The following is a 57,671-nucleotide window of genomic DNA, read 5'->3' as shown; positions in this document are numbered from 1 at the left end:
CCTCGGGCACCTTTTCAAGGGAGTCGATGAGACGCCCAAAGTCCTCCAGGGTCATTTTCCGGCCCCGGGTCAGCTCTTTGAGTTTTTCATAGGGATTTTCCTCCCCATACACCCGCATCACGGTCTGCACGGGCTCGGCGAGAAGCTCAGGATTGGCAGCCAGATCTTCTTCCAGGCGCAAAGGATCCAGAGCCACCTTACCCAGGCCTTTGAGGGTGTTGCGGCATCCGATGGTCATGTAGCCAAACAGGGCCCCCATGTTCCGCAGCACCGTGGAATCCGTGAGATCCCGCTGAAAACGGCTCTGAAGAAGCTTAAAAGCCATGTGCTCCATCAGGGCCACGGCCAGACCGAGATTGCCCTCGCCGTTTTCAAAATCAATGGGATTCACCTTGTGCGGCATGGTGGAGGAACCCACTTCTCCTTCCTTGAGACGCTGCCGGAAATACCCAAGACTGATATACCCCCACATGTCCCGATCCAGATCCATAAGCACCCCCGCCATCCGCACCATGGCATGAAGAACCTGGGCAATGCTGTGGTTCGGGTTGATCTGGGTGGAATAAAGCAGAGGACTCACCTTCAGGTACTCCGAAACAAAAACCTCGGAAGCGCCAATCCAGTCCACTTCCGGAAAGGCTGCGGCATGGGCGTTGAAATTGCCCGTCGCACCGTTCATCTTGGCCCCGATTTCCACAGCCCGAAGGCCTTTCATCTCTTCACGCAGGCGCCAGGCGAAATTGACCATTTCCTTGCCCATGGTGGTGGGCGTTGCAGGCTGACCATGGGTACGGCTCATCATGGCCGCACTCCGGGTTGTTCGGGCCAGACCTTCCAGGGCCTCCAGTACCTCCTGGCCGCGGGCAAGAATGAAATCCCGGCCTTCCCTGAGCATCAGGGCGTAGGCTGTGTTATTGATATCATCGGACGTACAGGCAAAATGCACCCATTCCCTGGCGTCTCCAAGGCCCAGGCCTTCAAGCCTTTCTTTGATATAATATTCCACAGCCTTGACATCGTGATTGGTCACCCGCTCAATGGCTTTGATCTTCAAGGCTTCTTCCGGTCCGAAATCCGCAAGCATGCCATCCATGCGATCCAGCTCTTCCGGAGAAAGACGCACAAGTTTCAGGCGCTCCACCAGAAAGCGCAGCCAGCGCAATTCCACCACAAGGCGGTGGCGGATGAGACCGTATTCGGAAAAAATATCCCTTAAATCCTCGGTCAGTCTCCGGTAACGACCATCCAGAACGCCCAGGGCGCAAATCTTTTCCATATTGGCTTCCTCACTAAAAAAAACGGTTTTTGTTGCAAAGACTCAAACCAGCTGAACCATCAGCCCTTTCAGATACTCGCCTTCGGGAAAATTCAGGGATACGGGATGATCCGGCGCCGCCGCCATCCGTCGCAGGATACGTCCCTCACGGCCCGCATCCAGGGCCGCATCCGCAACAATCTTCTGAAACAGATCCGTATGCATGGCGCCGGAACAGGAATAGGTGAACAGAAGTCCTCCGGGTGCAAGAAGCTGCATCCCCAGGATATTGATATCCTTGTATCCCCTGGCCGCCCGGTTCAGCTGGGCTCTGGACTCCGCAAACTTGGGAGGATCCAGCACCACCACATCAAAAAGACGCCCCTCATTCCGGAAAGCCCTTAACACCTGAAAGGCATTGCCTTCCACATTCTCCATGGCATCGGCGCAAGCGCCATTCAGCCTCAGGTTGTCTTCCGCCATATCCAGAACCGCACGGGAGGCATCCAGGTTCACCACCCTGGCCGCATCCCCCGCCAGGGCCGCAATCCCGAAACCACCTGTATAGGAAAAGGCATTGAGCACCCGCATGCCCGAGGCATGGGCCATCACCCGGCTGCGGTTTTCCCGCTGGTCCAGATAAAACCCCGTTTTATGACCTTCCCGTATGTCCACCCAGAAACGCAGACGGCCTTCGCGGATCTCCACCCGTTTTTCCGGTTCAGGTCCATGCAAAAGACCCCTTTCCAGGCAAAGCCCCTCCTTTTTCCTCACCTCCGCATCGGAACGCTCATACACACTTTCAATGCCCGGAAGAGTTGCCAGAACCGAAACAATCTCCGCCTTCCACCGATGGGCACCTGCGGAAAGAAACTGACAGACCGCCACCTTGTCATAGCGATCCACAATGAGTCCGGGCAGACCGTCCGATTCTCCGGATACAAGACGCAGGGCCGTCACCGAACCATTGGGATAAAACCCCGAACGCAGCGAAAGGGCAGCCTGAATCCGCTGCTCAAAAAACAGACCATCCACCCTTTCTTCAGGATCAAAGGTCCAGACCCGCACCCGGATCTGGGATGCGGGCGAGTATGCCCCCCAACCCAGCCAGCGGCCCTTTGCATCCAGCAGGGCCACGGTTTCTCCCATTCCGGGGTTTCCCCTCACCCCGCGCACAGCACCGGAAAACACCCAGGGATGCCGCCTTTCCAGGGCTTCGGCCCCCCTTTCACTGATCACCACTTCCTTACTCATGCAAACCTTTCCGTCAGCGGCCATGGCAGGAGCAGGGCTTCAGCCACACTCATTCTGGCCGCAAGCCTGCCTTCCATGCCGCTTTCCCTCAGAAACAACGCGTGGACAGCCACAAGGGTGCGATTCAAAGGCTCCAGGGCCAGGGCCATGGACACCGCAGCTGTCATATTATCCGAAAAATTCAGGGGGCAACAATCCACAAAAGCCCCCTCCTCATCCTCAATCACCAGAGGGTAACCATGGGTCCGGCAGATGATGGGCCGGGCCGCATAAAGCGCACAAGCCCCCTCCCACAAAAGGGGACATTCCCCATCCGCATCCGCCTGCCTGGCCCGACTCCGGATGACCCGCCTTCTGTCCTCGGACAATCCGGCCAGGGCCTCGGCCAGGATACAGGCTTCCACGCTGAAAACCGTGATATGTCTGCAACAGCCATGGCACCCCTTCCGGCAGACCATGAGGGGACCTGCCTGCCTGCGGATCTCCTCCAGGCGCTGTTCCACCCGGACCACAAGGGCGCGATAATTATCAAACAAAGGATTCTTCATACACGCTCCGCATCGCAGAGATACCCCAAAGCCCTGCGCCCTGCGCCGCGCAAAGACCCACAGAAACCCAAAAGCTATTGACAATAACACAGGGATGGGGCAGCGTGAACAGCATCCTTATCGTGTCTTTCATTTTATACTGAAAAATCCATTCCGCCAGAGACGGAGGGCTTTCCAGGAAGCCATGGCAAAAGGTTTATTGTATACGATCCTTTGTGTGCGTATCATAAATATAAGGAAGCCCGACCATGTTTGCCCCAGCACCTGTCTATAAAAGCGATGTCATTATTGTCGGCGGTGGCATTGCCGGCCTCGTAAGCGCTCTGGAGCTTCTGGACAGCGGCCTTTCCCTGCTCATCCTCGACCGGGACCGGGAAGAACGGCTGGGTGGCCTTGCCAGGGAATCCTTTGGGGGCATCTGCGCCGTAAACACCCCACTGCAGAAACGCATGGGGATTCCGGACACTCCGGAGGTGGCCTGGGAAGACTGGAAACGGGTGGCCCGGTTCCGCAAAGACGAAACCTGGTCCAGAGCCTGGGCCAAGGCCTATGTGGAAAACTCCAGAAAAGACATCTACGATTTTCTCACAGACCTTGGGATCCGTTTCCTGCCTGTGGTGAACTGGCCGGAAAGGGGCATGCTCCAGACGGCCAATTCCCTTCCCCGCTGGCACATTGCCTGGGGTACGGGGCACCGCATCATGGAATGCATCCTCAAACGCATGGAAGCCCATCCCAACCGCCAGCGCCTCACCCTCCGTTTTGGACACCGCGTGGAAAACCTCCGCATGGAAGGCGGCGTCATTACCGGATGCACAGGCACCATGCAGGGTACGGGCAGGCCCTTTGAAGCCCAGGGAAGCCGGGTTATCCTCGCTGCGGGGGGCATCTGCGGGGGCGATCTCTCCCAGGTCCGCAAGCACTGGCCTGCCCACCTCAGCACCATTCCCAAAAGGCTTTTAAACGGAAGCCACCGTTTTGCCGATGGTCGCCTCCATGAGGCCGCAGCCGCCATCGGCGCAAGGCTCGATCACCTGGATCGCCAGTGGCATTACGCCGCAGGCATCCCCTATCCCAGAAGCCTGCAGGAAGACCACGGCCTCAGCCTGGTGCCGCCGCGATCCGCCCTCTGGCTCAATGCCAGGGGAGAACGCATCGGCCCCCTGCCCCTCATGGGGTACACGGATACGGGCTACCTTGTGGAGCGTCTCTGCCGGGAAAAGGAATCCTTTTCCTGGCTCATTCTCAATCGCAGGATTGCCCTCAGGGAGCTGGCCGTATCCGGATGCGACTACATGACAGCCTTCCGCCACAGAAAATTTTTCCGCATGATCAAAGAGCTGCTCTTTGGCAACAAGGAGCTTACCGACCGCCTCATCCAGGAATCCGACGAGGTACTCACCGCCTCCACTCTGGGAGAACTTGCCCGCAAAATGCAGGCAAAGGCTCCGGAACCCCCCCTCAACCTCAAGGCCATGGAGCAGGGCATCCGGGAATATGACCGTCAGATTGACTGGGGTTCCGCCTTTTTCACCGACGACCAGCTCCGCCGCATCGCCATCAGTCGCAGATACAAGGGCGATCGCCTGCGCATCTGCAAGTTTCAGAAAATCCTCGATCCCGCAGCAGGCCCCCTCATGGCCATCCAAACCTTCATCCTCACCCGCAAATCCCTGGGCGGTATCCGTACGGATCTGCAAAGCCGGGTACTGGATCTCGGCAATCAACCCATCCCAGGCCTTTTTGCCGTTGGTGAAACCGCAGGATTCGGAGGCGGCAACATGCACGGCAGGGGAGCCCTGGAAGGCACCTTCCTCGGGGGAGCCATTCTCACGGCCCGGTATGCCGCCAAAACCATCCTTGGGGAAGGCTGACCAGCACCTCCTGAACCGCAATGGGCCTCAGCAGGTCTTTGCCCCTCCATGGTTTTCCATTGGAAATCCTTTGCTTTTTACGCTATGCTTCTTCCGTTTTTTAGATTTTATACCGTAAAATGTCCCCAACCTTTACACCGGAAAAAAGGATTTTCCTTTATGGATACGGAAAAAAAACTTTCCACCATAGATCAGATAGCCCTTATCCTCTGCAAGGCAACCCGTCATGTACTGGAGTCCAGCACCAAGCTCCCCATCAAATATTCCACCACATTCCAGGAAATTCCCAAAGTCACCATGAAACCTGAGATCGGCTGCTTTGTGCAGTTCACCGGGGACTACAACGGACTGGTGGTCATGAATTTTTCCGGGGCCGCCTCCATGGAGCTTTACACCCACTACATGACCAGCATGGGGATTCCCAAGGACGAGCTGGCCAAGGATTATACTTCCAACGAGGTGGCAGACAGCATCGGTGAAATGACCAACCAAATCATGGGTCTGCTCATGCGCACCGTGGAAGATAAATTCCAGCTTTCAAGCTTCTGCGGCCAACCCAAGGCCCTTGCCCTCAACTCCGCCATCACCCTGATTCTGGACTGCGATTACCGGGACAACCGCCGTATGGTCTTCCACGTGAACGGCAAGAAATTTCACATTGAGCTTGCACTGGAAAAAACCGAATTCATCCAGACCTGAGCACAGCCCCCCAACACCCTCACCGTCATGATTCTCCATGCATGGGCATCATGACGGTTTTTTGATGAATGCATCCCCACCCGGCACTTGCGCCTTCCCCCCGCTCCCTTCACCCTCCCCATGGGATAGGTATTTCCGTAAGGTCTTCTTCATTCTGCCTGAACCCGCCACAGGGTTTCACCCAGGCCCGAAGCCCGGCGTATGGTCCGACCCGCACCCAGGGCCAAGAGCTCCGCCCCGCCCGCCAGCACCACCTTCTGCCTTGCCCGTGTCACAGCCGTGTAGAGGATCTCACGGGTCAGAACCGGCGTATCCCGATCCGGAAGCACAAGGAGCACCCGGTCAAACTCCGAGCCCTGGCTCTTGTGTACGGTCATGGCAAAAACCGTTTCCACATCCGGAAGCCGCAGGGGATGAAAAGCCCGGAATCCCCCCCCCTCCCAGGGAAAATACACCCGAATCTCTCCGGTTTTTCCATCTTTCAGGGTTATGCCCACGTCTCCGTTGAAAAGACCCGTTGCAGGATCATTCCGGCCCACCATCACCGGACGTCCCGCGTACCAGGGAGCCGCCATCCGCAAGAAGCCTTCTTTTCTGAGAATCCCTTCTGCAAGGCTGTTCAGCCCTTCCACGCCAAAAGGGCCTTCCCGCAGAAGACAGAGAATCCGGAAACGCTCCAGGGCCGCAAAACCGGATTCCGGATCCTCGGCCTGCATCAGATCGCCAAACCCTTCCTTTACCCAAGGCCCAAGTATGGCTTCCAGGTCCCCAGGCCCCACCAAAGGACACCAGCAGACCCCCGCACTTTTTTCCTGGATGAGCATCCGCCTCACCCCTTCGCTGCAGCCCTCATTCAAGGCGCAGGCCAGCTGGCCAATACCTCCTGCGGCGTCAAAGCGCCAGCTCTGGGTCAGCTCCACCACGCAATCGGCCATAACCGGAACCCGTGGATGAACGGGCAGATCCCTGAGAGATTCGCCCATGGTGCTTTCAAAATCCCGTGCAAAGGCCACGGATTTCTGATTAACAGCGCCTTTGCAGATTTCCCCCAGCACCGCTCCCGGCGCCACGCTGGAAAGCTGAAAACGATCCCCCAGAAGAATGAGGCGGGCCTGGGGTTTCAGGGCTTCCACCAGACGGGCCATGAGAAAAAGATCCACCATGGAAACCTCATCCACCACCACCAGGTCTGCGGAAAGGGGATTGTCTCTGTGATAACGGAACCTGCCCCCCTGCCCTGCGCCAAGAAGCCGGTGCAGGGTAGAAGCCGATTCAGGGATGGCGGCAAGAAGACCTTCCCCAAGCCCGCCCAGACCCACCTTGCCCGCTGTTATGGAGGCGGCCAGGCGGCCTGCGGCTTTACCCGTGGGTGCGGCCAGCACCACCTCGGGCAGGGGATGAACAAGGCTGCACAGGGTCGCCAGCAGTCGGCACACGGTGGTGGTTTTTCCCGTTCCGGGTCCTCCCACCACCACGCAGAGCTTCTTTCTCGTCGCTGCAAAGGCCGCAATCACCTGCATGTTCACAGGCCCCTGAGGCTGGCCTGGAAAAAACCGATCCAGGGCTTCTTTCAGGGCAACGGCATCCGGTAAATGCACATCCTCCCTGGCCCGCTTCAGAAGCCCTTCGGCAAGCCCGGACTCCGCCCGGAAATACCGGCGCAGGTACAGACGATTCCCTGCGAGAATAAGGGGCCGGATCTCTTCCGCCCTCTCTCCCACAAGGGAGGAGGTCGCCATCTTCCTGCGGCAGGCATCCAGACTCGCTTCCATGCCCGCCATGCGCAGGGCCCTGGGCCAGATTCCATCCCGGCCCGCCAGATCCAGACACACATGCCCCTCCCGGGTGCGGGCGGAAAGAATTTTCACCGCAAGACCCAAAAGGGGATCCATGTCCGGATCCATGCGCTGAAAAAGGGCCGCAAGGTGCGTGTCCAGAGGCCGCATGCGGAAAAAAACGGCCAGATCCCCATCCTTTCCCGGATCAAAGACTTCAAGCTTTTCCAAAGGCTGGCTCCTGTCTTGCACTCTCCCCCTTCACGGGAAATACCCCGCGTATGCGCAGAACGCACCTTGCATGAGGATTTTTATCCGAACAAGAGCCGCTCAAGGGCCCCGATGGTCTCCACATAATAATCCGCGCCTGCGCCTTCCAGCTCTTCCTGGCTGCCATACCCGAAGCCAACCCCAAGGGAATCCATGCCGTTTTTCAAGGCACCCCGGATATCATGTTCCCTGTCGCCAATCATCAGGGTCTTTTCCTTACGGATGCCATGGTGATCCAGAATATGGCGGATCACATCCGCCTTCTCACAACGCCTCCCATCCAGCTCACTGCCCACGATTTCCGTGAAATAGGGAGAAAGTCCGAATCTGTCTGCAATTTTTCTCGCAAAGACCGTGGGCTTAGATGTGGCCACAAAAAGCCCTTTGCCCTTTTCCATCAGCCGGGCCAGAATCCTGTCCATACCCTCCAGGACAAAATTTTCAAAGATACCCCTGGCCTGAAAATATTCCCTGTAATACCCAATGGCCTGCACGGCCTCGGCCGCGCTGAACCCATAATACCTTTCAAAGGATTCCTTTAACGGCGGTCCAATGAACCGGACCAGTCCCTCAAGGTCCTCTTCCTGAACCGCCATTCTGTTCAGGGCGTACTGAACGGACCGGGTGATACCTTCTTTCGGATCTGTCAGCGTGCCATCCAGATCAAACAAAAACGTTTCATACCTTTCAACGATGGCCATCATCAACCTTTGATTTTTCTCTTTTTTTCATTGTTTTCCGGGCCTGGTTCCCCAAAACCCCCTTGCCTATTCCTCCGTCTTCATCAGACCTTCAGCCATCATCCAACGACCCATCTGCCGGATTCTTTCCGCGGGCGGTTTTTCAAAAAAAAGCCCGCATCCCGGAGCGGCATCCGGATCCACACCCCGGAGAAAGACATAGGCCACCCCGCCAAAATCCCTTTCATAATCATAGTCTTCAAGGCGCAGGGAAAGGTAGCGGTCCAGGGCCAGTACATACAGATGATACTGAAGGGTGTACAGGTGGGCGGCCATCTCCCTTTTCAGCATTTCCGGCCCGTAATCCCCTGGGCTTTCCCCCAGATAATTGGATTTCCAGTCTAAAAGGAAGTACTGGCCCCCATGGTAAACAACAAGGTCCATCACCCCCCGCAGATAGCCGCTGGTCCTTGAAAACTGAAGCCTTTCCAGTTGTTCCGGAATAAAATCGCAGGCCTCCTGCGTGATTTCCCGCACCCAGCGGGAAATATCCCTGGAATCCAGCATGTTCAGGGGAAAATAAAAATCCAACTCCCGGATCCGGGCCCCGGGCGCCACCTCCTTTAAAGAAAAACCGCCCTCCCCAAGGGATAGACGCATCACCTTGTCCACCATGTCGCAGATCACAGGTGTCCAGGTTCCGTCATAGCCGTAAATGCCAAGGCTTTTTTCCACCACAGCCTGCCAGTGCAGGGGACTGCCTGTGAAGTCCAGATTTTCAAACACATGATGCATGAAGGTGCCAGCCCGGGTTCCTGCAGGAAAGGCGGCGATGCCGCCTTCAGGACGCCCTGTTTCCCGCTGCGCCATGTAAGAGATCCCATCCCGGTCCGCTGCGGTATCCATATACCTTCCCGCCACAAGGGAAGAAAAACTGCTGATCCGGAAAGCATCCTGGGACAGCGATGGGGCCGCACAGGCCATAAGGGCCTGCAAATCTCCGGCCTGGGCCGTCCAGCGCATCCCCCTGTCTTCGGGCAGCGGCCTGCACCCCAGAACGCCGGGTTGGGCAAGGTCCATCATATCCTTTTCAAGCTCCAAAGCATCCGGAAGCGCCCCTTCCACCCCATGAAGCACCCAGGCCGCAGCCCGACCCCGGACCCGTCGGATCCGGCCCCAGACCGCATACACCCGATGACGGGCGCGGGTCAGGGCCACGTATAAAAGCCGGGTCTGCTCCGCCAGGGCTTCCTTCCGGGCCAGGGCCTCTTCCCGGCTTCTCTCCCCTGATCCGCCAAAATCCACACAAAGCCCCTGTCCCCTTTCCGGATCATGGAAAACCAGCACCTTTTCCGGGTTGACACCGGGATCGAGAATATCACTTCCCGTGTAAAGAAAGGGACAGAACACAATGGGAAATTCCAGCCCCTTGGATCGATGCACCGTGAGAATCCGCACCCGCTCCCCATCACTCTCCAGGCGCAAGGGCGCTTCCACGCGACGAGGCAGGGAAGAATCCCGCTGCCTCTCAAACCAGCGAAGCAGCACCTCTGGTCCCCGCTTTTCCTGATTTTCCGCAGTGTGAAGAAGCTCTGCAAGGTGCAAGAGGTTGGTCACCCGACGCTCGCCCTGAAAGAGACCCGCAACCCGGACCAGCACACCTCCCCTCTCATACAAGTCCGTCAGCATGCGCAAAACACCCCGCTCCCGCCAGAGACGCCGAGCCTCCAGAAAAAAACGGACCTGACCATGGAAGACAACCTCGTCTTTGTTCAGAAGGTCGATATCTTTCAGGGTAAAACCCAGCATCTCCGTTGCCAGCGCCCGCCGCAGCCTGGCGCCATCCCAGGGTTGAAGCATGGCGGACAGGAGCAGGAACAATTCTTCGGCTTCCGGGCTGTCAAAGACATTGCCATCGGAATGGATTACCGCAGGAATTCCTCGCTCTGAAAGAAAATTACGGGTCAGGAGGGCTTCATGGTTGCTGCGCACCAGAACCGCCATATCCCCAGGCCCAAGCCCCCTTTCCCCCATCCGAACCGCATGCGTCAGGCCGCCTTCCAGCAAGCGGACCATTTCATCGGACACAGCCCCCAGGGCCCGACGCCGCAACCCGTCCACGGTCAGGCCTTCCCCGTCCGGAGATTCCCCAAGCCAGAAGGTAAAGGCCTCGGGATTTTCAGGATCCGTAAAGACCTCCCTCTCTTTGTCCGCAGCCTGTACAGGAATGAACTCCATGGCATCCAGGACAAAGGCCTTTGGGTTTTTGCTGAAAATCCGGTTCACCGCATCAATGAGCGCAGGATCCGACCGCCAGTTGCGATCCAGGGTGTAGCGGTTCCGGCTTTTACGCGCAGCTTCCAGATAGGCAAAGACATCGGCTCCGCGAAAGGCGTAAATGGCCTGTTTGGGATCTCCGATGAGCAAAAGGGGCAGGCCGGATTCCCCAAAAACCCGGTCAAAAATGGCATACTGCACAGGATCCGTATCCTGGAATTCGTCAATGAGCGCAGCGCCGAAAAGCTCCCGGATCCGCTGGCACATGCCTTCCTGTCCATCCCTCAGCACCGCATCCCTAAGCCGCACGAGAAGGTCATCAAAGGTGAGAAGCCCGGCCTCTTCCTTGAGCTCGGTCTCCCGCAGCCGCACGGCCTGAATCCTGGTTTTCATGAAAAGGGCATGGGCCAGATCAGAGGCCTCATCCAGGGTCTTTCGGGCCTCCTGCAAGGCTCCGCAGGCCTCCCACAGGGGGCTTTGGGGCGTGGAAGCACCTTTTTTCGTGGCCCGCTGCATTTCCCAGGGAGATAATTTTCCAAGGATATCCGGCAGGGCTGTCCGCAGCCCCAGGCTCCAGGCATCCAACTCCCTGAATCCCTTCTCCAGGGTTGCAGACCGCAGAATGTTCCGATTCAGACGGGTGTCCGTCCGCAAAAGCGTGCAGAGAGTCTTGCGGTCTTCCCGCCAGATTTCCTTCACCCTTTCCTCTGAGAGACTGAGCATCCCCACAAGCGGCAGAAGATCCGGCATATCGCCATGGGGTGTGAGATGGGTATCCGGCCCTCCGTACCGCCCGGCCAGAATGGCAAGACGCTCTGGAGTGAGATTCCGGACCCAGAGGGCAGCCACCCTTTCATCAAGGCAGGCCATCTCCTTTCGCCATACGTCATCCGCCGCATTCTGACGCAATACCCCTGCCTCCGTGACCAGGCCTGCATCAAAACGCAGACCGGATTCAAAACGGTTTTCCCGGAGCATACGGTAACAGAAGGCATGGATGGTACCGATGGAAGCGCGGTCAAAATTGCGGATGGCCGTAAGAATCTTCAGCCTTGCCTTTGGATCCCTCCCATGGCGTTGGCCCATTTCTTCGGAAAAACTTTCCTTGCACGGCCGGCCTTCCATGGCCGCCAGGGTATCGGAAAGCCTTGCATAGATCCGCTCTTTCAGCTCCGCGCTGGCCGCCTCCGTAAAGGTCACCACCAGAATGCGATCCACCTCCAGGGCCTTTTCCAGCACAAGCCGGACAAAAAGACTGGCAATGGTATGGGTTTTACCCGTTCCTGCGCTGGCCTCCATCAGCAAGGTGCCCTCAAGGGGGGTATGTAAGGGGTCAAAGGCTTGCACAGAAATCACGCTCCTTCCTCCCCCAGGGCCGTCAGAAGGGGCAGCCAGAGAGTCTCTGCGGTCTCGGCAAAGGGCGCTTCAAAGGGGTCCTTGCCCCGCCAGAGCAGAAGTGCCGCCTTTCCGGGACCCAGGAGGTAGGATTTTTCCCCGCTGTCCCAGTTTCTGCGCAGGGTCTCCATGGTTTTTTCCGGATTCGGTTTTTTTCCCAAGACATCCTCCGCCCAGATCTTTGAAAGAGGGGGAAAAAGGGGAAGGGGTTTTCGAAGACCCGCCCTGTAAAGACCCATGAGCTGCTCCAGATACTCAAGAGCCCTTTGCCTTGAAACAAGGGATCCCGAAAAATGACACCGCTCAACCCCCTCTTTGCCCATGCCCACCAGAGAAAGGGAGAGGGACAGCCCCAGGGCCTGACGCACAAGAAAACGCAGCCAGCCCCCAAGAAGATGCCTTTCCCTTAAGCTCCCAGCTCTCCAGATCTTTTCCCCCTCCGGACGGTGGCATTCCGGCAGACTTCCTTCCAGGCGCAGGCCTTTCAGCTCCAGTGTGAAAGGACGCATTTCCCCACCCGTCTCACCGGGTGTTTCAATAAAGGCCGCAGCCAGGGCCCGGCCCCTTTCCGCCAGCTCCGCCACCCGGGTCCGTCCCCAGGCTCCCATGGGAAGAAGCCCCTGGGCCTCAAGCCGCGCAAGGGCTTGCCTTTCATCCATGGCCTCCAGGGCAGCCCGACAAAAAGCCGCCTGAAGGGTGTAAGATCCAAGACCATCCAGGCTGAAATTTTCCCGATCCTCCAGTGCATCCCCTTCCCTTTCCATCCGTATCTGCATAGAGCGCCCCAGGAAAAAAGCCGAAGGGTCCTGAAAAAAAGCCAGAAAATCGTCCAAAGCCACCCGATGTTCCGCATCCTGCCCTTCAAGGGCGCCATCCTGAAACACCGGCCCTTCCTTTTCCCCCTGCACGGAAAAGGCCCTGGCCACATCCCGGAATACGGAACTGTAACTGAACAGAACACCTGGCGCAGGATCCTCGGTGGTAAAGAGCGTTGCCGAAAAGGCCTGCAGAGGATAGGCCTGTATCAGGCCTGGCAGAACGGGACCCTCATCCCCATGCAGGGCATCCACAAGCTCCTGCACCAGCACCGAAGGAGGCAGGGGCTTGCCATCTTCCGGCCGGAAACCCGTGTATGTGATCCACAGCTTCTCCCGTGCGGAAAGGAGGGTTTCGAGAAAAAGGTAACGATCATCATCCCGGCTGGAACGATCTCCGGGCCGGGGTGACTGGGTGATGAGGTCAAAGGCGGGTCTGGGCCGGGTTCTGGGAAAAGCGCCATCGTTCATACCACACAGACAGATCACGGAAAAGGGAATGCAGCGCATGGGCACCATGGCGCAGAAGGTGATGCCGCCGCTCAGAATCAGCCCCCCCTCCCCTGCACGCTGAAGCTCCTCCCCCAGCACCGCCTGGATGAGCTTAAAGGGGATCTTTTCCCCAAGTCCGGCCAACCGCGTATCCCGGACCAGGGCATCCAGCATGCTGCGCAAAAAAAGAAAATCCTCTGAGTCTTCCTGCCTTTCGTCAAAAAGCCTCCCAATGAGATCCCAGAGAAGTTCCATCCAGCCCTGGGCGTCCCGGTCTTCCCGGATGGCCCGGTGAAAGGCCATGAGGGTTTCCATGAAATCAAGCAGGCCGTTCAGAGGCTCCACCGCATCCGGTCCCATGGGATCATAGGGTAAGATCCCCCCCTTTTCGGGAGCTCCGCCCTCATCTTCCATGGCCATGCCCAGAATCATGCGATCCAGCCCGAAACGCCAAGTATGCGCCCCAAGGGGAGGCAGGTCCAGGGCTTCCTTAAAGGCCGCATCCAGGCCCCAGCGGATGCGCGTGTCCACAAGCCAGGATCGGATGCGATCCAGCGCCCCTTCGTCCAGCCCCAAACGACGGGCCACAGGGTCGCTTTCCAAGAGATCAAAAACCTCCGAAGCCCCAAACCGCGAATCCATGAGAAGCAAAACCCGCATCAAAAGCCCGGCAAGGGTGTTTTCCATGGCTTTCGGCCGCTCGGAAATCGTATAGGGAAGACGTCTCCCATTGGGAAGGGGACGGCCAAAAACCCCGTCAATATAGGGAGCATAAGCGCCCACATCGGGAAACATCACAAGAATGTCCTTTGGTTTTGGCGCATGTTCCCCGGAAAAAAGCCTCAACAGCTGATCCCGCAGCACCTCAAGCTCCCGCATGGGGCCATGGCAGCGGTGGATGACGATGGAATCCTCAGACCCGCCCCCAAGGCTCTCGTCTAAAACCCCCTCGGCCGACGGATAAAGGGACAAAATCCGGGATTGCAGGCGATGCAGCCGGGTATCCATGCCAGGATCCTGGGCATGGCGGTTTTCGTGCCCCCCCATTTCCGCCAGCCTGCGGAAAAAATCCTGGCCTGTGCGGCCTAGGGAGGCGAGCAGGGGATGGCCCTTTTCCACATGTAGATCCGCCCCATCCCACCCCAGGGCGCAGGCCTCCGCAAGCTGGACCTCCCAGAACCCCTGACAACGGATATCCCCCCAGTATTCCTCACAGGGGTCCAGAAGATACCACCGGATATCCACAGACTCCGACAGTTTTTCCAGAAAGCTTAAATAAAGGGGGGGCAGGGCCGAAACGCCGAAAATGGAAATCCGGGCGGGAAGTTTAAGGCATCCTTCCTGTCCTGTGAATTCCCGCAGGAGGCCAAGCCTGTGGGGTGTACCAATCCTTGCACGCAACATGCGCCACAATTGGGCCTGAAAGTGGGTCCCTTCCCCCCTTTCCCAGGCAAGGATAAGGTCCGGTCGGAACATCAGGTACTGGTCCAGAAGATCTGCAAGCATATCCGCAAGCTGAAAACGACGCAGCACATCCTCTCCCATGTACTCCCGCACGGCATCCACATCCGGCCCAGGGGACAAAAGGGGAAGAATTTCATGGCAGGCCCAGCGCAATACCTGGGGTTTCCAGGGGTCCTCATCCCTCAGAAGCCCCCAGGCAGGACAAAGCAGCTCCGTCATGAGGCTTGCTGGAAAAAGAAAATCAAGATGCGCCGCAATCCCTGTCCATTTTGCAATCTCCATGGAAAGCCAGCGCTCCATTCCCCGGCTTTGCACCACAATCCGTTCCGGCTCCATGGGATGCGGCGGATCTTCCATGAGATGGGCGGCAAGGTTGGCCGCCAGAACCTCCATGCGGTTACTCACAAATCGTTGCATGCTGCCCTTTCGCCCGCAGGCACAAAAATAAGAATCCGGATGAATCCCCTAAAATCCCACGGATTTTTTGCATCGAAACACCTCTGCAACCACTTTTTTCACCCAAGGAGGTCCGGCACAGGCGTCAGGGGATCGCAGAGAACCCTTAAAAAAAACCGCATGGAATGCCAAGGTATGCTATCTTTTTTCATATTTTTCATATTTTTCTTTTTTCCCCTATCATACCCTCGAGAATCCGCCCCAAGGAGAACGCCCATGAAGTACGCCCTTTGTTTTCTCTGCCTCCTGTTGCTCACCGGATGCGCCACCCACCCCATCAGCGCGCCCCCATCCCCCCAGCGTTCGGAAATCTGTCACCCTGCAAGTCCAGAAGAAATTGCAGCCCTTTTTGACCGCTGGAATCAGGCGCTTTTGAGCAACGATGCCAAAAAGGTTGTGGCCAACTATGATGAAAACGCCATTCTGCTGCCCACGGTTTCCAACAAACCTCGCTTCACCTCCGAAGAAAGGGAAGATTACTTTCATCATTTTCTGGAAAAAAGCCCCTCCGGCAGTATTGACCTGCGTCACATCGAGATTGCCTGCAACACCGCCCTGGATGCGGGACTTTACACCTTCACCTTTGCCAAAACCGGAGAAAGGGTCCAGGGCCGCTATTCCTATACTTACAAATGGAACGGCAGGGAATGGCTGATCACCAGCCACCATTCTTCGCTCATGCCCGAAGCCACCCCCGATTCCCAGTGAAAGGGGAGGCGTTTTTTTAAAAATCCCAGCGAATGCCGCCCACAAGACTATCAAGGCCCCCCTTGGCCGCCATGGTATCATAACCCGTGGAACGGTGGTGCAGACGCACCGTGAACATCCAGGGGGCGGTCAGGGGTCCTGCGGTCAGCTCCATGAACCAGTGAAAAAGAGTAGGCTTGCTGTCTTCGCGGGTTTCCACTTCAAGGGGCGGGGTATCGCTGGACCAGGACGGTCCCACGCCAAAGGCTGCGGAGCTTCGGAACACATGGCTCCAGGGCAATTGATGGCGTCGGATGACCACAGGCACATTGATCTCCCAGTGATTCTGAATACCCCAGTGCCGAACCACCTGCCCTTCTGCTTCAAAGGTGAGATGCCACATGGGAATCCGGGCAAAGGTCAGGGAAAGGGCGCAGGCCGCAAGTCTTGAATCCGCAAAATCGAGAGAAAAGGGGGTGATGAAAAAATCCTCCCAGTGGTTCCGGGTACTCTGTCCCCCGAAAACCGTAAGGGAGAAATCCCTGGCTCCGCTGCTGCCGCACAAAAGGAAAAAAAACACCAGGCCAAGAAGCACTCCCCTGCATTTCATAAAACCTCCCTGAGACGCTTACAAAAGGTTTTCTTTCTTTTCAGGCCGCATATTCCGGGGCACCGGAGTACAACCCAAAAAAAATGCTGAATACCTCGCCATTTTGTTTTAAGATCCTGTTGCATCGCATCCAAACCCAAGGGGGGGCGGAGCGTCCTTTCCTGTTCCCATCAGGCCTTATGCCCCCTGATCCCAGCCAGGGAAATTTCCGCCCAGCCTCTTTGGATGAGGCATGGGACTTTCAGGAAACCTGTCCCTGGCCGCCATCCCATCCCCTTTAACCGGACGAGAAACCATGGAAACCCTGTCCCCCCACAACATCCTCGTCATGCTGCTTTCCTTAGGAATCCTTCTGGCCGCAGCCCGGCTTCTCGGTGAACTGGCCCAGCGCTTCCGCCAGCCTGCCGTACTGGGAGAACTTCTGGCCGGTGTACTTCTGGGCCCCACCATCCTCGGTACCTTCGCTCCGGAATTCAGCCTTTTTCTTTTTCCTCCCACAGGTCCCAATGCCATTGCACTCGACACCATCGCCACCCTGGCCATCATCCTTTTTCTCATGGTGGCAGGCATTGAGGTGGATCTTTCCACCATATGGAAGCAGGGAAATATCGGCATCAAAGTGGGAATCAGCAGTCTCTGTATTCCTTTCCTGTTCGCCTCACTTACAGCCTGGCTTCTTCCTGGAAAATTAGGATGCGAAAACGCCGCATCGCCCCTTGTCTTTATCCTTTTTTTTGCCATTGGGATTTCCATCTCCGCCCTGCCCATCATTGCCAAAACTCTCATGGACATGGATCTTTATCGCAGCGATCTGGGAATGATCGTGGTGAGTGCAGCCATCTTCAATGACCTTGTGGGCTGGATGATCTTTGCCATGATCCTCGGGCTTCTGGATACCGGACCTGCCAGTGGTCCCTCCATTCCCATGACCATCCTCATGACCCTTGCCTTTACCTTCACCATGCTCACCCTGGGCCGCAGCCTCATCCACAGGGCCCTTCCCTTTGTCCAGGCCTACACAGGATGGCCCGGAGGAGAACTGAGCTTTGCCCTGATCCTCGCACTTCTGGGAGCCGCCTTCAGCGAATGGATCGGCATTCACGCCATGTTCGGCGCCTTTCTCGTAGGCGCAGCCCTAGGCGATTCCGCCCATCTGCGCGAGCGCACACGTTTTACCATCGATCATTTTGTTTCCTATATCTTCGCCCCCATTTTTTTTGCCAGCATCGGCTTAAAAGTTAACTTTCTCGACCACTTTGATCTGGAGCTGGTTTTGACCGTCATTACCCTTGCATGCTGCTGCAAGGTCACCGGCGGATTCCTGGGCGCCCGATGGGGCGGCATGCCCAGGCGGGAAGCTTCGGCAGTGGGATTTGCCATGGTTTCCGTGGGGGCCATGGGGATTATTGTGGGCCTGCTGGCCCTGGAATCAGGCATTATTGAAGAACGCCTTTTCGTCGCACTGGTCATCATGGCCATGGTCACGTCCATGATCAGCGGTCCCATGATGCGTCTTGTTCTCCGCTACCGTCAGCAGCTGTCCCTCCAGGATATCCTTGCGTCCCGCTTTTTTCTGCGCACTCTCAAGGCCAGCACCCCCAGGGAAGCCATCGGGGAAATGGTTCTTCCCGCTGCCCAGGGCCTGGGTCTTGATCCCCTCACCCTGGAAGCCGCTGTCTGGCAGCGGGAACAAGCCTTGAGTACGGGCATTGGCAAAGGGATTGCCATTCCCCATGCCCGCATTGACGGACTCCGGCATAGTGTCGTGGTGGTGGGCATTTCTCAGCAGGGTATTGATTTTGACGCGCCGGACGACAAACTGGCCCACATCCTTTTTCTCATCCTCACCCCAACCTCGGATCCTGGAAGTCAGCTTGTCATTGTATCCGAAATTGCAGGGATTTTCCGCAACGAAACCATGCTGGAGCGCACCCTTAAAACCCGCAGCTTCACGGATTTTCTGGCCCTGATGAGCACGGCCTCAGAGCGCTCCCCCCTTTTTTGAAAACACGCTGCATCGAAACCTCATCCAGACTCTCCCCTTTTTTCCCAAAAAAGGAAGGACAGGAAAAAAACGCAAATTCAACGGGAAAGGGAAAGATAATGCAGATGTTTTTCGTACTGTGAAAGAAAATCTGCAACGAGCTGATCCCGCGTATATCCCATCACATCATAATGCTGGCCGCCCTCGTTCAGATGCACATCCGCGCGGTAATAGGTTTTCCTGCCTTCCTGAATAAAATTGGGGGTGATGTATTTTTTCACCCGCACCCCGTACAGAAAATCCTGCTCTCCTTCCAGCAACACCCGCAGACTGATCTGCCCTTCATCTGCCTCCATGCGGGTTTCAAACCCCGTTTTTTGAAATTCTTCCGCCACCTCCTCCATGGCAGGCCCGGCCACCTCCTGGATAAAATTCAGGGCCCTCTGCCTTCTTGGCAGGGCATTAACGGTTTTCAGCCGCTCCCGCCAGGAAACACTGGCACCCTGGATCTGCACATTGTAAGCCGCATCCTGACTCATTCTGCGATAACCCTCCAGACGCAGGGCCTTGAACAGTCCATAGCACACAAAAAGCATAATAAAGGTAAAGGGCAGGGCTGCGGTGATGGAAGCCGTCTGCAAAGCCCCAAGCCCTCCGGCCAGAAGCAGGGCTGCGGCAACGGCTCCTTCGGTGGAAGTCCAGAAAATCCGCTGCCACACAGGCGGATCATCATTACCACCGGAAGTGATGATATCAATGACCATGGACCCCGAATCCGAAGAGGTTACAAAAAAAGTCACCACCAGGAGGGTCGCCAGCAGCGATGCAATGCCGGAGAGGGGAAGGTATTCAAAAAATCTGAAAAGGCCGGTGGACGTATCCGCACGCACGGCCGCTGAGATATTACCTGCCGCAGAACCCAGATCCAGCCAGATGGCCGTATTCCCGAAAACCGTCATCCAGATGAAGGTGAAACCCACAGGCACCATCAGAACGCCAATGACAAACTCACGGATGGTCCGCCCCCGGGAAACCCGCGCAATGAACATACCCACAAAGGGAGACCAGGAAATCCACCAGGCCCAGTAAAAAAGCGTCCAGCCTCCGATCCATCCACTGGGCTCATAGGCGTACAGATTAAAGGTCTGACTCACGATGGTGCTGAGGTAAGCCCCCACATTCTGCACCAGGGCCTGAAAAAGAAAAAGGGTGGGTCCTACCACAAGGACAAAGGCCACCAGGAGAACCGCCAGCCCCAGGTTCAGCTCCGAGATTCTCCGGATTCCCGCATCCAGCCCCGCCACAACGGACACCGTGGCAATGGCTGTGATGATGACAATGAGTACAATCTGCACACCAACCCCCTGCTCAATCCCGAAAAGATAGGAAAGCCCCGCATTGATCTGGGTCACACCAAAACCCAGGGAGGTGGCCACACCGAACATGGTTCCAAGCACGGCAAACAGATCCACAGCATGCCCAATGGGACCATGGATACGATCTTTGATGAGGGGATACAGGGCCGAACGCACAGTGAGAGGCAGGTCGTGGCGATAGGCAAAATAGGCAAGGGAGAGGCCCAGAACCGCATAGATGGCCCAGGCGTGAAAACCCCAGTGAAAAAAGGTGATTTTTAAGGCCTCCCGGGCGGAAGCCAGGCTGCCCCCCTCCCCCACAGGCGGTGATACCCAATGCATGACCGGTTCTGCCACGCCAAAGTACATAAGACCAATGCCCATGCCCGCGGAAAAAAGCATGGCAAACCAGGCTTTGTAGGTAAAATCCGGTGTGGAATCATCAGGACCGAGCTTCACCAGTCCATAGGAGCTTAAGGCCAGTCCGATCACAAAAACCAGAAAAACAGCCACGGAAAACATGTAAAACCAGCCAAAGGTTTCAAGAATCCAGGCATGAACCACGCCAAAAAGACTTTCCATTTTTCCGGGAAAAATAACCCCCAGCATCACAATGGCCAGGGTGAGAAAGGCTGCACCTAAGAACACAGGAGGATTCACGCTGGAAAAGGGAGATTCTTTTGCGCAGGCATCGGGATGGGAACTTTCCATTGCAGGCTCCTTTTTTACATGGTTGCCAGCTTCTTTCTGAAAATATCAAGGGAGGGATGAACTGAAAGGTTACACCATTTTTCCCCCAAACAAAAGCCGGAAAAACCCCGCCCGATTCCGGGGTTTTTCCGGCTTTCTTCGCTCCCGCTTCTAAAAAAGGCCTCAGAACTTCGCGTTTTTTAAAAAAGCTTTCAGGTCAGCCCCGTGAAGTAAAGGTGGTACATCATGGCGTAGTGCAACCCCCCACCCAGCAGCACCATCACATGAAAAAGCTCATGAAAACCAAAGACACCGGGAAACATGCGGGGCCTTTTGATCGCATAGATCACTCCTCCCAGGGTAAAGGCCAGGCCGCCTGCAAAAAGTAGAACAATCTGAACCGAAGACATGTTGCCAAGAACCTGATTCATGGGAAATACGGCCGTCCAGCCCATGGCAAGGTAAATACCCGCATAAAAGGCCCGAGGCGCACGGGGGAAAAAGACCTGGGTGAAAAATCCAAACCCCACAAAACCCCATTGCAGCGCAATCATGCCCCAGCGCCAGCTCCCTTCCAGACAAAAATAGGAGATGGGTGTATAGGTGCCTGCAATCATGAAAAAAATGGCCATACGGTCCATTTTTCTCCAGAAGGAAACCTCGTTTTCCTCCTGCTTAAAGGCATGGTAAAGGGCGCTTGCAAAAAAAAGAAAGGTTACGGAAAGCCCGTAAATTAAGGCTGTTGTCAAACCCGCCGCCGAAGAGGCCGCCACAGGAATCAGGCACAGGGTGCCCACAAGGGCCACAATCCCCCCCGCCAGATGGGAATAACAATTAAAGGCTTCTTCCGTTTTGCTGACCATGACGCCTCCTTCTCACTCTGCTTTCATGCCGTTCTTTCGCGTAATCCGTACAGGATGAAAAGCCCCCTGATAACGGATATCCGCCATGGGCATCCAGAATCTTGGATCGCACACGATAATGTTGGGCATGATAGCCCCTTGGTGGGGGAAGAAAACGGAAAACGCCCTTTATGATAAATGTTTTACAAAACCAAACCCGCATACAGCGCCTTGCCGTATCCGGGTAGCCCCTGCCCGTAAAGAATCTCCTCTTCCACCATGGCCCCCAAAACCTTCACGGTATGTCAGGAAGGCGCACCCACACAGCCCCGCTCTTGGCCTTGGTTTTGCCCTCCCACTTATAAGCCCGGATTTCTCCGTTTTTCTGCAACTGAACCAGAAAATTTTCCGTATACTCCCGCAGGATGGCCGTACCGCTCCTGGAATGCAGCCCCTTCCCCGTTACAATTCTCATAACATAGACCCCTTCCACCCGGGCCGTCAGAATGGCAGAACGCATGCGGATCTCGGCCTGCTGGATATTCAGTCCATGGAGATCCAGGGTCTTTTCCGGCGCAGACCAGAGGGGAGGCTGAACCCTTGGCTCGGCTTCACCCAGAATCTCTTTCTCCGGAAGATCCGGCTCCCGCGCAGGTCCCTCCTTTTCCGGATCACCTCCCATGAGCACAAAAAGATCGGCATCCGCATCCAAAACAGGAATTTTTTTTTCCGTTTCCGGCAACGGGGCCACTTTTTTCCGACCAAACCCCATTTTCCTGCGCTGGGGCTTCGGCGGCAACGGCGCCTGACTCCCGTCTTCCCTCTCCGGCATCTGGGAAGAAGGGATCTCCGAAAGGCTTTTTTCAGGGGGGCCTGTCTTTTTCTTCCGGGGGGGCGCGGCCTTTTTCCGGGGCTCTTTTTTCCTGATATCTTTTTTTTCCCCGGAAACGGAAGGGAGCCCTTTCTCCCTTCCCAAAAGAAAATTCCAGATCCGCAGCAACCACGTTTTCATCATTCGCCCTTTTCCGGCCTTTTATCCAGAATCTGCGTGGGTTTCTCACATTTTGACCCGCAGCATCCACAGCCATCGCCGCATCCCGCGGACTTGCCTTTTCCCATCACATGGCGTACCAGATATGCGGCTGCCAGAAACACAAGAACGCCAATCACAAGGGTTTCAATCAATGCCATCACCTTCTCCATTCGTCTGGAAAGCCATCTGAAAAAATAAAAACAACATTTTTTGTTGCCGTTAAAATATATAACCCGAAATAAAAGCGTCAACCCGACAAAAGACACACACAGAGACCCGGCGCCACACCGCCTCTTCAGGTTCTGACCATGGCCTTTTCATCCTCCCCAGAAATCCCCCTCGCCTCCAGCCCCCGCAAAATCATCCACATGGATATGGATGCCTTTTTTGCGGCCATTGAACAGCGAGATCACCCGGAACTCCGGGGAAAACCTGTCATTGTGGGCGGCGACCCCAAGGGCCGCGGGGTTGTGGCCACGTGCAGTTATGAGGCCAGAAAATTCGGCATCCATTCCGCCATGGCCGCCTCCCTCGCCCTGAAAAAATGCCCCCAGGCCATTTTCATACGCCCCCGTATGGCTGTCTATGCCGCTGTCTCCCGCCAGATTTTCGCCCTGTGCCAGGAGTTTTCCTCCTGTATCGAACCCCTTTCCCTGGATGAGGCCTTCCTTGATGTCAGTGACGACATCAAAAAAACCGGATCCGCCACCCAAACAGCCCGGCTCCTGCTCCAGACCCTGTACCAGGAAACCGGACTCACAGCCTCCGCAGGTGTTTCCTACAACAAATTTCTCGCAAAGGTGGCTTCAGATATGCGAAAGCCCTTTGGCATTACCGTGATCCGGCCGGAAGATGCCAGAGGCTTTCTTGACAAACTCCCTGTCCGCAAATTTTACGGCGTAGGAAAAATAACGGAAAAAAAGATGCATCTCCATGGGATCTTCACGGGCGGGGATCTCATCAAACGGGGCAGGGAAAACCTCATGGCCCTCTTTGGCAAGGCGGGCGCAGAGTTTCACGCCTATGCCATGGGCCTGGATGAAAGGGCGGTCGTGCCCCACAGGGAAAGAAAATCCATGGGTAGGGAAGTCACCCTCGCCCAGGATATCCGGGATCAGAACGCCATCTGGCGCATCCTGGAAGCGTTGGCCCTGGATGTGGAAAAAAGTCTTTTACGAAAAAATGTTTCCGGATACAGCCTGACGCTTAAGGTCAAATATCAGGATTTTCGCTGCGTCACCCGGACCCGCACCCTTCCCTTTCCCATCTGCCGGGCAGAAGATATGCTGCGGGAAATTCCAGAACTCCTCGCCCGTACGGATGCGGGCAGGCAGGCGGTGCGGCTCCTTGGCATCAGTATCTCCCATTTTCCCGAAACCATGGGAGAAAGACAGATGCGTCTGCCCTTCCGTGAGCCGGATAAGACAGGACTTCCTTCTTTTTCCTGAAAAGCCTTGGGGCAACTCAGCGGGACAAAGGCGCAATAATCTCCCCGGATTCTGTCCAGGCCCTGGCATCAAATCCTTGCACAGCCCATTGGTCATGAAGTTTTTCAAGCTCTCCGGAGACAAAGAGCTCGGCCATGCCCTCATCAAAAATCCTCATCAGTCTGTCTGTGGCAGGCCCTTTGTCGGAAAAAGCCAGATAGGCCTTCTGCCCCCAAAGTGGAACCACCTGGAAAACCGCCAGATCCACCAGGTTTTCCTCCACATAACGATCCACATCAATGCGGGCGTCAATGAGTGCATCCGCACGATCCGCAGCCAGCATACGCCAGGGCTTGCCTTCGGAAGGAATTTCCATCCATTTCATGGAAAGACCCGCAAGGGGCGTTCTCAGATGGTAATCATAGCCCTTAAACCAAACCACGGATCGGCCCTGAAGGGATGCCACCCCCTCCCAGGCGGGAAAGGTGCTTTTTTTGAATACCGCAGCCGTATATTCCAGATACAGGGGAAGGCGGGGGGTTTTCAGACCTGCGGCGTCCGCGTCTTCCCGCCAGACACTGGGCATGGCGTCCGCATATCCCTTTTTCACAAGATCCAGGGAGCGATCCCAGTTGGCAAACTCCCAGGTGACCCGAATTCCCCTCGGTTCATAGATTTTGCGGATCATTTCAAAGAAAAATCCCGTGCCATCGTGCTGGGTCTGCCCCTCCCACACGGGAGTGGCAATGTGGATACCCGAAGGAAGTTCCTCTGCGGCGGATACTTCCGGCCTCTGGGCTGAAAAAGCCACAAGAAGCCCCAGGAACAGACGGAAAAGAATCCGGTAAGGCATGGCGTGCAGGCCGCATTTCAAAGACATGGTTTCCTCCCTTCAGAACCCGGCCCTCAGCCCCCTTTAGGCTCTTTTTTCATGCTTCCCGCACCCGGCCGTTCTGATACTGACGACCGGCGAGGTAAAGAAAGGGGGTATCCATGGCCGCCACCAACCACTTCAGAAAATACGTCGTCAGGAAGATTTCTATCAGAATTTCCTTCGGAAAAACACCCCAGAAAGCCGCCAGGGTAAAAATCAGGGTATCCAGAAACTGAGACACCATGGTGGAGGCATTGTTGCGCAGCCAGATCCATCGGAAAGCCGGAAAACGCCTTCTCCAGAAATCATAGGCCCAGACATCATGGGCCTGGGAAATCAGGTAAGCAAGGAGACTCGCTCCCGCAATCCGGGGCATGAGGCCAAAGAGGGTTTCCAGGGCGCTCTGGGAAAAATCTGAGGCGTGGGGCGCGAAAAAAACGGCAAGCTGCATGAGAAGGGTCATGGCAATCAGGCTGAAAAAACCGATGAGGACCCCCGTTGCCGCCGCTTTTTTCCCATAATTTTCACTGAGAATATCCGTGACCAGAAAACTCCCCGCATAGAGGATGTTGCCCAAGGTGCAGACAAGGCCGAAAAGTTCCACGGTTTTCAGCACCTGCACATTGGCCAGAATCACGGATAAGGGAATCCAGGCATAAAGTCCCACGCGTCCAAAAAAACGATAGAACAAGGCAATGCAGCCAAAATTCACCAAAAGCATAACCAACCACAACCCTTCATTGGGCATAAAACCTCCTATCCTTCAGAAACATCAACCTTTAAGGCCGATACACCAAACAATCCTTTTCCAGACCTTTCTGTTTATGCTAAAAAAGCAGATCTTTGCTGGCCATTTTCTAAAAAAAAATCTTACGATAAAAACCCACGGCCTGCTCCCAACCCCACCCTTTCCAGACGATGCGGTGCCGCCATGCTCTTTTTTGCACAAAGTCGAAATCCCCGGACCCTTGTCTATGGTCTTGGAATTTCCGCCATGCTGATCACAGCCCTGCTCATGACAGGCAACGCCTTTCTCCATTACCAGACCAAGCTCAGGGGGGCGGAAAAAAAGGCCCTGGAGCTGAGCCGACTCCTCGCCCTCAGCTCCACCCAGCAACTTGCGGGGATTAAAATCTTCTTCAAAGGCCTCTCCCTTACCCTGGAAGCCTGTGAGACGGAAGGCCAGAGCCCACGGTGCATCAATCTTTCCTCACAGATTCAGCGGCTCTGCCAGGATGAACCCTATCTGATGAATCTTCTGGTCATTGATCCTGAAGGCCGTATCCTCCACTGGGGCGTGGACGCCCCTGCCCCGGACATCCGTGACCGACCCTATGTCCGCGTCCACCATGAACATCCCCAAAAAGACATGGCCATCAGTCCGCCCTTACAATCCCGGGTGGAAGGCCAGGGCTGGTTTTTTGCCATTTCCCAGGGAATTTACAGCCCAGAGGGGCATCTTCGCTATATCCTCGCCGCCCTCATTGACCTTGACCACCTGCGCCAGCGCTACACATCCATTCTCCTGCCCCCTTTGGGCACGGCCGGCCTCATCATGGATCAGGGTCAGATTCTCATCCGTATCCCAGACCACGAAGCCCACGTGGGCCGCATGGCGCACCTTGCCCCCGGCCGCATGAACTTTACGGATCTCGAAACCTTCAACAGTACAGGGCTTGATGGCATTCCAAGAATTCTCGCCTTTCAGCGCATTGAACCCTATCCCCTCTTTGCCTGGGTTTCCCTGGCCAGAAATGAGATTTTCAGGGAATGGTGGCAGTATGAGAGAATTTCCCTTGGCATCGGCCTTCTCATCTTCGCTTTTTTCACCTTTCTCACCCACGCCCTGGCCAAGGCTGTGAAACGGCAGGAACAGGAAAAGCACGCCCTCTTCACCCTGGCTGGCACCGACGCCCTCACGGGCCTCGCCAACCGCAGACAGGCCCTTTTGAGCCTGGAACGCGCCATAGCCCGCTCCAGACGCACGGGGCAGCCCCTTTCCCTGCTCATGATGGACCTGGATCATTTCAAAAACGTCAACGATACCTTCGGCCATCCCAGGGGGGATGCCATTTTACAGCTTACCGCCAAAAACATTGAAAAACGCCTGCGTTCTTCAGATCTTGCCGCGCGCATCGGCGGAGAGGAATTTTTGATCATCCTGCCGGATACGGATCTCAAGGGCGCCCGCGTACTCGCAGAGTCTTTACGCCTGGGCTTCAAGGAAAACCTGAAACTCCCCAGACCCGTTCCCTGGCGGCTTTCCGCCAGTATCGGGGTCTGTGAGTTCAAACCCGATGATACGGCGGAATACCTTCTCTGCCGCGTGGACGCCTTGCTCTATAAAGCCAAGAAAAACGGCAGGGATCAGGTGGTCACCGAGGAAGATATGGAAAACGAAGACCCGGTTTAATGAAGATCCGGTTTTTTCCGCCGGAAGAAAGCAGCAATGTCCTCCAGGATCATGTAAAAGGAAGGCACAAGAATCAGGGTGATCATGGAGGCAAACAGAATACCGAAACCCAGGCTGATGGCCATGGGAATCAGAAACCGGGCCTGCCTTGAGGTCTCAAAGATCATGGGGGCCAGGCCGCCGAAGGTGGTCAGGGTGGTAAGCAGGATGGGCCGGAAACGGGAAACCCCCGCCTCCCATATGGCAGGCAGCGTATCCACCCCCTCAAGTCTTCTGCGGTTGGCAAGGTCTATCATCACAAGGGCCCCGTTGACCACCACCCCACAGAGCGCCACCATGCCGAAAAGACTCATCATGGAAAGGGCGTAGCCCATCAGAAGATGCCCCAATATGGCGCCCACAAGACCGAAAGGAATGCAGCACATGATGATCAAAGGCTGGAAATAACTTTTAAAAGGCACAGCGAGAAGGGCGTAGATGGCCAGCATGGCCAGAAAGAGTCCCTGAAAAAGACGCTGGGTGCTCTCCTGCATATCCGCCTGACGACCTTCAAAGCTGACGGACAATCCGGGGTAGCGGTACTGAAGCTCCGGGATCACATCCGTCCTCAATGCCTGCATCACCTCCCCTGTGCGCCAGGCCGGGGTCACATCCGCCGCCACGGTGAGTACACGCCGCCCCCCCCTTCTCCGGATTTCCGTATACGCCCTTCCGCTTTCCAGACGCACCACATCCCGCAAAAGCACCTCACTGCCGCTGGGCGTTCTCAGGATAAGATCCTCCAGATGCTCCAGGCGCAGGCGTTCTTCCCCAGGCAGACGGACTCGCACCGTCACTTCACTGCGACCCCGCTGAAACCGCAGGGCCTCCACGCCCTGAAAGGCACTGCGCACCTGCCTTGCCACCTCCCTTGCCGTCAGCCCCAGGCGCTCGCCTTCCGGCCGCATGGTAAAATCCAGCTGCCGTTTTCCCCTGGCCGTTCCGTCATCCACATCACTGATCAGGGGAAAATCCTTGAGATCTTCAGCCAGATGCCGGGCTGCGGTCTCCAGGGTCCGGATATCCCTGTGGGAAAGCTCCACGGTGAGCGCCTTGCCCGATCCGGGGCCTCCCCTGTCCGACTGAAAGGAAATGGTGTCAAGACCTGCAAGATTTCCCACGTCAGCCCGCCACTTTCTCACAAGCGCCGCCGTACTCACAGGCCGCACATCGGGCGGGGTCAGGTAAATCCTCACCTGTATGGCATTTTCCTGAATACGGGAAAAAATACCCAGAGACAAGGTTTCTCCGCCGGACTGGGCCACCAGCTTTCCTGCGGAGCCCACCAGGCGGTCATGCACCTCCGTTGCCCTTTCCCTTGCGGATCCAAAGGGAATCATGGCTTCACAAAAAGCAAAATCCGATTCAATCCTTGGAAAAAGCTCAAGCCCCATGCGTCCGCTTCTCACATAGCCCAGGGTGGCGAAAAGTATACCAAGCCCTGCGGCCAGGACGATATAACGATGGGCCAGGCAACGGGAAAGCAGGGGACCGTATAATCCATTGATCAGGCGGATCAGCCCCTGGCTGAACATTTCCTGAAAGGCGGAAAATCGGCCCAGAACCCCCGCACTGCGACGCTGATGCCCCAGATGGGCAGGAAGAATGAAAAGGCTTTCGATGAGGGAGACCGCAAAAACCGCAGCCACCACCACAGGCAGGGAACCGAACATCCGGCCCAGCATACCCGGCACAAAGGCCATGGGCAAAAAGGCCACAATGTTGGTGAGAACGCTGAAGGTCACGGGAACGGCCATTTCTCTCGCGCCCAGGATGGAGGCTTCCAGAAACCCAAGCCCCCGCTGCCGAAGGGAGTAGACATTCTCCCCCACCACGATGGCGTCATCCACCACAATGCCGAGAGTAACGATGAAGGCAAACATGGTCACCATGTTGATGGAAAAATCCGTCATGGGCAGAAAAAGAAAGGAGCCGAGAAAACTGATGGGAATCCCAAGGCTTACCCAGAAGGCAAGGCGGATTTCAAGGAAAAGGGCAAGGCAGGCAAAGACAATGAGAAGCCCAAGACCGGCATTGCGCAAAAGAAGATCCGCCCGCTGCTGAAAAACCTCGGAAAAATCCCGCACCACATGCACGCCCATGCCCTGGGGCAGGGAGAGGCTGTAATCTTCCAGCACCTTGCGCGTGGTTTTTGCCACAGCAATGGGCGTTTCCGCTCCCACCCGATTGACATTCACCATCACCGCAGGATGACCATTGAAAAAAGCCCGGACATCCGTATCCTCAAAGGTTTCCTCCACCCGGGCGATATCCCCGAGCAGCACCCTGGATCCGTCTTCAAGGGTCACAATGCCCAGATCCCGGTAGTCCGAAGCCCTGTAGCGCCTGTCTTTCATCCGCAAAAGGATTTCTCCGCCGCGGGTATCCAGACGTCCCCCTCCCATCTCCACGGATGCTTCCGCCAGGCGGCGGGCTACGCCTTCCAGGGTTAATCCGTAACGCCGCAGAGCCCTTTCCGAGATCAGCACAGCGATCTCGTGATCCCGCACACCCTCAAGGCTCACCTGGGTAATGCCCTCTTCCTGCAAAAGACGCTCCCGGAGCTGTTCCGCCGCCTCCCGGAGCACCCCTTCTCCCTGGGGACCGGCAACCGCCACGGAGATCACTTCCCGGATCCGGGCATCCACCACAATGCGGGGGGTTTCCGCGCCTTCGGGAAAGGTGGAGATTCTGTCCACCTCCCGCTGCACATCCTGGGAAAACCGGTTGATGTCCGTGCCTTCCACGGTTTCAACCTGCACACTTCCCATGCCTTCCGAAGCCAGGGCGGTATATTTCGCAACTCCCTCAAGACCCTGAACAGCCTCTTCCAGGGCCAGGAGGATGCCCTGTTCCACCTCTTCGGGCCCTGCACCTGGGTACGCCACGGAAACCGTCACCGTACCCAGGGAAAAATCCGGAAAAACCTCCTGCTTGATGCCCCGGAACAGCACAAGTCCTCCCACCATGCAAAGGAGCATGAGCAGGTTGGCGGCCACATGGTTACGGGTCATCCATGCAATGGGACCCCGGATTTCCCTCTCCATGGTTCAGTCCTTTTCCCCGGAAACGGCAGAGTCTTCAAAAGCCGGATCCGCCCATTCCTTTTCCACCGCCATGCCCTCCACGGCCAGACCCAGATCCGATACAACAAGCAGGCTGCCTTCATCCAGATCCGCCTTCACATACACCCCCCCTTCATCACTGAAAAGAGAAGTCACCGCCACCATGCGCAAACGCTTTTCCCCGTCCACCACCCAGATCCGGTCTCCGTCCCGTAAAGCCCCGTGGGGCACAAGGAAACCCTCCTCAAACCGTCGGCCTTCCACCTCCAAAGACAGGTAGTCCCCCAGAAAAAGGGAAGGCTCCTTTTCCAAAAGGCCCAGGGGATCTTCCACCACCACCAGAATCCGGGCCATGCGGGCATTCTCCGAAAGATCCGGAAGAATCCGGAAAACATACCCTTCCCGAAGTCCGGAACCCGTATGGATCCAGGCCCTGGAAGCGCCCTGGGGATGTCCTTCTTCCCGCACAAACCCCACGCGCTCCAGGGGAAGACGTCCTTCAATCCAGAAGCGATCCTTCCCCACCAGGGTGGCCAGGGCTTCTCCCGTGGAAACCCGGCTTCCTGCCATGACCTGACGCTGGGTCAGTACGGCGGCAAAGGGGGCGGTTACACGGGTGCGGGCCAGTTGCAGCTCCGCCAGATCAAAATCCGCCTGGACGGAGGCAAGGCTTGCCTCCATCTGCTGCAACTGGGGTTTGCGTAAAGCCAGGTCCGTGGGTATAAAAGCCTCTCCCGTAAGGTTTTTTAAGGTTTTCACCTCGGCTTCCGCCATGGCCGCCCGCCCCCTTTCCAGGGCCAGATCCGCCCGGGCCCGCTCCAGGGCGGCCCGCGCACGATCCAGGGCAATCTCATAATCCGCAGGGTCCACAAGCACGAGAAGCTCACCTTGGGCCACATGGCCGCCGGGGTAGAAATTCTTACCCACGCGCAAAAGGGTTCCGCTCACAGGGCTTCGGATTTCCGCCTCCCTTTCCGCCTTCACCGTTCCCATCAGCCGCAAACGCTCCTCAGCCTCTGTTTTTTCCATGGGAAGGACAAGAACCAGGGGCGCTGGCGCAGCCACAGGTCGTCTTTCAGCCTTAGGCCGGGTATCAAGAAAATATTTTCCCACCCCTGCGCCAAGCCCCAGGAGCAAAAGGGGAATCACAAGATTCACCCACAAGGGTTTGCGGAAAGCCGGAGGCTTTTCATGGGAGGGGGGCTGTGCTGCGGTCATAAAAACTCCATTTCCAGTGCCCGATGCCATCAATCCTTTGCCACATCCTGCGTCTTCACAAACCCGGATCCGCTAAAAAATAATCTGATTACCAAAAAGCAAAAGGATACCCTCATTCCCACCACCCGCCCAGGGCCCGGTGCAGACCAATGCGGGCCTGAGCCTGCCCCGCCTTCTGGGAGACACGCCTCTCCTCCAGATCCCGAATCCGGCTGCGCGCCGCCAGTACGGCGTCAAAATTGTCTCCCCCCCAGGCATACCGCCTCAAGGCCTCTTCCAGGGTTATGCGGGCCGCATCCAGCCGCAGCTCCGTTTCCCGTAAAAGCGCCTGCTGCCGGACTTCCTGCACCAGGGCATCCTCCACCTCCCCCACCGCCGTCAGCACAGCACGCTCATAGGCCCCTAGTCTTTCCCGGAGCAGGGCTTGGGTACGCCGCACATCGGCCCGTCTCCCTCCCCCATCAAAAACCGGCAGAACCATGCCCGCAGCCGCATCCAGAAGCCAACCCTGGCCGAGAAGATGCAGGCCCGCCGCACTGAATCCCCCTTTACCGGAAAGGCTGATCCTGGGCAGTCGCAGGGCTTCCGCAGCAGCGCTGTCCCAGCCTGCCGCCATGACCCTGGCCTTTGCCGCACGGATATCCGGTCTTTTTTCCAGAAGCTCCAGGGGCAGGCCAGGCTCCGGCAAGGTGGGCAGGGTCCACAATGCCTGGGGAATGTCAGGGGACAAGGGAAGAAAGGAAGAGGGAGATTTTGCCGTCAGCAGGGCCATGCGATGGGCCTGCATGCGCAAATCCGCCCGGAGCTCCGGCAGACGGGAACGCATGCTGAGGAGAACCTCCCGTTGTTGCAGCACATCCAGGGCAGAAGCCAGCCCCTGGGCAAAGCGGGCTTCCTCAATGGACAGGAGGGCTTCTTCCTCCCCAAGCTGACGTTCCACCAGGCCAAGGAGGGCCAGGGTCTGCTGGTGGGAGGTCCAGATTTCCACCATCGTTGCCGCCACAGTCATGGAAAGACTTTCAAGATCTTCGGCTGTGGCCCGGAAGCGTTCTCCCTCCGCAGCCTCCGCCGCAGCCACCCGCCCCCAGAGGTCCACCTCATAGCTGGCTCCCATCTGAAGGCCATAGCGCTCCACCGTACGGGTCCTGCCGGTTTCACTGTCCTTAAGTCTTTGTTGCCCTACCTCCGCACTCAGGGTGAATTCCGGCCAGAATGCGGAAGTGTCCGCATCCCACGCCGCCGCAGCCGCATCCAGACGGGCCATGGCTTCCCGGATTTCAAGGTTATGGGCAAGGGCTTCGGCCACAAGGGCATTGAGTTCCCTGCTCCCGAAACTCTCCCACCACAGACTCCCCTCCGGAGGATGCTCCCCGCCCTCCCAGGTTGCCTGCCCCGCATAGGGCGTCTCCAAGAGGGTCTGGGAGATTTCCGGCATCTGAGGCTGGGTCCGGCCGCAGGCAAAAAGCAAGATCCCGCACAACCAGGCAAATCCCAGGTCACGGTATGAAAGCCCTTTCCCCTTTTTTGAAACATGGGCCTTAGCAAACCCCATCACCGAACTTCCCCCACAAAAAACATCCGCGTATACGCCCTGGCAGCCAGGGCCTTCCCGGCTGTTCGGGCCTCTCCTTCCATCACAAGAAAACCCCTCGATTTTTCTACCAAACGGACACCGATCTCAAAGGGACCATCGCCCACGGGCAAGGGTCTTAAAAAGCTGGCGTTCAGCTCCAGGGTGACCGCAGCCAGCCCGGACTCCAGGATGGAAAAGGGGCCAAAGACATTATCAAAAGCCGCCATGAGCATTCCTCCCTGCACAAAACCCAGGGGATTGGCAAAGGAGCGCTGGGGAGTAAAAACGCAGGAAAGAAAAACACCAGGACCATAGCCCGTAAACCGACCAGCCATGAGGTCAAGGCAGGCGGGAGAGATAAAATTCTCTCCAAGGGTTTTCCCCGCACGCCGGAGACAGTCAACAATCTCCTCATGGGTATGGAAGAGCGCATCCATCCCAGGCTTTCTGGCTTTTCCATCTGTATCTTTCATAAGGCATCCATTTTTTCTTGCAAAGACCCTTGTTGACCCTTAATCAGGCTTTCTTTCAGATCCGGAGGAAGGTCAAGTAAAGTTGGGTAAAGAAAAACAAGGCTCCCCCTTCCTGATCCCTGTTCCTGGCTTGATGTGAAACCCGCAACGGGATAAAGGGAAAGCCTGTCCTGGCAAAGCCCGAGGACAGTGGTCGCCATGGGGTCAGGTCAGACCCACCAAGGAGCATGGCGAAGCAGGAAACCTACACCAAAGGAGAAAAAATTTCCATGTATGCATCGGAAACCCGGGATAAGGCCCGGCAGGAAAGCGGAAAAGAGGAAGGAAAAAAAGAGCGTGGCAATCCCATAGGCTTTGCCGTCATGGCCCAGGATCCCCAGCAGCTGGCCCTGATTGAGCGGGCGCTTTCCGGAATTTCCTGCTGAATCCCGGAAATTGCTTAAAAAGAGAAAGACGGACGCTTCCACCTTGTTTCATGCTTTGAATCAAAAATCGTCATTTGTCGTTCTGCGCCCCATGGCTGCCCCAGACCTCAGGACTCCCAAGACCCAGGGCCTTGGGGAACCATGGGGTATGCAACACCTCACTCCTTACGAAAGCCCCTCCCTTTCAGCGAGCCTCCCTCCTGAAGAAGTACACAGCCCTCCCCTGATCACGCGCCATCGGTGAGCAATCCATATTTTTTCATTTTGGTAAAAAGCGTCTTTCTATGGATGCCCAGGCTGTCTGCGGCGTTTTCCCGGTGCCAGTGGTGGCGGTGAAGGGCTTCCACGATGAGTTTTTTCTCATAATCCTCCACGCGGGAGACCAGCGCCATGTCCCCCCTTTCTTCCTCAGGAGCGCCTTCCCGTTCTCCGAGAAAATCGAGACGATCCAAAGAGAGATAGCGCTGAATGGCATTCTGCAGCTCCCGCACATTGCCCGGCCAGGCGTGGCTGGAAAAGGCTTCCAGCAATTTTCCCGTAACAGGGGGCAGCACCCTTCCCACACCATATTTTTTAAAAAAATGATCAATCAGAAGGGGAAGATCTTCCTTGCGATCCCGCAGGGCGGGCAGACGGATGGGAACAATGTGGATTCTGTAGAAAAAATCCTCCCGCATCCGGTTTTCCCGTAAGAGATCATAGAGATTGCGGTTGGTGGCCGCGATCACCCGGATGTCCGGCCTCAGCACCTCCGTACCTCCCACGGGTGTGAACCCCGCTCCATCCAGGGCCCGCAGAAGCTTGATCTGCATGCTCAGAGGAATCTCGCCGATTTCATCGAGAAAGAGTGTGCCGCCGTCGGCCGCTGCCATGTACCCCTGGCGATCTCGATCTGCTCCGGTGAAAGCTCCTTTCTTGTGACCAAAAAAAGCACTTTCCGCCAGATTTTCATTGATGGCTCCGCAGTTCACAGGAACAAAGGGACCCCGCACCCGATCGCTCATATCGTGGATAGCGCGGGCGGTCAGTTCCTTACCCGTTCCGGATTCCCCATAAATGATGACGCTGCTGTTCCCCCCTGCGGCTTTCAGGATACGTTCATACACATCCTGCATCACCTGACTTTTTCCCACAAGTCCCCCAAAGGACACACGATCCCGGATGGCAGACCGGAGCCTCCGGTTTTCTTCCCGCAGATTTTCTTCCCGGACCATGAGGGCGGATTCCGCGGATTTACGCTCCGTGATATCCATAAACACGGCCTGGATACGCCCCACCGTACCGTCAAAGGCGGCTATGGGCGCGTAGACCACCTCATACCATCGCCCTTCTTTTGGGAAAAAAACCTCCTTTCTCACGGTCTCACCCGCAAAAACCCGGGATACGGGGCAGTCCGCGCAAGGAGCCCTTCGCTGGTAAAAAATATTGTAACAGTATTCTCCCTCGGGATTGTAGCCCGTCTGTTCCACCATCCGACGGTTGGCAAACAGGATGCGCCCCTTCACGTCCCGGACAAAAACCGGCCCTGGAAGATGATTTACGATGGCCGTCAACTGGGCTTCCCGCTCATGCAGAAGATTCCTTGCCCTCTTGGCTTCCGTAATATCCATGAAAGAAGCCACACTCATGAGGGTGCCTTCCACCATCCCCACCTTCATGAGAATATCCTTGACCCGGCCTTCCCGGTCTATCATCTGGCATTCGTATACGGAAGGCGCTCGACCGGGCTCCGTACGTCGCCATACATGGTAGTTTTCCATGCGCTTGGCGTCTTCGGGCACCACAAAATCCGACCATTTTTTCCGACCAAGAATTTCTTCGCGGGTATACCCTGTCATCTTTTCAAAGGTGGCATTGCAAAAACGAATAAATTCATCATTTTCAATGAGAATGGTGCCTGTGCCCGTATTCTCCAGAACACCGGAATAGCGGGCTTCGGCCACGCGCAGGGCTTCTTCAATCCTGGAGCGCTCCAGTCTTTCATGCAGATGGGCGATGCCACTGGCCACATCCGTGGCCAGATCCGATAAAAGGGCCACCTCCGCATCAGAAAAGCCTTCGGGATCCTCCGCGTAAAAGGTAAAACCTCCCATAGGACGCTGCCCCTCCACCACTTCCAGGGGCAGACTCAGAACCGATCCGAATCCCCGTGCCTGAGCCGCCGCCTGCCACGGCGCCGTGAACGCGCCCTCTCTGCGGTTCAGGTGCTGTCGCCGATAGGGCCGACCTGTCCGGATGGCTGTGGCCGTAGGCGACTCCGTCCCCGGTCCCGTATCTCCCCAGGATACCTTGACGCTTTCCAGATAGCCGTCCCCATCCCCCCAGGAAGCCACAACACGGATCGTGCGTCCGGGATTGTCCTCCCCATAACCCACCCAACAGAGACGATAGCCCCCTATGGCCACCAGGGCCATGCAGACCTCCCGCAGGAGATAGTGTTCATCACTGGCATGGAAAAGCGCATGATTACACCGCCGCAAGAGGGTCACCAGCTCGTTGAGCCTGCCAAGTTCATGGCGCCATCCCTTTGCGGTTTTGTCACTGAAGATATTTTTCCCGCCCCCCATAGGCCTTTCCTCCAGCATCGCATGTTCTGTCATCTTGAACTCCATCCCCTCCCCATAAAAAAGCCTTTATCTGAGCCGTATGAACCCGCATCCCATTCTTGAAAAGAAATTCATATCAAAAAACAAGGTTTACACATAGGGGTATAAAAGCCCAGACACCACAAAAATGCAAGAAAATACCCCTGAAATCGCAATATCCGCACATCCCGCTGAGGGGATGCGCGGATATCCCTGATCGATTTTCCTGCATAACATGCTTAAAAAAGGTCCAATTTTATCGAGACTTCCCGGCTCTGGACCTTTTTTCCTTTAAAAAAACAGACAGACCCGGAAACGGCCTAAGTGCGAAAACGCCCTACCATGGTTTTCAGATCCGCAGCCAGACTGGAAAGGGCCTGGGCCTGTTCACGGACCTTATCACTGCTCCTGTCCATGGACTGCACCGCTTCTCCCATGGTGCGCATGTCTTTTGCAATCTTATCCGTCCGTTCCGATGTGGCCGAGACCCGCTCATTCACTCCTCCGATGCCCTGGGCCGCCTGGGAGATATTGGAAGCCATCTCCCGCATGGAAGCGGACTGCTCCTCCACTGCGGAGGCAATGGTGCTGACAATGCGCTCCACCTCTGAAAGCACTTCGCCCACAGCCCGGATTTCCCCTTCCGCGCTCTGGGTACTGGTCTGAATCTCCTCAATCCTGGCCTTGATCTCCCGCGTGGAATCCCCCGTCTGCCGGGCCAGCTCCTTGATCTCCCCCGCCACTACGGCAAAGCCCTTACCCGCCTCTCCCGCCCGCGCCGCCTCTATGGTGGCGTTCAGGGCCAGGAGGTTGATCTGGCTTGAAATATCCTCTATGGCTTCGGTGACCTTATCAATCCCCCGAGCCGCCACCCCCAAGCCGGTCATGCGCTCCACGGCCAGAGCGCCACGCCCAACGGCTTTCTCGGAAATTTCCCTCGCCTTGGAGGCATTGATGGCGATCTCTGAAATGGTGGCCGTCATCTCCTCACTGGAAGCCGCCACCATGGCGAGGTTGGCGGAAGCCTGTTCCATGGCCGCAGCCACAGTCTGCATGTCTCCATTGGCTTCCACCACAGCGGTTTCCACACCATTGGCGAGAAAACGACTGCGCTCCACCTCTTTGCGCATGGTCTGCGAATGTCCGGAAAGACTCTCCGCTGCCTGTCCCAGCCCTCCCGCATGCCCTGCGATTTCCGCAACCATACTTCGGATCCGTTCCGCAAACCGGTTGAACCACACCGCCATCTGTCCCAGAACATCCTGGGTGCGCACCTCAAGACGTCGGGTAAGATCCCCTTCCCCTTCGGCAATGTCCTGAAGCATGTTCCGTGTTGCCTGGATGGGCAGGGAAATGGCGCGCAGAAGAAAAGCTGCAATGCATCCACCAGAAATGAGCCCCAGGAGAACGGCAATCCCGAGTCCCCTTTTTCCGCCATTGATGGCATTCGCATAAAAACCATTCACCCGCTGGGCCACGGTCTGCACAGCCCCTGTTCCCGCATTGGCCACATTCTGGATGTCATTCTGAAGGGCCCGCTCTCCCTGCCGTGCCGCCTGCCAGTGACCAAAACCCTCAAGGTAGGCATCCACCACCCGCGCCATCTCAGGCCCAGCCCCCGGCGTATTGCGCACCTGCGAGAGAAACTCCCGCACAGCGCTGCCGTCTCCCATATTCATGTAGTAATAATACATGGCTGCCATCCGGGCTTTCAGGGTGAGAATCTCCATTTCACGCGCCTGACCATAGCGTCCGAGCCCCCCCGCCACAAGCTTTTGAAAGGCTTCGGCCCTTTCATCCACCTGATCAATGAGAATGATACTGCCCACACTCACCTTCCAGGGGTCAAAATACCGCGCATAGGCAATCTTTCTCTCCAGAACCTCGGCATTACCCGGAGCCGGCCAGGAGTAATGCACAAGCCCCTCTCCTTTTTCCCGTGTCTGATGCAGAAGATCCACAAGAAAGGCATTGCCGCTCACAGGATCAATGAACACATCCGCATGGCGTCCCTCCAGACTGGCGGCCACCCCATGCATGGCAAAATAGCCCTGGTCATCCAGCACATAAAAATAGAGACCCTCTCCGAAATGAATGCTCCGCAAAGCCGCAAAAGCCCTTTCCCGGCTGAGCCCTGTGGCATGAAAATGCTCAAGAAGGCCATGGGCAATGGCCACAGTGTCCCGCACGCCTCGGATGGCGTCCCTTTCCGTTTCCGATCCTCCGGCCCGCCCCACTTCCCGGGCGATCTCCCCTGCGGCCACAAGGGCCCGTTCTTCAGCGAGCTTTTCAATCTCATTGGCAAGCCCTGCCAGTCTTGTGGTGATCGCCCGATTCGTCTCCTTGCCCGCTTTCAGAGCTTCCGCAGCCTTGCGATATTCCGCCACGCTGTTCAACACCCCCGCAATCCCTCCACCCAGCCGTCCCTGGCCTCCTGCCATCTCCCGAACAGCAAGGGCCTGGGTCTCGATTTTTGCAAGGGTATTGAGAAGTTCACGGTAATGGGCTTCATCATTAAAAAGCAGATAATCCTTTTCATGACGTCTGGCATCCTGGATGCCCACGCGAATCTCCCCTGCGCCATTATGGATATCCCCATAATGCACCACACGGACAAACTGCTGATATCCAAAACCTCCCATGAAACACAAAAGGAGCAGAAGCAGGGAAATTCCCGAAACCATCTTGAACCGGATACCCAGGGCATTCATATACAATCCTTTCATTGAAAACAGAATCCAGGCAGAACAGGACTGAACAAAACGATACCTAAATGAACGATTGGTTATAACAAAGACTCGGCCAGGATAAAAGATGAAAAGGGCTGCAAGGGGGATTCTTTTCCCGCCTTGCAGCCCCCGGATTTCATACAACCGCGATGTCCGTTTTTTTATCTGGCCTGAGACTCCGCCAAGGGATCAGGCTCCCTGAACAGCCTTTGCAGCAGGTACTTCCTGCCGGGGAGGCCGGGTGGTAAAGGCCAGAACCGCACCAATGGCGCAAAGAACGGCTGCGATCATGAAGGCTGCGGTATAGCCGATCTGTACGGCAAAGCGGGGAGCGAACATGGCTGCCACACCGTAGGAAAGGAAGACAAGACCATAGTTGTTGCCCACGTTCTTGGTGCCGAACCAGTCCGTAACCACAGAAGGCGTGATGGAGAGGTAGCCACCAAAGCAGAAACCCACGATACAGGTTGAAACCAGGTAGGTGAAGTAATTCATGGGGGCCATGGACATAAAGAGCATGATCACGGCAAAGCCACAGCACATCACAGCAAGGGACTGCATCCTGCCGATGCGGTCAGAGATGGCACCCCACCCGAAACGGCCCAGGGCGTTAAACATGGAAATGGTGACAACGGCGTTACCAGCCTGGGCGAGGGTCAGGCCCACAAGCTCCATACCGATGTTGGCGGCAATACTGATAACCATGAGACCTGCGGCACACCCGCAGACGTAAATCACAAGGAGGGCGTAAAACTGGGATGTTTTGACCATTTCAGAGGGCAGATACTGCTTGGCGGACTGCACCACCTTACCGGTCTGGGCAGCACCGGCCTGGGGTGGAGTGTAGCCCTTGGGAACATAACCCGCAGGGGGCTGCACCATGAAAAGGGAACCCAGGACAATGAGAATGCCATAGGCGATGCCAAGGTAAGTGAAGGACTCCGAAACCCCCACACCGCCAATCAACCAGACAATAACCGGCTTAAGGGTCATACCGCCGACGCCCACAAAAGCCAGGTTAAGGCCGGTAATGAAACCACGCTTTTCCGGGAACCATTTGGCGCAGGTGGCAACGGGAACCACATACACAGCACCCATGGCAAAACCTGTGATGAAACCATAGGTCAGGTACATCCCCATGATGGAGGTCACCTGACCGGCAAGGAACACCCCAAAGCCCGCCACGATACCGCCCACGATGGCTACGTTTCTCGGCTTAAGTTTGTCCTGCACCCTGCCTGCCACGAGAACTGCGATGGTAAATGAAACCATGGTCACAGAGAAGGTAAAGACAACATCCGCCCGCGCCCATCCGAATTTTTCAACCAATGCGGCATTGAAAAGACTCCATGTATAAACAGCGCCCAGAATGGCCTGCATGAGACAGGCACCCGCCACCACCAGCCAGCGATTGAACAAGGTCGTTTCCTGCATGGTATTTCTCCTTTGGATTCAAATATCCGTCCATGAAACAGGGGCCCTGCGCAAAACTTTCTCCCCCGAAAATAAAACAACTAAAAAAACTAACGACTTGTGCTGAAAACCGCTTTGCGCTTCTCAAGGAAAGCTCCGGTGCCTTCTTTGGCATCCGGGCTTGCGAAACAAAGACCAAAAGCTTCCTTTTCCATGTGGCAGCCAGCGCTCAGATCCACGTCCACGCCCCTGTGTACGGATATCTTGGCCAGTGCAATGGCTGCAGGGCCCATGGAAGCAATGGTTTTGGCCGTTTTCATGGCGGCATCCATGAGTTCCTCTGCGGGAAAGACCCGGTTCACCAGCCCCAGTTGGCGAGCCTCTTCCGCACCGATACGTTTTGCTGTGAAAATCAGTTCCATGGCCATGGCCGCACCCACCCGTCGAGCAAGCCGCTGGGTACCGCCGAAACCGGGAATGAGGCCCAGGGTTTCTTCGGGAAGGCCGAACTGGGCCTTGTCCGATGCGTAAATAAAATCACAGGCCAGAGCCAGCTCGCAGCCTCCGCCCAGGGCAAAACCATTGACCACTGCCATCACAGGCATGGGAAGGTTGGCAATTTTTGCCATCATGCCCTGACCCGCTTCTGCAAAAATCCGTGCTGAAAAGGAATCCATATGGGCCAATTCAGAAATGTCCGCACCTGCCACAAAGGCTTTGTCTCCCGCACCCGTCAGCAGGACCATGCGCACCGCCCCGTCCTTGGCCAAGGTGTCCAGCAGGCCGTCAAGTTCGGCGATGAGTTCGGCGTTCAGGGCGTTCAGAGCCTTGGGCCGGTTCAGGGTGATGCGGGCGATCCCCTCTTCCTTCTCGTAAATCAGATGCTTAAATTCCATGACCATTCCTTTTTTGATTTTGGGAGTTATGACCAACCGGCTGCCAGGGCAGGATCCGGTAAATCCTTCAGGGGGTGCAACACGGGCCAGGGGGGGATGAAACAACCGCGGATCACCTCTGAATCCACGGCTCCCAGATGGGCGTCCTGCCAGTGTGGCCTGTTATCCTTCTCCACCAGGAGGGCCCGCACGCCCTCATGGAAATCCTTTTGTTCCAGGGATCGAGCCGCCAGAATCAGCTCCAGACAGAAGGCCTGCTTCAGCGACAGGTGTCGGCCTGCGTTGAGCTGTCTCCAGGTAAGATGGATGCTGAAGGGACTCGCATCCGCAAAGGTTTTTGCCGCCTTTGCCAGATGCGGCTCCCGCCTTCCCGCAGCCTCCAGGGCCTCACCAAAGGCTGCGGGATCCGGTGCTAAGGCAAAACTTCTCAGACACTCAGGTTTTTTGGCCAGAAACCCCGCTTCCAGGGGAAGGGCGAAGTGGGCCAGAACGGCGTCCACGGCCTGGGCGTCCCGCTCCGGATGGCCGCTCCAATCCAGGCCGCAGAGGGTTTCAAAGATGGCTTCCCTGTCCTCTTCCCGCACCACCCGGTCGCCCAGTCCCACAAAGCAGGCATCCGCAGCATCCATACGGAACCCCGCAAGCCCCAGAAGACGCCCACAGCCCCTGGGCATGCGGTTTAAAAACCAGGTGGCTCCCACATCGGGGAAAAGGCCAATGGAAACCTCCGGCATGGCCAGTGTGGCCCCACTGGTCAGCACCTTATGCCGACATCCGGCCAGTATCCCCACGCCACCGCCCATCACAATGCCATGGGCGAACCCCAGAACAGGCGTTTTGGCCATATGGATGGCATAATCCGTCCGATACTCCGTTGTGAAAAAGGACAAAGCCTTTTCCTTATTGCCGCTGAGATATTCATAAGAGAGGGAACGCACATCCCCGCCTGCACAAAAACTGCGTTCCCCAGCCCCTTCCAGCCAGATCAGCACCACATCCTGGTCCTTGTCGCCCCTGCGCACGGCATCACCAATGGCTGCGGTGGTTTCATGGCGCAGGGCATTGAGGCGCTCCTGGGCTTCAATGCGGATGCACAGAATCTGTTTTCCCCCGGATACCGGGATGGAGGACACCCGGACATCGCTCATGTGGCCATCCTTTCCGTGAACCCATCCGCAGCTTCCGCCTGGGAAATCGGGATAAATCCCAGCACCCTGGCTCCCACAGGCAAAGAAAGAATGGAGGCCACAGCTTCGGGATCCCTCACCAGACCAAAGGTATCCGGAAGGGACGGAGGATTTTTCCCAAAACTCCAGACAACCACCACTCCAAGACGGCAAAAACGTCCCAGGGGAGAGGCCAGCCGAAATAAAAGGGCTGTGTCCCGAACCCAAAAACTCTGCCAGCATCGCGGTGTGGAAAACAAATCCTCGTGCATCGTGGCCTCCGATCCCCCCAGGGAAAAACTGGGGTGGGAAAAACCGGGATCCCTTGCGGGAGGGATCCCGGCTGGGGGGGAGAAAACCGGTGCGGGGGGGCACCGGCACACCGATTACGGAAGGAAAATGCCTTCCGGGTCGATCGTGTTGTAAAGAAGATCCAGTTCGCCTAAGGTCGGAGGCTTGGTTTCACCGCGTACCCGGCTGATATTGAGATCAAAACTGCAGTTTTCCTTCACCAGTTCCGGAGAAAAACCAGGATGATAGGTGTCAAGGTACATTTCACCGTTTTCGTCAAAACGGAACACAGCCATGTTGGAAATCACCGCCTCAGGCCCACCCCGGAAAGCCCTGTTGTACACTTCTTTCTTGTGTACCATTTCACCCGAAGGCCACTTGGGAACGCGCCAGCCCGGAGAGGTCACAAAATCCACCTTCTCTCTGAAGCGTCTTTTTTCCTGAACCATGATGAATACGGTTTTCTTGGCAAGACCGTTGATATCCGAGTTACCGCCAGAGCCGGTCAGGCGTTTTTCAGGAACGATGCCGTACTTGCCCATACCCGTGGTGTTCACGTTCCCATAGCGATCCACTTCCGCACCGCCGAGGAAGGCCAGGTCCACCTTGCCACGCTGAAGCTGGTTGAATACGTCAAAAAGTCCGGAGGCCACGGAAGCCTGATAGATACAACGGGCATCGCCTACGGAGGTGGGCAGGGACACGGGACGGCCGTCCACGCTGCCTGCTTCATAGATACATACTGCAGAAGGCGCTGTGGTCAGCTGGGCAAGACCGATGGCCAGCATGGGCAGACCTGTACCCGCAAAAACCACATCTCCGTCCGTCACTTCCCTGGCCGCCGCAACAGCCAGGAGGTCAATGGGCTTGAATTCGCCTACTTTGGCAAGGGTAGTATCCCGATTCATGCGCGTGTCCCCCTCTTTACTGTGGTGGAATAGCCGAATGCTGGGTTCGCCCGCAGCTTCTCCAGACGGGTGATGCCGAGTTTTTCAAGATACGCGTCAAAATTCGGCAGATCGTGGATCCACTCCTTCACCCAGGCGTCAAGGCCTTCCTGGGAACGGGTACTCTTGAAGAAATTCTGGATAAAAGCACCGTCGGTTTCATAGCATCCGAAACATCCCGTGGGATGCGCGCCCCAGGGTTGATGAACGATGCAGGATACCTGATGGGCTGCCACCAGGTTACGGGTGGGTTCTCTGCGGATAAACTCTTCACTCACCACCTGCTCTGCGACAATGATGACATTATCCGAGGCCTTGATGGCTTCTGAATCCGAATACAGCTGACCATCCACCCGCACCGTGCCCTCTTCACCCACCATCTGCACATGGGCGATGCACCAGTCCGGATTGGCTGCGGGGATGTGCAGGAGCTCTCCACCATAGAAGGGGTCTGAAACGATCTCGTATTTTTTCTTGGGAATCTTGGGGTTGCTGCCGTCCCTCAAGCCTGCGGTCTTGAGGTTGTCATAGGCGGGGTTGAGCATGTCCGTGCCCATACTGGCGAAGGTGGGCAGGTAAGGAAGACCCATGGAGCCTGCGGCCATGCGGTAAAGGATCTGGACATGGCTGTAATCCTCAATGATCACCTGGCCTGCTTCGGCCCTGCGCGCCAGGTTGGCGCCAATTTTGCCGAAAAGTTCATGGCCGATCCAGCAACTCTCCCAGATTTTCACACAACCGGCTCCGATGAGCAGGTCGGAATGGGTGCCACCGTTCACTTCCACAAGGTGCAGGTCTTTTTTTCCCTGCCGGATGAGTTCATACACAGCGGCCATGGGACGCCGCCAGATGGTAAAACCGCTGAAAGTCAGCATGGCGCCGTCGGGAATCTGCGCGACAGCCTCCTGTAGTGTCATTTTCTTGGGTTTTGCCATTTCTCCTCCTTAAAGAAAACCGGCTGACATCATGGCGCAAGGCAAATCCCCGTCCTTGCGCCGGTTACGCAGGCTGCAGATAAGAACAATGTTCACCCGCCTGCGTGAAAAAAACGGACGCCTGTCGGGCGTCCGTCATGCCCCCTACTTCTTCTTGCGCTTCTTATCGCCAATGACCTCACCGCTGATAACGATCTTCTGAACCTGGGTGGTGCCCTCATAAATGGTGAATACCCTGGCATCCCGGTACAGGCGCTCAATTTCAAATTCCTTGGTATATCCGTATCCGCCATGGATCTGCAGACTCTGGGCCGCCACATGGTTGGCCATTTCAGAGGCATACATCTTGGCCATGGATGCTTCCTTGGAGCATTTTTCGCCCCGGTCCTTCATGGCTGCGGCGTTCAGCACCAGAAGACGCGCCGCCTCCACTTCCGTGGCCATATCCGCGATCATCCAGCGCAGGCCCTGGTTGGCCGCAATGGGTTTTCCGAACTGGTGGCGCTGTTTGGCGTAATCCACGGCCAGGTCCAAAGCCCGCATGCCAACGCCAAGGCTCTGGGATCCGATGCCGATGCGTCCATCATCAAGACCGCTCATGGCAACGATGAAGCCTTCGCCTTCCTTGCCAAGAAGGCAGCTGGCGGGAACGCGGCAGTTGTCAAAGATCAGGTCCGTGGTATCCGAACCCTTGAGCCCCATCTTGTCTTCCTTGCGGCCCACGATGAAACCCGGAATGCCCGGCTCAATGAGGAATGCGGAAATGCCCTTGTGGCCTGCGGCGGGATCGGTCTTGGCAAGGATAATGAAAACACCCGATGTGGCGCCGCCTGTGATCCAGCGCTTGGTGCCGTTCAGCACATAAAAGTCCCCGTCTTTTTCCGCTGTGGCCGTCATGCCCGCAGGGTCGCTGCCTGCTTCGGGTTCGGAAAGGGCAAAGCTTGCAATGATTTCGCCCTTGGCCATGGGGCGCAGATACTTCTCCTTCTGAGCCTCATTGCCAAAGCGCACAAGACTGCCGCATCCGATGGAGTTGTGTACACTCATGATAACGGCCACGGATGCATCGTAGTACGCGATCTCCGTCAGAGCCAGGGAGTAGGCCACAGTCCCCATGTTTTCGCCGCCATAGGCTTCCGGAACCAGCATCCCCAGAAGACCCAGCTCACCCATTTTCTTGAGGATCTCCTTGGGATATTCCCCGGTATGGTCCCGTTCCATGGCGGCTTCCGCCAATTCCTTGCGACCGAACTCCTTGGCCATTTTCTGAATCATTTTCTGCTCTTTACTGATTTCAAACGCCATGACTGCCCCCGTTCATTTGAAAGCCGTATTTCAGGCGCCCTCCCGCAGGACGGCGCCACACTCACCCGTATACGCTATTTGTACTCGTAGAATCCCCGACCGGTTTTACGTCCCAGCCAACCCGCTTCCACGTATTTTCGCAGCAGGGGGCAGGGTCTGTATTTGGAATCCTTGAAACCATCGTAGAGCGTTTCCATGATGGCAAGGCAGGTATCCAGGCCAATGAGGTCGGCAAGCTCCAGAGGTCCCATGGGATGATTCATGCCAAGCTTCATGACCGTATCAATGTCTTCTTTACGGCCCACGCTCTGATACAGGGCAAAAACCGCCTCATTGATCATGGGCATGAGAATGCGGTTGGCAATGAAGCCGGGGAAGTCATTGGCTTCTGCCGGAGTTTTGCCGAACTTGACGCACATATCCCAGGTGATTTTAAAGGTTTCCGTATCCGTTGCGATGCCCCGGATAATCTCAACAAGCTTCATGACAGGCACAGGATTCATAAAGTGCATGCCAATGACCTTTTCAGGACGCTTGGTTCTTGCGGCAATACGACCGATGGGAATGGAAGAGGTGTTGGTGCCAAGGATGACACCGGGTCTGCAGATGCGATCCAGATCTTCAAAAATCTTGAATTTGAGGTTCTCATTTTCCGTGGCGGCTTCCACCACATAATCACAGGGGCTAAGGCCTTCAAGGCTGGTAACGGTCTTGAAGCGTCCGAGGATCGCATCCTTTTCCGCAGCAGCCATTTTTCCCTTTTCCACATTACGGGAAAGATTCTTGGCAATCAGGGCCATGCCCTTTTCCAGCGCAGCGTCATTGATGTCCATCAGAATGACATCCAGCCCGCTGGCAGCAGCCACCTGGGCAATACCGCCTCCCATCTGTCCTGCACCGATCACCCCAAAGGTTTTGATTTCCATTCCCAAATCTCCTTTCATGGTCCCTTGAATCAAAATCCGTTCTTCCATCCGAAAGTCTTGGGCATGTCCTCCGGAAAATCTTCATTTCCCATAAAATCCCACCCTTCTCGCCGGATAAAAAAACGGATTTTCCAAAGAGCACTTTTCTCTATATGGCCATGGCCCCCTGGCCATGGCCCTCCTCATCTTAGCGTTTTACAATCATGGATACGGCTTCGCCCCCGCCAAGGCACAGGGAAGCAAGACCGGTTTTGGCATTGCGCCGCTTCATCTCATAAAGAAGGGTTGTGAGAATTCTCGCGCCGGAGCCACCAATGGGATGGCCGATGGCAACACTGCCGCCATTCACGTTGACCTTGGCGGGATCCAGTTTCAGTTCCCGATTGATGGCAAAGGAGGTGCCGCTGAAAGCCTCATTGATCTCAAACAGATCAATGGCGTCCATGGCAATGCCTTCCTTGGCGCAGCACTTGGGAATGGACCAGACCGGTGCCATGAGTACATACTGCATCTCAATGCCGTAGGAAGCCTGGGCGCCGATGGTGGCCATGATTTCACACCCCAGAGCTTCGGCCTTTTCCCGACTCATGACACATACGGCGGCTGCGCCATCCGCGATGATGGAAGCATTGCCCGCAGTCCCCACCCCGCCCTTTTTAAAGGCACCAGGCATGGCGGCCAGCATCTCATAGGGTGTTTCCTTCACGGATTCATCTTCTGCAAAAACCGTTACCCCTTTGCGGGTCTTGATCTCAACGGGAACAATTTCTTCTTTAAAGCGGCCTGAGTTTTTGGATTCATTGGCCCGGCGGTAGGATTCTGCTGCGTAACGATCCTGGTCTTCACGGGTAACGCCCCATTTTTCCGAACAGATCTCGTTGCTCATGCCCATATGGAAATTGTTCACATGGTCCCAGAGACCATCGTGGATCATCACATCCCGGATCTCTCCATGGCCCATGCGCAGGCCAAAACGGGCTTTTTCCAGAAAATAGGGCGCATTGCTCATGCTTTCCATGCCGCCTGCGATGACCACATCCGCGTCCCCTGCCACAACAGCCTGGGCCGCCAGCATCACGGCCTTCAGGGCTGATCCGCAGACCTTGTTGATGGTCAGGGCTTCCACTTCCCAGGGCATACCCGCACGCACCGCAGCCTGCTTGGCCGGGTTCTGCCCACAGCCGCAGGGAAGCACCTGGCCCATGATCACTTCGTTCACTTCCTTGTCCGCAATACCCGCACGCTTTACAGCCTCACGAATAACAATGGCTCCAAGATCCACAGCACCCAGAGCTGTCAATCCTCCGTTAAAGGCCCCCAGCGGTGTACGGCAGGCACTGACAATGACCGCTTCTCTCATGATTCAACTCCCCGTTTTTTTTGAGACCACCGTTCATCCTTCAGAATGAAACAATGCTCTGTGTTGGTATTTGGCCGGATCATGCCCCATCTTCCGGCACATCTTTGCCCTGCGTCTATAATGAAGGCGGAAAACGCCTTTATTTGCTATGCACACCGACCCACCTCAGGAGGAAGGGAGCCGGTGTGCACCACCAAAGGAGACACCAAAACACCAAAACGCTTTTTGCTTGTCGTTCATACCCTTTTGCAAGGCAGATGCCATGGTATAAAAACAAAACAAAATAATTTTATAAAGCATTAATTTGTAAAGATATTTTACGCAAAATTAAAAAAAGAGACCTCCCGGAAGTCCCTTTTTCTCTCTCCAGGCCCATGGAAGCTCCAAAAAAAGAGGCGGATCCGCCACATCCGCCCCACCCCAAAACAGGAGATAACAGTCTGTTTTTTATAGACATGGACGAAACCTCCCCAAACAACCCACAGATGTGGCGTTTTCGCGCACAAGTCCAGATCTTCCAAACCCCACCCATGCAATCTTATGAAAAAACACTGAGAGCCTTCCCCAGACATCTCCTCCGAACGGCCTTCTCCCCCATGAATCCTGCACCGGCATCTTCCGGAATACTCCGTGTTTTCATGCTTTCTGCCTTTTCTTCATTCCAAAGCCTTCAAAATCAAGATTCCTGTTTGCCAGTCCCGATGAATTCCTCTATATTGATTATATTGATGGAAACAGGGTTTACAGACCGCTTTTAACCTCCCCCCCACGAGCCGACTCCATGCCCCTTCCCAGACTCTCCAGACGCAGCTTATCCCGTGACCTGATCCTTGGTCTCGCCCTCGCCCTCAGCCTGCTCTTTGCAACCCTGGGAACCGTTTACTATGTGTACCTCACCCACAGACTCAATGCCGAACTCCAGGATCAGGCCAGAATCCTCAGCAATGAAATGGCCCATGTACTGGCAGGTCCGGCCTGGCAACTGGACAATGATCTCACCGCCCGCATCGCCATGGCCTATCTTCACACGGAACATCTGGTGGGCCTTCGGGTGATTTTCAGCCCGGACACCATTATCTTCACCCACCTTCCCCCTCCGGAGGCCTCCCATGTCTTCCGGGAAGTCCGCAACATGGAATACGTCCGGGAAGACGGCAGCCCCATCACCATCGGCTCCATCGAAGCCTGGTTTTCCAGAGACAGCATCCGCGCCATGCAAAATACCCTCGTCCGCATGGTCTGCCTCATGGTCCTGCTCTCCACAGGCCTTGTGGTGCTGGTCATCCGACTGCTCATGGCCTCCTTGCTCCAGGGGCCTCTGGATACCCTCCTGCACAACATCCAGTCCATTGCCGCAGGCAATTATGACAGCGCCATCAGGCCCGTACCCCAGGAGGATATCAACGCCATCATCACGGAAATCAATATGATGGCCACGCGCATTGCTGCCCACACCAATCAGCTCAAGGAAGAAATCCGGGAACGCAGGCAGGCGGAAACGGCCCTTCTCATATCGGAAAAAAAATACCGGGGTATTTTTGAAAATGCCCTGGAAGGGATTTTTCAGATCACCCTTTCAGGCAGAATCCTGAACATCAACCCCTCCATGGCCCGGATCTTCGGTTATCGGAGCATTGCGGAAATGATGTCCCTTGTGGATAATTTCGAGGCTGAACTCTTCGTGGACCCCGATGTCCCCATCACCATCCGCCAACGCCTTGAAAAAAACCGCATTGTTCAGAATTTTGAAACCCGCCTCCGCCGTAAGGACGGCAGGCAGATCTGGGGCTCCATCCAGGCCCGCATTGAAAACAATCCTGAAACCGGGCTGCCTTTTGTGGAAGGCATGCTCGAAGACATCTCCGAGCGCAAGGAGGCCGAAGCCGCCCTGAAAAGCGCCAACCGTCTTCTGGAAACACGGGTCATGGAACGCACCGCAGCCCTCCAGGAAGCCAACGAAAAACTGCAACGCGCCAAAGAAAAGGCGGAAAACAACGCCGAGGCCCTCAACGCCTTCGCCCGGGAACTCGAAGCCAAGAACCGGGAACTGGCCATCGCAAAGGATGCCGCAGATGCGGCCACAGAAGCCAAAAGCCGTTTTCTTGCCAACATGAGCCATGAAATCCGAACCCCCATGAACGGCATCATGGGCATGACCTATCTGGCCCTGAAAACCCCCCTTTCTCCCAAGCAGAAGGATTACCTTGAAAAAATCCAGGCCGCCACGGATTCCCTTCTGCGCATCATCAACGACATTCTGGATTTTTCCAAGATCGAGGCCGGTCACATGGAGATGGAGGAGGTGGCCTTCCGCATGGATGACATCCTCACCCGCCTTTCCCATCAGACGGCCCTCAAAGCCCATGAAAAGGGCCTGGAGCTGATCTTCATCACAGATCCTGCAACACCCGCCGTGTGCATGGGCGATCCCTTACGTCTGGGCCAGGTCCTGCTCAATCTTGTCAGCAATGCGGTGAAGTTCACGGAAAAAGGCCAGATCACCCTTTCCATCCGGCCAGGCGAGCAGAAGGATGGACGCACCCGCGTCCTCTTTTCCGTCAGCGATACGGGCATTGGCATGGGTCCCGAACAGCTGGCCGGCCTTTTCCGACCCTTCAGCCAGGTGGACGCCTCCACAACCCGGAAATATGGGGGATCGGGTCTTGGCCTCAGCATTTCCCAGCGTCTTGTGGAAATCATGGGCGGACGCATTGAGGTGGAAAGCAGCCTGGGGAAAGGCAGCACCTTTTTCTTTGATGTATGGTTAAGGACTTCGGAGGAAGAAACCCTGCTTGAGGAAAAAACTCCGCCCGCCATGCTCCGGGATCTCAGAGTTCTTGTGGTGGAAGACAATGCCGCCAGTCGTCAGGTTCTCACGGAATATACCCAAACCCTGTCCATGAAACCCGAGGCCTTCCCTTCCGCAGAAGAAGCCCTCGCCCACCTTTCCAGGGGAGCGTCCTGCGATCTTGTTTTTCTTGACTGGAAGCTACCGGGCATGGATGGCATTGATCTCGCCCGTAAAATCCGGGAAAGCCGTATCAGTCCCCAACCGAAAATTCTTCTGGTCACAGCCTTTGGAAAGGATCTGCGGGAAAGGGAAAGGGAATTTCTCGATGGCGTGCTTTTCAAGCCCTTTACGATTTCAGACCTCATGGATAGTACGCTGGAAGCCCTCTGCGTTCCTCACCAGAGCCTTTCTGATCAGGAGGAAACCCTCGCCACGGAAAAGGAAACCCCAAGACTTGACGGTGTGCACATTCTCCTTGCGGAAGACAACGAGCTTAACCGCCAGCTGGCCAGAGAACTTCTCACCAGCGCGGGCGCCCGGGTCACAACGGCGATCAACGGAAGAGAAGCCCTGCACAAGGTACTGGAATATCACTTTGACCTTATCCTTATGGATGTCCAGATGCCGGAAATGGATGGCTATGAAGCCACGCGTCAGATCCGCAATACCGCTGGCAGGGAAAATCTGCCCATCATCGCCATGACGGCCAATGCCATGGTGGGAGACAGGGAGACAGCCATCCTTGCGGGCATGAATGACCATGTCCCCAAACCCGTGAATCCGGCCCTGCTCTTTGCCACCCTTGTACGCTGGCTGCCCCAGGCCTTTCATGAACACAAACAGGAAGGCAGGCCCGCCACCGCCTGTGAAAACACCCTCTCCCTTCCGGATCTTCCCGGCATCGATACCGTATCCGGACTTACCCGGGCCGGAGACAATGCGGAGCTTTACCTTGAGCTTCTCATCAAATTCCGTGAAGAATACGGTCAGGCAGCGGATCGCATCCGCAGATCCATGGACAAAGACAATCTGCAGGAGGCCAGACTGGAAATCCATACCATCAAGGGCGTATCCGGTAATCTTGCCATGAACGCCATCTTCGAAACCGCAAGTCACTTGGATGCCCTGCTCCGCAGGCCCACGGAAAAGGATCGACTTCTTGCCGCATGGCAGGATTTCAAAAAGGCCATGGACACCACCCTGGAAGCCATGCAGGGACTCTGCCTTCCCCAGTCCCAGGTCCGGGATCTCCCTGGCGGCACACCCGCCGATCTGCTGAGCCTGCTTTACCGCCTCCAACCCGAAGTGGCCAATCTGAAACCCAAACGCTGTGCGCCCATCATGGCAGAGCTTGAGGCGAAAACCTGGCCCCCTCCCCTGGATACGGAGGTTTCCCACATTCTTCAGCAGATCCGCTCCTATCAACTCAAGGACGCCCTGAAACGTATTCAGGAGCAGATCCGGAACCTGGAGGGACGCCATGGTGCGTGAACCCCAAGACTGTACCCTCATGGTCGTGGATGATACGGAAACCAATATTGATCTGCTTCTCGACACCCTGGGGACGGAATATGAAATCATGGTGGCCATTGACGGACCTACGGCCCTGGAACATGCCAAGGCCAACCCACCGGATCTGATTCTTCTGGACATCATGATGCCCGGTATGGACGGCTTTGAGGTCTGCCGCCGCCTCAAGCAGGATTCCCGCACCCGCAACATTCCCATCATCTTTGTCACAGCCATGAACGAGGCCCTAGATGAGCACAAGGGGCTGGCCCTTGGCGCTGTGGACTACATCACCAAACCCTTCAGCCCGCCCATTGTCCGCATGCGGGTACGCAACCATCTGGCCCTGAAGCTGGCCCAGGAAGCCCTGGCTGTACAGAACGCCACCCTGGAAGACCGGGTTCGGGAACGCACCCAGGAGCTGGAGCGCACCCAGGATGTCACCATCCAGTGCATGGCCTCCCTGGCCGAAACCCGGGACATGGAAACCGGCGAACACATCCGAAGATCCCAGCACTATGTGCGGACTCTGGCCCGTCACCTGCGCCACCATCCCCGCTTCCGAGCCGTACTCGACAACAGCCATTACATTGAAATGCTCTTTAAATCCGCTCCTCTCCATGACATTGGCAAGGTAGGCGTTCCCGATCGCATCCTTCTGAAGGAAGGCCCCCTCACAAAGGAAGAGTTCGAGGAAATGAAACGCCACACCCTGTACGGCCATGAAGCCCTGCGCCGTGCGGAAATGGGCCTTCTCGGCCAGAGTTCCTTTCTCAGCGTGGCCGCTGAAATTGCCTATACCCACCACGAACGCTGGGATGGCAGCGGATACCCCAGAGGGCTTAAGGGCGATGAAATTCCCGTTTCCGGCCGCCTTATGGCCATTGCGGATGTGTATGACGCCCTTATTTCCAGGCGTAGTTACAAGGAGGCTTTCTCCCACGAAAAAGCCGTGAACATCATCATCTCAGGAGATAACCGCACCCTCCCCGCCCACTTTGATCCGGACGTACTCCTTGCTTTCAGCCGTGAAGCCGAAACCTTCCGCAACATTGCCCTGCGCTTCCAGGATGGCCTCCACATCCCCGCATGAAAAATCCTCCATGAAAACAAGCAGGGGGCTTTCGCCCCCCCTCGCCCCTCCGGTAAAATTCCCGCACCTTATCCTTCCCACCACTTTGCGGCTTTGGCCGCACTGAAACCCGGTGCGGCGCAGAGCCTTGAAAACTTAAGCCAGAATATCAGAGGATCCCCATGAGCATCCGCGTTGCCACAATCATCAGAAGAAAAGCAAAAACCCGCTTCAGTCGGTCCACAGGGAGACTATGGGCCAGCTTGGCTCCCAGGGGCGCTGTCAGCACGCTGGCCGCCACAATACCCAAAAAGGCGGGAAGATAGACAAATCCCAGGGAAAGCGGGGGCAGAAGCCCATGGCCCCAGCCCCCTGTGATATAGCCTGCGGTTCCCGCCACCGCGATGGGAAGACCGATGGCAGCGGAAGTACCGATCACCGTATGAAAAGGCAGGTTGCACCAGGTCATAAAGGGAACGGAAAGAGTCCCCCCGCCAATGCCCACAAGGCTGGACATTCCCCCAATGCCGCAACCCACACCAAACATCCCCGCAGGACCGGGAAGGGTGCGGTTGGGTTTGGGTTTTTTGTTCAGCAGCATCTGCAAGGATACATAGTACAAAAAGATAACAAAGATGCCTTTCAGCCAGGATGTGGGCATGCGGGATACAAGCATAGCCCCCAGAAAGGTTCCCAGCACAATTCCAGGTGCGATGCGTCGCACCACATCCCAACGCACCGCTCCGCGGGCATGGTGAGCCTTGAGACTGGAGATGGCCGTGAACATGATGGTCGCCATGGAAGTTCCCAAGGCCATCTGCATCTGAATGGACCCATCCACCCCCTGCCCCGGAAAGACAAAGACCAGCATGGGCACCACCACAAGACCGCCGCCTATGCCCAGAAGGCCGGCCAGAACGCCTGCAACACCGCCCATCAACAAGTAAATAAGCCAGGTTTCAATCATTTCTTTCTCCTGAAAAACCCCGTTAAAAATCTTGCTCAATGGCCTCACAAAAGCCCGGTCCCCCACAATCCGCCAGACAAAAAGAAATATCACTGGCCACTGGTTGTACCCGGACTTTCTGAGCCCATTCATTCTGCCCAGGCTCAGGTTTCCCCGGATCCCCGCCGCTTTTGCTGCCACAGGTCGCCATGAAAGACCCCACTCTATTCCTGCGCCCCTTCCCCATACACAAGGCTTTCCCTCACCCCCTCCAGATGCGCCGCCATGGCCCGACGGGCGGCCTGCCCATCCCCTGCCTTCAACGCATCCAGAATGTTTTTGTGCCCCTCAAGGGATCGCTTCATACGACGCGGATGCATCCAGGCCCGACTGCGACTTTCGTTGAAAAGACCCGCAAGGGAGGCCATCACCTCACACACCACCCCATTTCCCGTGGCTTCAGCGAGGCATTGGTGGAAACGCGCGTCCAGGTCTCCCCCATCCCCGCCTTTCTCCTGGGTGCGCACCAGCGCCTCCAGCCGCAGCAGGTCTTCCTTTTTTACGCGGGCAGCGGCAAGGGCTGCAATTTCCGGCTCCAGCAGCAGGCGGAACTCAAAGAGAGCGTCCAGACGGGAGCCTTCCCCTGCGAGAAGGCGGGCCATTTCCCTTGCAAGAATGTCCGAGGATCCCACCATCAGGGTACTGCCTGAGCCCTGGCGCCGCTGCACCAGTCCCCTTTCCCCGAGGGATTGGAGGGCCTGACGCACCGCATGCCTCGAAACCCCGAATCTTTCCGCCATCTGCCTTTCCGGAGGCAGGCGTCCTCCTTCCAGAATCTCGCCCTTTTCCATCATTTCACGGATATGCATCAGCACCCGTTCATAGGCATACGCCCCCATCCGGCCTCCCTTGTTTGCTTTTTTCCACCTGGGCTTTCATCCTGGACATATCGCCCAAATTGGTTGAACCAATCTTCCATAACACCCAGATCCAGGGCTTGCAATAAAAAAGACCCGAAATACGGGCCTTGATTTGACATTTGACAAAAAACACGGTTTACTCAGAAAAATATTTTCACATCCATCCCTTTTTCCATCTCCATACCCAGGAGGGCTTTGCCATGAAAGGACTTCGCTTCCTTTTCACCACCCCCCTCATTGTCCTTACCCTCGCTTGCCCTGCCCAGGCCATGGATCACAGACGCCTTGCCGACGAAGAGCTCAGCCGGATCACAGCCCAGGCCAGTCCTGAAACCCTCCACTGGCAGCCCTCCCTTGAGGAAATTTTCCAGGATCTCATGCAGGACGCCACAGGTTACATCCGCACGCGTACCGAAGCCTTTTCCGGAAACGCCACTATCCACATGCAGTTTGATCTCACCCAGGAAGTTTCCTGGGATACCTTCTATTATGGAGGGAGCGAGCCCAAAAGCATGTATGCCAGCATCTGCGATGTGTATTACAGAATGCGCTTTTTCACACCGGACAACGGTATCGTCTCCAGCAGCGCCATCTACGGCCCCAGCCTCCTGAACCCCGATGGCCCCAGTGTCTCAAAAATCCGCATCCAGGCCACCCACGTCCGCATCATTCTGGAGGAAGCCCGCATCGGAGCCATACGCATCGGCCCTGCGCCCGGAGAAGGCAAAAGCTTTGGCAGCCTCATCCTCAGCGGGGCTGACATGGATTTTTCCGGCACCATTGAAATCTGGCCCCACTGAGAAAGATACAGAAAGCCACACGCTTCCACCAAAGCCTTTTCCGGATCTCAGGCAAAAAAAGCATGGCCTTTTTTGCCTGAGCCTGCATCGGACAAGGCGTAAGGGCCTGACCTGCCCGGAAAATGCCCTATCCCGGACGCTTTTCAAAAAAAATCCGCAACTCCGGCGGATGGTGCAACGTTTCCCGGATTGTGTAAAAGGCAAGGAAGCGAGGAAGAAACAGATGGCGACGCCTGGACCCCGCGTGCAGGGTCAGGGTATCACCGGAACGATTCACCTTCACATCCCCTTCTTCCAGGAAGGGCAGCCGGAGACTCAGCACATACCCACCGTCGGCCTCCACAATCCGCAAAGGCCTTTCCATGGACAAAAAGGCATCTCCCGTGCTTTCTCCATAGAGCAGCAGCCCCACCTTTTCCAGAAGGGCAAGCCCAAATACCTCTTCTCCCAGATGCGGCATCCGCAATACGGGCAACGGCGCAAAGCTTTCTTCAATTTCCGTGATATAACGGGCCTGAGACTCCAGATAGGCGGCAAAAAAGCCCTTGGCCTCCCCTTCCGGAAGAATCCGATTCACGATCACCGCATCCACATGGTACCCATAAAGCTGGAGATAGGTGTAAGCCCTCCGCGCCTCAGCAATGACCATACGTTCCGGATTCACAAGGATGCGGGTACTGGTGATTTCCGGATCTGCCAGGAGCTTCTGCACCCGGCCCATCTTTTCCAGAAGCGCGTCCAGCTCTTCAAACCCCGCCAGCATGGGGGCTGCGGGGCCCATGAATTTCCCCATCCCCTTCAGGGCCATTCTGGGCAAGGGAAACAGTTTGGAACTCCACCATTGGGTCACCTGGGGCAGGGAGAGGAGGGTCAGGGTTTCTCCCGTGGGTGCGGAATCAATGACAATGAGGTCAAAGCGCTTTTCTCTGGCGTATTCTTCAATCCACAAAAAAGCAGAGCCCTCCTCCATGCCGGGAATGGCGGCAAGCTCTTCGGCGATCTTGCGATCCACCCCCTGCCACCGGAAAACATCCAGCATGAGCCTGCGCAGGGAACCCCAGTGTTTACGCATGGAATAATAAATATCCAGCTCCTGGGCAAAAAGGTTGGCCTCCACC

The 57,671-nt window shown here is 56.3% G+C and carries 42 protein-coding genes (2 of these 42 cut by a window edge); 10 read left to right on the top strand and 32 right to left on the bottom strand.

Translation table 11 applies throughout. From position 1 onward, the window contains the following. The 3 genes in view from purB to RBR60_RS04010 are tightly spaced (at most 42 nt apart) and all read right to left on the bottom strand, a layout consistent with a single transcriptional unit that may run on beyond the window. Positions 1-1,276, bottom strand: the 5' portion of a protein-coding gene (gene purB, locus RBR60_RS04020) for an adenylosuccinate lyase (RefSeq protein ID WP_320354591.1). Its footprint begins 95 nt before the window's first position; only the first 1,276 of its 1,371 coding nucleotides appear in the window; its start codon is at positions 1,274-1,276; the stop codon falls past the left edge of the window. A 42-nt stretch (positions 1,277-1,318) separates the two neighbouring features. Next, positions 1,319-2,509, bottom strand: coding sequence for a class I SAM-dependent rRNA methyltransferase (locus tag RBR60_RS04015; protein WP_320354590.1), 1,191 nt, complete (start codon positions 2,507-2,509; stop codon positions 1,319-1,321). Then, positions 2,506-3,057, bottom strand: coding sequence for a YkgJ family cysteine cluster protein (locus RBR60_RS04010; protein ID WP_320354589.1), 552 nt, complete (start codon positions 3,055-3,057; stop codon positions 2,506-2,508). The genes RBR60_RS04015 and RBR60_RS04010 overlap by 4 nt, the downstream gene beginning before the upstream one ends. A 248-nt stretch (positions 3,058-3,305) precedes the next feature. Between RBR60_RS04010 and RBR60_RS04005 the strand changes: the two genes are divergently transcribed. Together RBR60_RS04005 and RBR60_RS04000 are read left to right on the top strand one after the other, a co-directional pair. After that, positions 3,306-4,931, top strand: a complete 1,626-nt coding sequence (locus RBR60_RS04005; RefSeq protein ID WP_320354588.1) for an FAD-dependent oxidoreductase — start codon at positions 3,306-3,308, stop codon at positions 4,929-4,931. 159 nt (positions 4,932-5,090) lie between these two features. Beyond that, complete coding sequence (locus RBR60_RS04000; protein ID WP_320354587.1) at positions 5,091-5,630, top strand: DUF3334 family protein; 540 nt, start codon at positions 5,091-5,093, stop codon at positions 5,628-5,630. 149 nt (positions 5,631-5,779) lie between these two features. Here the strand turns inward: RBR60_RS04000 and recD are convergent, their stop codons facing one another. The 4 genes from recD to recC form a co-directional block, all read right to left on the bottom strand. Then, positions 5,780-7,636 carry an exodeoxyribonuclease V subunit alpha gene (gene recD, locus RBR60_RS03995; RefSeq protein ID WP_320354586.1) on the bottom strand — a complete coding sequence of 619 codons (1,857 nt, stop codon included), beginning with the start codon at positions 7,634-7,636 and terminating at the stop codon, positions 5,780-5,782. Positions 7,637-7,716: 80 nt separating this feature from the next. Continuing rightward, positions 7,717-8,376, bottom strand: coding sequence for an HAD family hydrolase (locus RBR60_RS03990; RefSeq protein WP_320354585.1), 660 nt, complete (start codon positions 8,374-8,376; stop codon positions 7,717-7,719). A 66-nt stretch (positions 8,377-8,442) separates the two neighbouring features. Next, the gene (gene recB / locus RBR60_RS03985) at positions 8,443-11,988 is read right to left on the bottom strand and encodes an exodeoxyribonuclease V subunit beta (RefSeq protein ID WP_320354584.1); all 3,546 of its coding nucleotides are present in this window, start codon (positions 11,986-11,988) and stop codon (positions 8,443-8,445) included. Next, positions 11,985-15,215, bottom strand: coding sequence for an exodeoxyribonuclease V subunit gamma (gene recC / locus RBR60_RS03980; RefSeq protein ID WP_320354583.1), 3,231 nt, complete (start codon positions 15,213-15,215; stop codon positions 11,985-11,987). The genes recB and recC overlap by 4 nt, the downstream gene beginning before the upstream one ends. A 255-nt stretch (positions 15,216-15,470) precedes the next feature. Here recC and RBR60_RS03975 point away from each other — a divergent pair, with 255 nt between their 5' ends. Beyond that, on the top strand, positions 15,471-15,962 hold the full coding sequence (locus RBR60_RS03975) for an SgcJ/EcaC family oxidoreductase (protein ID WP_320354582.1): 492 nt from the start codon (positions 15,471-15,473) through the stop codon (positions 15,960-15,962). A 16-nt stretch (positions 15,963-15,978) separates the two neighbouring features. Here the strand turns inward: RBR60_RS03975 and RBR60_RS03970 are convergent, their stop codons facing one another. Continuing rightward, positions 15,979-16,551, bottom strand: coding sequence for a hypothetical protein (locus RBR60_RS03970; RefSeq protein ID WP_320354581.1), 573 nt, complete (start codon positions 16,549-16,551; stop codon positions 15,979-15,981). A 295-nt stretch (positions 16,552-16,846) separates the two neighbouring features. Here RBR60_RS03970 and RBR60_RS03965 point away from each other — a divergent pair, with 295 nt between their 5' ends. Then, complete coding sequence (locus RBR60_RS03965; protein ID WP_320354580.1) at positions 16,847-18,556, top strand: cation:proton antiporter; 1,710 nt, start codon at positions 16,847-16,849, stop codon at positions 18,554-18,556. Positions 18,557-18,633: 77 nt separating this feature from the next. On the opposite strand, the gene RBR60_RS03960 is transcribed toward RBR60_RS03965, so the two are convergent. The 4 genes from RBR60_RS03960 to RBR60_RS03945 form a co-directional block, all read right to left on the bottom strand. After that, a complete protein-coding gene (locus RBR60_RS03960; protein ID WP_320354579.1) occupies positions 18,634-20,601 on the bottom strand; it encodes a choline BCCT transporter BetT in 1,968 nt (655 codons plus the stop codon). Positions 20,602-20,792: 191 nt separating this feature from the next. Next, positions 20,793-21,443, bottom strand: a complete 651-nt coding sequence (trhA, locus tag RBR60_RS03955) for a PAQR family membrane homeostasis protein TrhA (RefSeq protein ID WP_320354578.1) — start codon at positions 21,441-21,443, stop codon at positions 20,793-20,795. A 274-nt stretch (positions 21,444-21,717) separates the two neighbouring features. Continuing rightward, entirely contained in the window at positions 21,718-22,194 is a 477-nt protein-coding gene (locus RBR60_RS03950) for a Smr/MutS family protein (RefSeq protein ID WP_320354577.1), read from the bottom strand. A gap of 239 nt (positions 22,195-22,433) precedes the next feature. Beyond that, a complete protein-coding gene (locus RBR60_RS03945; protein WP_320354576.1) occupies positions 22,434-22,613 on the bottom strand; it encodes a FeoB-associated Cys-rich membrane protein in 180 nt (59 codons plus the stop codon). Between the two features lie 150 nt (positions 22,614-22,763). Here RBR60_RS03945 and dinB point away from each other — a divergent pair, with 150 nt between their 5' ends. Next, on the top strand, positions 22,764-23,903 hold the full coding sequence (dinB, locus tag RBR60_RS03940; protein WP_320354575.1) for a DNA polymerase IV: 1,140 nt from the start codon (positions 22,764-22,766) through the stop codon (positions 23,901-23,903). A 16-nt stretch (positions 23,904-23,919) separates the two neighbouring features. Here the strand turns inward: dinB and RBR60_RS03935 are convergent, their stop codons facing one another. Both RBR60_RS03935 and RBR60_RS03930 read right to left on the bottom strand, forming a co-directional pair. After that, positions 23,920-24,762, bottom strand: a complete 843-nt coding sequence (locus tag RBR60_RS03935) for a transporter substrate-binding domain-containing protein (protein ID WP_320354574.1) — start codon at positions 24,760-24,762, stop codon at positions 23,920-23,922. Between the two features lie 49 nt (positions 24,763-24,811). Beyond that, the gene (locus RBR60_RS03930) at positions 24,812-25,504 is read right to left on the bottom strand and encodes a queuosine precursor transporter (RefSeq protein WP_320354573.1); all 693 of its coding nucleotides are present in this window, start codon (positions 25,502-25,504) and stop codon (positions 24,812-24,814) included. Between the two features lie 183 nt (positions 25,505-25,687). Between RBR60_RS03930 and RBR60_RS03925 the strand changes: the two genes are divergently transcribed. Beyond that, positions 25,688-27,169, top strand: coding sequence for a sensor domain-containing diguanylate cyclase (locus RBR60_RS03925; RefSeq protein ID WP_320354572.1), 1,482 nt, complete (start codon positions 25,688-25,690; stop codon positions 27,167-27,169). Here RBR60_RS03925 and RBR60_RS03920 read toward each other — a convergent pair. The 4 genes from RBR60_RS03920 to RBR60_RS03905 form a co-directional block, all read right to left on the bottom strand. After that, positions 27,166-30,255, bottom strand: a complete 3,090-nt coding sequence (locus RBR60_RS03920) for an efflux RND transporter permease subunit (RefSeq protein WP_320354571.1) — start codon at positions 30,253-30,255, stop codon at positions 27,166-27,168. The genes RBR60_RS03925 and RBR60_RS03920 overlap by 4 nt on opposite strands. 3 nt (positions 30,256-30,258) lie before the next feature. Further along, a complete protein-coding gene (locus RBR60_RS03915) occupies positions 30,259-31,491 on the bottom strand; it encodes an efflux RND transporter periplasmic adaptor subunit (RefSeq protein ID WP_320354570.1) in 1,233 nt (410 codons plus the stop codon). Positions 31,492-31,603: 112 nt separating this feature from the next. Continuing rightward, positions 31,604-32,926 carry an efflux transporter outer membrane subunit gene (locus tag RBR60_RS03910; RefSeq protein ID WP_320354569.1) on the bottom strand — a complete coding sequence of 441 codons (1,323 nt, stop codon included), beginning with the start codon at positions 32,924-32,926 and terminating at the stop codon, positions 31,604-31,606. A 116-nt stretch (positions 32,927-33,042) separates the two neighbouring features. Beyond that, a complete protein-coding gene (locus RBR60_RS03905; protein WP_320354568.1) occupies positions 33,043-33,537 on the bottom strand; it encodes a PaaI family thioesterase in 495 nt (164 codons plus the stop codon). Positions 33,538-33,764: 227 nt separating this feature from the next. Between RBR60_RS03905 and RBR60_RS03900 the strand changes: the two genes are divergently transcribed. After that, positions 33,765-33,962, top strand: a complete 198-nt coding sequence (locus tag RBR60_RS03900) for a hypothetical protein (RefSeq protein ID WP_320354567.1) — start codon at positions 33,765-33,767, stop codon at positions 33,960-33,962. A 227-nt stretch (positions 33,963-34,189) separates the two neighbouring features. On the opposite strand, the gene RBR60_RS03895 is transcribed toward RBR60_RS03900, so the two are convergent. From RBR60_RS03895 to RBR60_RS03845, 11 genes are all read right to left on the bottom strand, one after another. Next, positions 34,190-36,562 carry a sigma 54-interacting transcriptional regulator gene (locus tag RBR60_RS03895; RefSeq protein WP_320354566.1) on the bottom strand — a complete coding sequence of 791 codons (2,373 nt, stop codon included), beginning with the start codon at positions 36,560-36,562 and terminating at the stop codon, positions 34,190-34,192. A gap of 305 nt (positions 36,563-36,867) precedes the next feature. Then, positions 36,868-39,258 (bottom strand): methyl-accepting chemotaxis protein, encoded by a 2,391-nt coding sequence (locus tag RBR60_RS03890; RefSeq protein WP_320354565.1) that lies wholly within the window; start codon positions 39,256-39,258, stop codon positions 36,868-36,870. Between the two features lie 207 nt (positions 39,259-39,465). Beyond that, a complete protein-coding gene (locus RBR60_RS03885) occupies positions 39,466-40,710 on the bottom strand; it encodes an OFA family MFS transporter (RefSeq protein WP_320354564.1) in 1,245 nt (414 codons plus the stop codon). Between the two features lie 89 nt (positions 40,711-40,799). Next, positions 40,800-41,585, bottom strand: a complete 786-nt coding sequence (locus tag RBR60_RS03880) for an enoyl-CoA hydratase-related protein (RefSeq protein WP_320354563.1) — start codon at positions 41,583-41,585, stop codon at positions 40,800-40,802. Positions 41,586-41,611: 26 nt separating this feature from the next. Beyond that, entirely contained in the window at positions 41,612-42,733 is a 1,122-nt protein-coding gene (locus RBR60_RS03875; RefSeq protein ID WP_320354562.1) for an enoyl-CoA hydratase/isomerase family protein, read from the bottom strand. Beyond that, on the bottom strand, positions 42,730-43,023 hold the full coding sequence (locus RBR60_RS03870; RefSeq protein ID WP_320354561.1) for a hypothetical protein: 294 nt from the start codon (positions 43,021-43,023) through the stop codon (positions 42,730-42,732). Before RBR60_RS03870 ends, RBR60_RS03875 begins: the two co-directional genes overlap by 4 nt. Before the next feature lie 114 nt (positions 43,024-43,137). Further along, on the bottom strand, positions 43,138-43,950 hold the full coding sequence (locus tag RBR60_RS03865; protein ID WP_320354560.1) for a CoA-transferase subunit beta: 813 nt from the start codon (positions 43,948-43,950) through the stop codon (positions 43,138-43,140). Further along, positions 43,947-44,924 (bottom strand): CoA transferase, encoded by a 978-nt coding sequence (locus RBR60_RS03860; RefSeq protein WP_320354559.1) that lies wholly within the window; start codon positions 44,922-44,924, stop codon positions 43,947-43,949. The genes RBR60_RS03865 and RBR60_RS03860 overlap by 4 nt, the downstream gene beginning before the upstream one ends. A gap of 144 nt (positions 44,925-45,068) precedes the next feature. Beyond that, positions 45,069-46,229: an acyl-CoA dehydrogenase family protein gene (locus RBR60_RS03855; RefSeq protein WP_320354558.1), complete on the bottom strand. Its 1,161-nt coding sequence runs from the start codon at positions 46,227-46,229 to the stop codon at positions 45,069-45,071. Positions 46,230-46,303: 74 nt separating this feature from the next. Then, positions 46,304-47,155 (bottom strand): 3-hydroxybutyryl-CoA dehydrogenase, encoded by an 852-nt coding sequence (locus RBR60_RS03850; protein WP_320354557.1) that lies wholly within the window; start codon positions 47,153-47,155, stop codon positions 46,304-46,306. A 187-nt stretch (positions 47,156-47,342) separates the two neighbouring features. Next, a complete protein-coding gene (locus tag RBR60_RS03845) occupies positions 47,343-48,515 on the bottom strand; it encodes an acetyl-CoA C-acetyltransferase (RefSeq protein WP_320354556.1) in 1,173 nt (390 codons plus the stop codon). A gap of 781 nt (positions 48,516-49,296) precedes the next feature. On the opposite strand from RBR60_RS03845, the gene RBR60_RS03840 reads away from it, so the two are divergent. After that, positions 49,297-52,797 carry a response regulator gene (locus RBR60_RS03840; RefSeq protein WP_320354555.1) on the top strand — a complete coding sequence of 1,167 codons (3,501 nt, stop codon included), beginning with the start codon at positions 49,297-49,299 and terminating at the stop codon, positions 52,795-52,797. After that, the gene (locus RBR60_RS03835; RefSeq protein ID WP_320354554.1) at positions 52,787-53,908 is read left to right on the top strand and encodes a two-component system response regulator; all 1,122 of its coding nucleotides are present in this window, start codon (positions 52,787-52,789) and stop codon (positions 53,906-53,908) included. Before RBR60_RS03840 ends, RBR60_RS03835 begins: the two co-directional genes overlap by 11 nt. 148 nt (positions 53,909-54,056) lie before the next feature. On the opposite strand, the gene RBR60_RS03830 is transcribed toward RBR60_RS03835, so the two are convergent. Together RBR60_RS03830 and RBR60_RS03825 are read right to left on the bottom strand one after the other, a co-directional pair. Further along, on the bottom strand, positions 54,057-54,854 hold the full coding sequence (locus tag RBR60_RS03830; RefSeq protein WP_320354553.1) for a sulfite exporter TauE/SafE family protein: 798 nt from the start codon (positions 54,852-54,854) through the stop codon (positions 54,057-54,059). A 203-nt stretch (positions 54,855-55,057) separates the two neighbouring features. Further along, on the bottom strand, positions 55,058-55,732 hold the full coding sequence (locus tag RBR60_RS03825; RefSeq protein WP_320354552.1) for a FadR/GntR family transcriptional regulator: 675 nt from the start codon (positions 55,730-55,732) through the stop codon (positions 55,058-55,060). Between the two features lie 221 nt (positions 55,733-55,953). Between RBR60_RS03825 and RBR60_RS03820 the strand changes: the two genes are divergently transcribed. Further along, the gene (locus tag RBR60_RS03820; RefSeq protein WP_320354551.1) at positions 55,954-56,553 is read left to right on the top strand and encodes a hypothetical protein; all 600 of its coding nucleotides are present in this window, start codon (positions 55,954-55,956) and stop codon (positions 56,551-56,553) included. Between the two features lie 127 nt (positions 56,554-56,680). Here the strand turns inward: RBR60_RS03820 and RBR60_RS03815 are convergent, their stop codons facing one another. Next, positions 56,681-57,671, bottom strand: partial view of an ArsA family ATPase gene (locus RBR60_RS03815; protein ID WP_320354550.1) — the 3' portion only. The gene runs 170 nt beyond the window's last position; 991 of the gene's 1,161 nt are visible here — the last part of the coding sequence; its start codon lies off the right edge, out of view; its stop codon occupies positions 56,681-56,683.

It is taken from the genome of Desulfobotulus sp. (assembly GCF_034006065.1).
GTDB lineage: Bacteria > Desulfobacterota > Desulfobacteria > Desulfobacterales > ASO4-4 > Desulfobotulus.
Note: the sequence above shows the minus strand (reverse complement) of the source record. Positions and strands in the feature narration are given on the sequence as shown.

Bases quoted from the DNA above. Each gene is read 5' to 3' on its own strand.
- RBR60_RS04015 (WP_320354590.1), bottom strand. From the start codon at position 2,509: ATGAGTAAGGAAGTGGTGATCAGTGAAAGGGGGGCCGAAGCCCTGGAA.
- RBR60_RS04010 (WP_320354589.1), bottom strand. From the start codon at position 3,057: ATGAAGAATCCTTTGTTTGATAATTATCGCGCCCTTGTGGTCCGGGTG.
- RBR60_RS04005 (WP_320354588.1), top strand. From the start codon at position 3,306: ATGTTTGCCCCAGCACCTGTCTATAAAAGCGATGTCATTATTGTCGGC.
- RBR60_RS04000 (WP_320354587.1), top strand. From the start codon at position 5,091: ATGGATACGGAAAAAAAACTTTCCACCATAGATCAGATAGCCCTTATC.
- RBR60_RS03990 (WP_320354585.1), bottom strand. From the start codon at position 8,376: ATGGCCATCGTTGAAAGGTATGAAACGTTTTTGTTTGATCTGGATGGC.
- recC (WP_320354583.1), bottom strand. From the start codon at position 15,215: ATGCAACGATTTGTGAGTAACCGCATGGAGGTTCTGGCGGCCAACCTT.
- RBR60_RS03975 (WP_320354582.1), top strand. From the start codon at position 15,471: ATGAAGTACGCCCTTTGTTTTCTCTGCCTCCTGTTGCTCACCGGATGC.
- RBR60_RS03970 (WP_320354581.1), bottom strand. From the start codon at position 16,551: ATGAAATGCAGGGGAGTGCTTCTTGGCCTGGTGTTTTTTTTCCTTTTG.
- RBR60_RS03965 (WP_320354580.1), top strand. From the start codon at position 16,847: ATGGAAACCCTGTCCCCCCACAACATCCTCGTCATGCTGCTTTCCTTA.
- RBR60_RS03960 (WP_320354579.1), bottom strand. From the start codon at position 20,601: ATGGAAAGTTCCCATCCCGATGCCTGCGCAAAAGAATCTCCCTTTTCC.
- trhA (WP_320354578.1), bottom strand. From the start codon at position 21,443: ATGGTCAGCAAAACGGAAGAAGCCTTTAATTGTTATTCCCATCTGGCG.
- RBR60_RS03950 (WP_320354577.1), bottom strand. From the start codon at position 22,194: ATGGGGTTTGGTCGGAAAAAAGTGGCCCCGTTGCCGGAAACGGAAAAA.
- RBR60_RS03945 (WP_320354576.1), bottom strand. From the start codon at position 22,613: ATGGCATTGATTGAAACCCTTGTGATTGGCGTTCTTGTGTTTCTGGCA.
- dinB (WP_320354575.1), top strand. From the start codon at position 22,764: ATGGCCTTTTCATCCTCCCCAGAAATCCCCCTCGCCTCCAGCCCCCGC.
- RBR60_RS03935 (WP_320354574.1), bottom strand. From the start codon at position 24,762: ATGTCTTTGAAATGCGGCCTGCACGCCATGCCTTACCGGATTCTTTTC.
- RBR60_RS03930 (WP_320354573.1), bottom strand. From the start codon at position 25,504: ATGCCCAATGAAGGGTTGTGGTTGGTTATGCTTTTGGTGAATTTTGGC.
- RBR60_RS03925 (WP_320354572.1), top strand. From the start codon at position 25,688: ATGCTCTTTTTTGCACAAAGTCGAAATCCCCGGACCCTTGTCTATGGT.
- RBR60_RS03920 (WP_320354571.1), bottom strand. From the start codon at position 30,255: ATGGAGAGGGAAATCCGGGGTCCCATTGCATGGATGACCCGTAACCAT.
- RBR60_RS03915 (WP_320354570.1), bottom strand. From the start codon at position 31,491: ATGACCGCAGCACAGCCCCCCTCCCATGAAAAGCCTCCGGCTTTCCGC.
- RBR60_RS03910 (WP_320354569.1), bottom strand. From the start codon at position 32,926: ATGCCGGAAATCTCCCAGACCCTCTTGGAGACGCCCTATGCGGGGCAG.
- RBR60_RS03905 (WP_320354568.1), bottom strand. From the start codon at position 33,537: ATGAAAGATACAGATGGAAAAGCCAGAAAGCCTGGGATGGATGCGCTC.
- RBR60_RS03900 (WP_320354567.1), top strand. From the start codon at position 33,765: ATGGCGAAGCAGGAAACCTACACCAAAGGAGAAAAAATTTCCATGTAT.
- RBR60_RS03895 (WP_320354566.1), bottom strand. From the start codon at position 36,562: ATGACAGAACATGCGATGCTGGAGGAAAGGCCTATGGGGGGCGGGAAA.
- RBR60_RS03890 (WP_320354565.1), bottom strand. From the start codon at position 39,258: ATGAATGCCCTGGGTATCCGGTTCAAGATGGTTTCGGGAATTTCCCTG.
- RBR60_RS03885 (WP_320354564.1), bottom strand. From the start codon at position 40,710: ATGCAGGAAACGACCTTGTTCAATCGCTGGCTGGTGGTGGCGGGTGCC.
- RBR60_RS03880 (WP_320354563.1), bottom strand. From the start codon at position 41,585: ATGGAATTTAAGCATCTGATTTACGAGAAGGAAGAGGGGATCGCCCGC.
- RBR60_RS03875 (WP_320354562.1), bottom strand. From the start codon at position 42,733: ATGAGCGATGTCCGGGTGTCCTCCATCCCGGTATCCGGGGGAAAACAG.
- RBR60_RS03870 (WP_320354561.1), bottom strand. From the start codon at position 43,023: ATGCACGAGGATTTGTTTTCCACACCGCGATGCTGGCAGAGTTTTTGG.
- RBR60_RS03865 (WP_320354560.1), bottom strand. From the start codon at position 43,950: ATGAATCGGGATACTACCCTTGCCAAAGTAGGCGAATTCAAGCCCATT.
- RBR60_RS03860 (WP_320354559.1), bottom strand. From the start codon at position 44,924: ATGGCAAAACCCAAGAAAATGACACTACAGGAGGCTGTCGCGCAGATT.
- RBR60_RS03855 (WP_320354558.1), bottom strand. From the start codon at position 46,229: ATGGCGTTTGAAATCAGTAAAGAGCAGAAAATGATTCAGAAAATGGCC.
- RBR60_RS03850 (WP_320354557.1), bottom strand. From the start codon at position 47,155: ATGGAAATCAAAACCTTTGGGGTGATCGGTGCAGGACAGATGGGAGGC.
- RBR60_RS03845 (WP_320354556.1), bottom strand. From the start codon at position 48,515: ATGAGAGAAGCGGTCATTGTCAGTGCCTGCCGTACACCGCTGGGGGCC.
- RBR60_RS03840 (WP_320354555.1), top strand. From the start codon at position 49,297: ATGCCCCTTCCCAGACTCTCCAGACGCAGCTTATCCCGTGACCTGATC.
- RBR60_RS03835 (WP_320354554.1), top strand. From the start codon at position 52,787: ATGGTGCGTGAACCCCAAGACTGTACCCTCATGGTCGTGGATGATACG.
- RBR60_RS03830 (WP_320354553.1), bottom strand. From the start codon at position 54,854: ATGATTGAAACCTGGCTTATTTACTTGTTGATGGGCGGTGTTGCAGGC.
- RBR60_RS03825 (WP_320354552.1), bottom strand. From the start codon at position 55,732: ATGGGGGCGTATGCCTATGAACGGGTGCTGATGCATATCCGTGAAATG.
- RBR60_RS03820 (WP_320354551.1), top strand. From the start codon at position 55,954: ATGAAAGGACTTCGCTTCCTTTTCACCACCCCCCTCATTGTCCTTACC.